A 57,671-nucleotide genomic window follows, 5' to 3' on the forward strand; every position below is an offset into this window, starting at 1 on the left:
AGGCCGGGTGGGACGTCCCACCCGGCCTCCGCCGTGTCGTGCCCGTCCGGCTAGCGGCAGGCGATGTTGCTCAGCCCGCGGACGGCGCCGCTGGGCTTGCAGGTGACCGTGGTGCCGAGCTTCGCGGACTGGACCCAGACCTCGTAGCCCGGGACGCCGCCCAGCACGGCGTTGCCGGTGATGACGTTGTTGACGCCCCAGCCGGCGAGGACCGAGTGCACCTGGATGGTGTCGAGCTTCGTGCCGGAGCCGGAGTTGCCCTCGATCCGGTAGCCGTTGCCCTTCACGTCGATCCAGGAGTCGGCGTCGTTGGCGCCCGAGACACCCGAGTTGGTGAACACGTTGCCGGCGACGACGCCGCCCGTGGTCCCCTCCTTGATGTCCACGCCCTCCGCGGCCGTGTTGGAGATGCGGTTCCCGCGCACCGAGATGCGGTCCGACCGGTCGGGGACGCCGCCGGTCCAGTTGCTCCTGGCACTGCCCACGTAGACGCCTTCGCCGTACGCGGGCTGCTTCAGGCCGGTGTCGTGGATGAAGGAGCCGAGGAGCGCGCCGTCCGTGCTGCCGGCGCGGAAGTGCACGGCCTCGGCGCCGATGGTGCCGACGTCCACCCCGCTGATGACGGTGTTCCGCGAGCCGTCGAGCACGATGCCCTTGGCGGCGGAGGCGACCGAGAGTCCCTCGATCCGCCAGTGCGAGCCCGTGACGTGGAGGCCGTAGCCGGAGGAGACCGACCCCGAGGTGAGGACGGCGTTCCGCGAGCCGCGGAGCGTGATCGGTGCGGTGGCGGTCCCGGAGGCCGAGGCCTTGAAGGCTCCGACGTAGCGGCCGTCACGCAGCTGGATCACGGCTCCGGGACGCGCGGTGGCGAGGGCCGACTTGAGGCCCGCTGCCGTCGAGACCTGGAGCACGGCGGGAAGGACGGCGGCGGGTGCCGGTACGGCTGCGGGTGCCGCCGCGACGACCGGCCTGGGTGCCGCCGCGACAGTCGGCGCGGGAGCCGCGGCAGGTGTTGGGACGGGCACGACGGCGGGAGCGGGAGCGGGCGCAGGTGCAGGTGTCGGTGCCCGTGTCGGGACGGGTGCAGGAGCCGGTGCGGCGGGCTGGGCGACGGAGAAGACCACGGTGCTCTCCTCCCGTCCGCTGGGCGTCTCCCACCGAACGTTGAGCTTATGCGACCCCGCTCCCGTCGTCACGGGCCACGAGTAGGGGGCGGTGGAGTCCTGGCCCAGGTAGGTGCCGTCCAGCTTGAACTTCACCTTCATCCCTGCCGGGGCGTCGACGCCCACGGTGAGCACGCCGTCGGGCTGCACCGTGTCCGCGAGGGGGGAACCGTCCGCGTGGACGGTCGGAGTGGCGGCCGACGCCGGGAGGGCGAAGGAGGAGGCTACGGCGGTGACAGCGGCGACCATCGCGAGTCGGCGGCCGGCACGCGCGGAGAAGTACTGTTTCATCTGCTTCTTTCCTGGTGAGACCTTCCCGCATGCGCGGTCTAGTGGGTCCGAGGCTACGAAGGCCGATGACGGGACACCATGGGTTCCCACCCAGTTGTCGAGAAAAAGTGCAACCTCTGCGGGAACACTTGTGCTTCCTTGCGCGAAGTGGGATAGGACCCGGCAAGTAGCCGGTCGTCCGAAGGAGCAAGTAGTCCGTCGTCCAAGACAGGTATCGGGCCCGGGGAACCACTCTCGTTTTCGCGACGGAGCCGCTGTTAGCTGGGGTCCACATGGTCAAAGACGAGCGTCACGTGGGGAAGCTATGAGCTACGGTCTCAGCATCGATGTCGGAACCAGCTTCACGGCAGCAGCCGTGCTGCGGACAGGCAGCCAGGGGCCGGAGGAGCCCCGGATCCTCCCGCTGGGCAGCCGGGGGACGAGCATCCCGACCGTCGTCTTCCTCAGCGCCGACGGCCACCGCCTCGTCGGCGAGATCGCGGAACGCAGGGGACTCGCGGAGCCCGCGAACGTCGCCCGGGAGTTCAAGCGCCGCATGGGCGATGCCGTACCCCTCGTCCTGGGCGGAACCCCGATCCTCCCCGAGGAACTCTTCGCGGTCGTCGTCGAGTGGGTCGTCGGCGTCGCCACCGAGCGGGAGGGCGAGCCGCCCGCCTCGATCACCCTCACGCACCCCGCGGGGTGGGGCGAGCACCGCACCTCGCTGCTGCGGGGCGCGCTCGCCGCGGCGGGGTTCCCCGACGTCGTCCTGATGACCGAGCCCGAGGCTGCCGCGCTGTCCTACGCCGCACGGGAGCGCGTGGCCCAGGGCAGCACCCTCGCCGTCTACGACCTGGGCGGCGGCACCTTCGATGCGACGGTGGTCCGGAAGGCCGACGCCGACACCTTCACCATCCTCGGCACCCCGCAGGGCATCGAGCGCCTCGGCGGGGCCGACTTCGACCAGGAGGTCTTCAACCGGGTCCTCGAGGACTCCGACGTGTCCTTCGGCGACCTGGAACACTCGTCCCCCGAGGTGCTCGCCGCACTGACCCGGCTCCGGCGCGAGTGCTCGGAGGCCAAGGAGGCGCTGTCCTCCGATTCGGAGGCGACCGTCTCCATCATGGTCCCCGGCTCCCACTCCCAGGTGCGCCTCGTGCGGTCTGAATTCGAGCTGATGGTCGAGCCCGCCCTCCGGGAGACCCTCGACGCCATGCGTACCGCGCTCGAGAGCGCGGGCGTCCGCGCCGTGGACCTGTCCGCGATCCTGCTGATCGGCGGGTCCTCCCGCATCCCGCTCGTCGCGCAGCTGCTGTCGGGCGAGTTCAACCGGCCGCTGGCCATCGACGTCGACCCGAAGGCGTCCGTCGCCCTCGGCGCGGCCTTCGCGACGGCCGCGCTCGACGACGACCTGACGCAGGCGGTCCCTGTAGTGCCCGCCGACACCGACGCGTCAGCGGGCGCTTCCGGACGGCGACGCGCCGGGGTCAATGCGGCGGGCTTCGCGGTACCGACCCGGGCCGGGGCGGCTGCCGCGCCCCACCACGGTCCGGCGGCCATGGCGACGAGGAAGCGGCTGGGCCTCCGCGTTGGTGCCGTCGCCGCGGCGGTGGCACTGCTGGGAGTCGCGACGGCGACGGCGACGAACGCCCCGGACCTGTCCGCCGCCATCTCGAACTGGGCGGGCGACCCGCATGCCGAGGCGGCCGAGGAGCCGAACCCCGCACAGCAGACACCGACGCCGCAGGGTTCGGAGCCGGCCGCCGCGGCCGCCGGGGCGGGTGTCGGACCGCTCGCCGGCATCGCCAGCGCTCCCTTGCAGGACAAGCTCTTCGGCGTAGGGTCGGGAGCGGCCGCGAACGGAGCACCCGGCGCGGCAGGAACGCCGTCGAGCTCGCCCGACGGCGCGAGGCGGAACGCAAGCACGGCGACCGACGACGTCCCCAAGGGCCGGCCGACCCCGGGAGTGTCCGCCGAGCCCCGGTCGGGGGCAGGCTCAGTACCCGCCCCGGGCCCGTCGACACCTGCCCCGTCGGCGCCCTCCAGGCCCGGCACGACCCCGGGGACCCCCTCGCCGCCCGCCCCCTTCCCGACCACCGATCCCGCCGTCCCACCGACGGTCCCGCCGACGACCGACCCGACCGTGCCGCCGACGGTGCCGCCCACCGTCCCACCGACCGTCCCGCCGACGGTCCCGCCCACGGTCCCGCCGACGACGGACCCGACCGTCCCACCGACGGTCCCGCCCACGGTCCCACCGACCGTCCCGCCCACGGTCCCGCCGACGACGGACCCGATCGTCCCGCCGACGCTCCCACCGGCCCCGCCGACGGAGCCGCCCGCGCCACCGGTCGCACCGACAGCCACGGCGATTCCCGTGCCTCCTGCTCCCGTCGATCCGCCGCCTCCCGGCGCGGGTGCCGCCGCCCAGTCCACGATCCAGGAGTCCTGACCATGGCCGGGAACTTCCTGGACACCGGCGTGCGCCCGGCCCACGTGAGCCACCCGCTGGAGCTGGACGCGGCGACCTACGAGGTGGTCCTCGCCCTGTGCATCGGGTTCTCGATCCCGGGCCTCGTCCCGCCCCTGCTGCACAGCGAGGGAGTGCCTTCGGAGCAGCTGATGGCCCGTGCCCGGGCCGCCGGTTTCGTGCAGTCCGACGGGCGTCCCTCGGCGGAGCTCCGCGCCACCATGCTGAAGGACGCCGAGGTGTACCAGGTGCGGCGGCTGCAGCGAGCCCTCGTGGACCTGTACTGCCTCGAGGCACTGCCGCTCGGCCGGCTCGCGCGGCAGCTCGCCGCCGACGGTTTTGCCGACGAACGCCTCGCTGTCGTCCTCGAGGACGAGGGCACGGCGCTTCTCGGTACGGACCCGGGTGCTGCCCTCGAACTGCTCGGCCTCGCCGTGGCCGCCGGTGCGGAGGTGCCGCGCACGGCCCCTCGACGGGCGGAGGCCGCCCTGGCCACGGGCGACCTCGACGCCGCCTCCCGCATCCTGGAGTCCTACTTCGCGCACCATTCCGCCGAAGCCCGGAAGTCGCTCCCCGATCTTCCCCGCGCACTCCGGGTGTCCTGCGCGCTGTGGGCGCACCGCGGCATGATGTCGCGTGCCGCCGATGTGCAGCGCTGGGCCGCGACGCTCCGCCCGCCCGAGATCGAGCCCCTCGGGGCGCTGGCACTGCTGGCCGCCGGTGACGCGGCCGGCGCGCGTCGCCTGCTCGACGTCGGCGTGCCCGCCCCGACCCCGTCCCTGCAGGAGGCCGCCGACACGCTGCTCATGGAGGGGGCCCTGCTGTCCCTCGGCGAGGACCCCGCCGCCGCCCTCCCCGTCCTCATCCGCGCCTCCGACACCCTCGACGCGGCAGGCAGGGTCTCGCCGGCACCCGAGCTGCCGGCGACCTTCGCCGCGATCGTCGGGCTCCTGGCCGGCAGCCCGCAGACGGCGCTGTCCCTCGTCCAGGCGGCGCTCGCGAGCGGACAGGGGGGCCAGGGGATGCGCCCGCGCCTGTGCCTCCTCGGCGGATGGGCCGCCATGCTCCTCGACCAGCCCGCCGCCGCGCGCAGCTTCATCGCCGAGGCCGGACGGGCCGGCTTCCGGCCCGGTCCGCGGGACGAGCTGCTGCTGCAGTCCCTCGAAGTGGGGCTCGCCCGCCGGGCCGGGGAGGCCTCGGCCCTCGTCCGGACCTGGCAGAAGGCCCGCGAGGCCCTGCTGCACGTGTCGGTGGACCTGCTGACCGTCCTGCCGCTGAACGAGCTGGTCATCGCGGCGGCACGCCTCCGCGACGCCGACGCCCTCAAGCCGCACCTCGACGAGGCCTGGCACCTCCTCGCGAAGCTGGGAGACCCGCCCCTGTGGTCCGTGCCGCTGCACTGGTCGGCCGCGCAGGCCGCGCTGCTGCTCGAACGCCCGGACGACCTCGCCCCGCACGCGGCGGCGCTGGTGAGCCAGTCGACGACGTACCCGCTCGCGGCCACCTTCGCGACGGCGGGCAAGGCCTGGGTCTCGGTCCTCGCCGAACACTTCGACACCGACACCGTCGAGGAGGCGGCCCGCAGCCTGGCCACGGCAGGATTCTCCTGGGAGGGCGCCCGGCTCGCCGGCCACGCGTCGGCCCGGGCAGCGGACCGCCGTGACATGACGCGGCTGCTCTCCTGCGCACGCGATCTCAGGCCCGCCCGCGACCGGGCGGGGCGGCCGGAGGTGCGGCCCCACCGGGAAGCACCCGTCCCGCCGGTCCCCACCACCTCCCGGCCAGTCCCCAGCACCGCGCGCGCCGTCCCGGGGAGCACCCCGCACCGGGCGGGCGGGCCGGCACTCAGCGGACGCGAGCGCGAGATCGCGCAGCTCGTGCTCCTGGGCCGGACGTACCGGGAGATCAGCGAGGAGATCTTCATCTCGCCCCGCACCGTCGAGCACCACGTGGCCCGCATCCGGCGGCGCTTCGGCGCCTCCTCCCGCTCGGAACTGCTCGCCCGCCTCCGCCTCTCCCTCGAGCCCGCCCCCGGCAGCACCGCAGGGGGTAGTTCTCCCACCGAAACCCCTAACGGGCGAGGGCGGAACCCCTAATGGTTGCCGGAGGCTAGGGGTGCAACTACCGATGCCCGGGTCCCCCCTCCACTCCTACGTTTGAACCAAGCCAGCAGAGCCGCCGGCGAATCCGTAACCGACGAAGGAACGACTCATGACTACTCTCGCTTCAGATCTCCTCGACTTCCTGATGAACCTCTTCAACGACCAGGAGGCGGCCAGCGCCTTCATCAGCGACCCGGAGGCCGTCCTGGCCGAGGCCGGCCTCGGCGACGTCTGCTCGGACGACGTCGACGCCGTCATGCCCGTGGTCCTCGACTACGCCCCGGTCAGCTTCGGCGGCCGGAACGAGAGCTCGTTCGACCGCAACTACGACACCGGCGGAAACTCCTCGGGCGACGTCGCCCCGGGCGGCGGCGGTGGCGGGTCCACCACCCCGACCGGACCGTCCACGCCCGCGGACGGCGGTCATGACCACGACTACGACCACGATCACGACCACGATCACGACGGTGGCGGCAGCACCGGCGGCGGCAGCACCGGTGGCGACGACAGCGACCACGGCAACGCGGTCCAGCAGCTCCTCCACGTGGTGAACAACTACTCCTACACCTCGTCCGTGGACGACCGCGACACCATCACGGACCAGTCCGTGAATCAGAACATCTGGGCCAACGGCGACGTCAGCCAGATGTTCGACAACGACGCCTTCGTCGCCTCGGGCGACCGTGCAGTGGCGGCGGACGGCGATGTCGAGGTCGACAACTCCGTGGACAACTCCGACGACCACTCCCAGGACAGCTCCACCAACGTCGAGGCCGGCGGTTCGGTGAGCGTCGACATCGGCACCGTCGAGGACTCCTACAACGACAACTCGGACAACTCCGACAACTCGGACAACTCCATCGAGGACTCCTACAACGACAACTCCGACAACTCCGTCGACACCGATACCGACATCGACACGGACATCGACGTCGAGATTGAGGACTCACTGAACACCGACAACTCGGACAACTCGGACAACTCCGACAACTCGATCAACACCGATGTGGAGATCGTGGACTCGTTCACGTCCGACAGCTCGACGACGGACAACTCCGACAACTCCATCAACACGGACGTGGAGATCGTGGACTCGTTCACCTCGGACAGCTCCACCACCACCACGACGACGGAGACGACCGACAACACGATCAACGCCGACGTGGAGATCGTGGACTCGTTCACCTCGGACAGCTCGATCAACACCGACGTCGTGGTCGAGGACGCGTTCAACGACACCGCGGTCATCACCGACAACTCGGAGAACGAGTACACCTCCATCGACGACTCGGCGTTCTTCGTCGACAATGAGGTCGAGGTCGAGACCGAGGTCACGGTCGAGGACTCGTCGCTCTAACTCCACCGCACGCAGGACGAGCCCAACGGGACACTGGTCCCGTTGGGCTCGCCCGTGGTCTCATATAACAACTCATCGGGGAGCTCTACATGGACGATCTCATTCCACTCGTGAAAGCCGGCCTGGGCCTCGTCGCCGAGGGGGATCGCTCCGATCTCCGCCAGCGGCTCGAGCAGACGCTGGTCCGGCTGGACAACCCGGACGTCCGGGTCATCGTGGTGGGTGAGTTCAAGCAGGGCAAGAGCAAGCTGATCAACGCGCTCGTCAACGCGCCCGTCTGCCCGGTCGACGACGACATCGCCACCTCCGTGCCCACGGTGGTCCGCTTCGGCGATCCGGCATCCGCGGCGGTGTTGGTCCCGCGGACCGGCGGGGGCCCCGACCAGGACGGCTCGGCGTTCGAGCGGCGGCCCGTCGCGCTGGAGGAGATCGCCTCCTTCGTCTCGGAGAAGGGCAACCCCTCCAACCGGCAGGGCCTCGCGTCCGCCGAGGTGCTGCTTCCCCGGCGGGTGCTGGCCGACGGCCTGTCGGTCATCGACTCGCCCGGTGTGGGCGGGCTCGACTCCGCCCATGCGCTGACCACTCTGACGGCCCTGCCCACGGCGGACGCCATGATCCTCGTGTCCGACGCCTCCCAGGAGTACACCGAGCCGGAGCTGCGGTTCCTGAGGCAGGCGCAGCGGATCGTGCCGAACGTGGGGTGCGTGCTGTCCAAGACGGACCTGTACCCGCAGTGGAGGACCGTCGCCGACCTCGACCGCGCGCACCTCGGCGCGGCGGGCATGGGGACCATCCCGCTGATCCCCGTGTCCTCCGACCTCCGCCTCGTCGCCGCGCAGGGCAACGACGCGGAGCTCAACCAGGAATCGGGGTTCCCGGACCTCGTCGCGTACCTCCGCAAGGACGTCGTCGGGAAGGCGCAGGCCCTGCGCCGGCGCTCGGTCGCCCAGGACCTGCTGTCCGTCACCGATCACCTGCGCCTGTCCGTGACGACCGAACTCTCGGCGCTCCAGGACCCCGAGGGGGTCCCGGTGCTGCTGGCCGAGCTCGAGGAGGCCAAGGAGAAGGCCGACCAGCAGCGCAAGCGGTCCTCGCGCTGGCAGACCACCCTCAACGACGGCGCGTCCGACCTCATCGCCGACATGGAGCACGATCTCCGCGACCGCCTCCGGTCCATCCAGCGCGAGGCGGAGGTCGCCATCGACGCCGGCGATCCAGGGCCCGTGTGGGACCAGTTCGCGGAGTGGATCGAGCAGCGCGTCGCCTCGGCGGTGTCCGACACCTTCGTGTGGACCAACGAGCGCTCGCAGTGGCTCGCCGAGCAGGTGGCCGAGCTCTTCGCCCTCGACGAGGTGCCGCTGCCCCTGCTGGAGGTGGCCGGCACGGACGGCGTCCTCGCGCCCGTGGAGGAGATACCGTTCCTGGACCCCGGGCGGGTCAGCGCGGCGGGGAAGGTGCTGATCGGCATGCGCGGCTCCTACGGCGGCGTGCTGATGTTCGGCCTGCTGACCGGCATCATCGGCATGTCCCTCATCAACCCCCTCTCCGTCGGTGCCGGACTGCTGCTGGGGCGCAAGGCCTACCGCGAGGACAAGGAGGCGCGGCTGAAGCGCCGTCAGACGGATGCGAAGAACCTCGTCCGCCGGCAGATGGACGACGTCGTCTTCCAGGTGGGGAAGCAGCTGAAGGACCGGCTGCGCCTCGTCCAGCGCGAGATCCGCGACCACTTCGGGGACATCGCCGAGGAGCACCACCGGTCGCTCGCCGACTCGGTGACCGCCGCCCAGCGGAGCGCGGCGACCTACCGGCAGGAACGGGACGGCCGGGTGACCGCGCTGAAGGCCCAGCTCTCCCGGATCGACCAGCTCTCCGCGAAGGCGAAACGCCTCGTCCCGGTCGCCGACGGCGCTGCGCAGCAGCCCGCCGAAGCCCTGGCACGCTCATGACGGACAGCGGCGCCGTCGAGAGTCTCCTGCAGGAGGCCCTCGAGGTGTATGCCCACGAGCCGACCGTGCGCACGGAACTCGAGACGTACGCGCGGAGGCTCCAGGAGCCGCTGCGCGTGGCGGTCGCCGGCATGGTCAAGGCGGGCAAGTCCACGCTCCTCAACGCCATCATCGGCGAGGAGATCGCCCCCACCGGCACGGGGGAGTGCACCCGCATCATCACCTGGTACCGCCATGCGTCGACACCCCGGATCACCGCCTACCCCGTGGAGGGCGAACCGCGGCTGCTCCCGCTCACCCGGGTCGACGGGCAGCTCGTGTTCGATCTCGGAGGTCAGCCGGCGGCCGAGGTGGAGCGGATCGTGGTCGAGTGGCCGGCGGAGAACCTGCGCGCCATGACGCTCATCGACACCCCGGGCATCGCCTCGCTCTCCGAGGACGTGTCGAAGCGCAGCACGGGCTTCCTCACGCCGCAGGACACGCCGTCCGAGGCGGACGCCGTGATCTACCTGATGCGCCACCTCCACGCCTCGGACGTCACGTTCCTCGAGGCCTTCCGCGACACGAGCGCGGCGAGCGCGGGCACGGTCAACGCGCTCGCGGTCCTGTCCCGCGCGGACGAGGTGGGGGCCGGGCGCATCGACTCCCTCATCTCCGCCGCGCGCGTCGCCGACCGCTACCGCACCGATCCGTCCCTGCGCGCCCTGGTGCTCGACGTGCTCCCCATGGCGGGCCTGCTCGCCCAGAGCTCCCGGACGCTGCGGCAGGCCGAGTACGAGGCCTTCGTGACCCTGGCCGGGCTGGAGCGCACCCAGCGCGAACGCATGCTGCTCTCCGCCGACCGCTTCGTCGCGGGATGCGCCGCCCTGGGCATCGCCGACGACGACGGGCGCCGGCTGCTCGACCGCTTCGGACTCTTCGGTGTCCGGCTCGGCTCCGCCCTCGTGCGCGGCGGCGCCAACAACGCCACGGCACTGGCCCACGAACTCTCCCGGCGCAGCGGACTCGATCAGCTGTTGGCACTCGTGACGAAGCAGTTCGACGCACGGTCCTCGACCCTCCGGGCACGGACGGCGCTTGCGGGGCTCGAGGCTCTCGTGCGCACCCACCCGCGGGCGGGGAGCTCGGTGCTCGTGACGGGCATCGAGAGGATCAAGGCCAACGCCCACGAGATCCGCGAACTGCAGCTGCTGTCGGCGCTGCGCTCCAGCGAGGTACCCCTGCCGTCGTCGGTGACCGCCGACGCGGAGCGCCTGATCGGGGGATCGGGTGTCGCCCCGGCGGAGCGCCTCGCCCTCGCGCCCGACGCCGAGGCCGAGGACATCCGGGCTGCGTCGCTCGCGGAGCTCGGCCGGTGGCGTGTGCTGACGGAGAATCCGCTCGTGGACCGCGGCGCCCTGGAGGCCTGCCACGTGGTGATGCGCTCGTGCGAGGAGCTGGTCGCGCGGGCCGGTGCCTCCGCGCCGCTGGCGAGACTGGGCGGCTGACGCCGGCCGTCACCTCCGCGGAGCGGGTCCCCTGAGCCAGCGGGAGACCTGGGGCAGCAGCGCCACCACGAGCGCGACGGCGGCGAGGACCAGGTGGGCCATGGCCAGGTGCGGCACGGGCTGGAAGCCGGCGGCGTCGGTCCCGAGGAACGCCTGGACGAGCAGCACGGCGCCGGCGTCGAGCACGAGGACCGCGAGCAGGGCCCACCGCGTCCAGCCGCGGCCGCGCAGCAGCGTGCGCACGAGGAGCCCCGTGACCAGCAGGACCACCGCGAGCGCGCCGAGGCTTCCCCAGAAGGCGATCGTGGCCACCATCTCCGCGTCCTCGGTGGCCACGCCGGACTCGAGACTCAGGGCGGTGTCCTGCAGGTTCGCGAGGAAGGTCTCGCGGTCGAGAAAGGCGATGACGAGCGCGGCCACCCCGGCGGCCAGGGACGCGAGCCAGATGCCGGCCGCCATGCGCAGCAGCGGGGGCGGTTGCCGCTCCGTGGTGACGGGGGGCGGGACGGCGTTGGACATCTCTGGCCGGGGAGGACGCATGGTCGTAATCTAGCCGCGCTGCGTGCGGGCCACAACGGTATCGGGACGGGGCGCCGGGTCATCGCCCCGGACGACGAAGGGGAGCGCCGGCTGTTCGCGAAACAGCCGCCCTGTGGTCGTGATGGTGACAGGTGGTGCGAACACGTCGTCTTCGCGTCCGTCTGTCATCGACCAATCCTCGCTCTCGTGTGCTGCACCCAAGGCTAGTGCGGTGGGCGCGCGGCGAGGGCCTGGTACTGGGGATGGTCCGCGAGGAACGAGAAGGCCATCGGACACTGCGGGACGAGGCTCAGTCGTCGCTTGTGGGCGTTCAGCACGACGTGGCGCATCAGGGTCACATCGATGCCCTGATCACGGAAGCCGGGATGCTCCACCCCGTCGGTCAGGACGACCCGGCCCGCCGTCATCGTGTACCTGAGATAGGCGGCGAGAGTGCCGTCGACGAACAGTTCGAAGCGGCAGTAGAGGGGGTTGTCGCGGAACGTCTCCTTGAGCTGGGGTTCCGGGCGCCTCCGTGCCTGCTGCGCGCGGCCCTCGAGTTCGTCGACGATCATCCGATAACCGTCGACGGCGTCGGCGGGCGGGTAGTCGGTGTCCATCAGCTTGTAGGCCTGGTTCGCCAGGATCCGCAGGTGCCTGGTCGGTACACCCTGAAGGTCCTCGGCGGACAGGACGTCCCCGGTCGGTTCGTCAGCGGGCAGCAGGGCGAAGCGGTCCTGTGCCGAGGCACGCTCCGGAGCGCCGGGGCCGGAGGTGACGACCAGTGACACGGCGGTGCCAGGCTTCTCCGTGGTCCCGGGTGCAGCGGTGGGGGCGGAATCGGGCTGGGCGGGGTCCAAGAGTTCGGTCATGGCCGTTCCTGTGTTCGTTCAGAACCTGGCCTGCGTCTAGACCCCGGTGTCCCCATGACAGTAGCGCGAGTCGGTCCGAAAAGAAGCACACCCGCAGCGGCAAGCCCATCCCACGCCGCCGGGGCCGCACGTGCTACTGGCATGGCACCCCTGCGGCCAGCGGTCGGTCCCGCGCGGACGTTTGGTGTGCCTTGGTATTCTCTTGCGAGGTCCGGGTTAAGACGCTAGCCCGGATCCGAGTACGTCGAACGGCTTCTCCATGTCCTCCACCCTTGAACCCTCCGTCGAACCCTCCGTTGAACCCACAGAGTCCCGGTCCGTGCCCCTGTCGGGTGCCGTGTCCAGTGTCGAGTACTTCATCGACTGCCCCACCGGCACCGTCGAGCACTACTTCGCCGACGACACCTACACCTGGTCCGACGAGCTGTACCGGATCCACGGCTACGAACGCGGCGACATCGTCCCCACCCTCGAACTCGGCATGGCCCACGTCGTCCCCGCCGACCGGGACGCCGTCCGCGCGTTCTGGACCCAGGCCACCACGGTGGGCGGACCGGCCTCGGTCTACGCCTCCCTGCTGGACCTCCAGGGGCTCACCCGTCGACTCCTCATCTCCGCGGACCTGATCCTCGACGACGAGCAGGAACCGATCGGGGTGTGGGCCCTGGTCGTGGATCTCACCCGGTCGATCCACGCCGACACGCACCGGCTCGCCAACGAAGCCGTCGCCGCGTCCGCGGTCAGCCGGGCCGTGATCGAGCAGGCCAAGGGCATCCTCATGGGACGTGCCGGCCTCACCGCCACCGAGGCCTTCGAGCGGCTCTCCTCCTACAGCCAGCGCACCAACCGGAAAGTCGTCGTCATCTCCCAGGAGATCATCGACCGGGCCGTGACCCTCACCCGCGAGCACCGGCACCAGTCCCGCACCGACGCCCTGGTCGACCTCTTCGACGCCCTCTGACACCAAGGCTTCGCGGCACCCCGCGGAGCAGAAGGTAAACTGGCTGATACTAAGTGTCTTCCTGGGGCTATTCCGGTTCCTCAGTGGTGTTTCACGAGCACGGGCATGAATCGTTTCCCGGTCACACGCCCGAGTAGGCACCCCGATGACCCAGCACACCCAACAACACAGCTCCTGGCTCGCCGCCAGCGCGGCAGACCTCACGGCCAACGATGTCTGGCTGTACTACTTCAGCATCGGAGGCACGCTCGAAGCCTTCGAGCTCGACGCCTACCTGCACGGCGCGTATCCGCTACCCCAGGGCGAGCGGAACATGATCGCCCTCGCGGTCAACGAACTCATCGACGACCTTCCCCGGCGCTTCGTAGCCGATGGCGGCTCGCTCCAGCGCCCGAAGGCCGAATTCACGGACATCCCGCTCCAGGACTAGCAGGGCCCAGTCGGGGGCTCGAACTTCACTCGTCTCGGCGCCTGACATCCCGTCGTGCAAGCCCCCGGGCACCGGGTTCTTCGCTTCACGTGGTGGCATCGGGGTCGTCGTGCCGACCGGGCGGGCTGGTCAGGAGGTCGGCAGCCAGGACGGCGACCGGCGTCCGGGTCTCCGTCGACAGGGCGATGGGCTTGCGAAGTTCACAGGCGATGTTCATCGTCCGTGCTGAAGGCGCGCGGGGTAGTGCGTCGACCTCGAGCACTTCCGGACCGGTTGCTCCGACACCGGTGCGCTGCCGCTGATCGATCAGGCTCATTCCCGCACCGTGTGCGCGGCCCGTCAGGTCCGGGCTACTGCCCCAGTGCTTCTACCGCCGAGTGCGCAGTCTGCTCCGTCAGGAGGAGACCGTGGGGCCGCCCGAAAAGGAGGGGAAGCTCATGACCGGGTCGAATGCTGTCCACTTCACGATCCTTCGCTGCCTGCCCGGCTGGAATGCTTCCCGGTCGTGGACTACGAGTCGGCCTCGCGTTCGGCGGGGTCCCGCAGCTTCTCGGGACTGACGAGGTCCGTGCTGTAGGGGGCCCGCGGCAACGGTGGTATCTCCTGGATGAGTTCGTTGACGGCGTGGGAGAGGATGTCGGCTTCCTCGGTGGTCAGTGCGAACGCCCCGTACAGGTGGGCCTCGAGCTCGGTCGGCTCGGCCTCACCCGTGATCGCGAAGTACCGCTCCCACACGCTTTGCAGGCTCAGACCTGCCGCCTTGATCGCCTGAACGGTCAGGCGACGTTGTTCGTCCGGAGAGATCTCCCGCGTCATCGCGCAGCACCATCGGCCACAGGATCTGCATGGAGATCGGTGGGACCGTCCGAACGGCACGGAGGACACCTGTCGGGTCCGTGGTCGAGGGGACGCGAAGGTCCGGGAGGGGATGAGTTGCGCACGAGGCGGCCTTAGTCATCCCATAGGAAGCACTTCCGCTGAAGTCACGGCCGGCGTCCGACCGCGGTAGACGCCGAGGGAGGTAGTGGCACCTGCCTCCACGGTACGCCACGCGGCGGGTGGAGGCGGGGTGTCGCCACCGTGGCAGTACCCTGCCCCCCGGTACGGGGCCGTCCCTGCCGCTTCGTCAGCCCTGCCCCGCCTGCCGTGTGGGGAGGTCGCCGGTATGGGTCAGGCGCGCGGCGATATCGGTGAGCCTCGTGTTCGTGCTCGAACTGGCCGTGGACAGCAGGATGAACGCCTGGTGCGACGAGATCTTGTACCGCTCCATCAGGATGCCCTTGGCCTGGCCGATGGAGTCCCTGCTGATCAGGGCGTCGTTGAGGCCGCTGACCTCCTTCGCATCGGAGAGCGCGACGGCGGCGTGCGTGGCGACCAGTGCACCCGCCTGCTCGGCTTCCCGACCGAAGGCGTCGGGTTCGCCGGCGTAGAGGTTCAGGGCGCCCAGCGTGTCCCCTTCGACGAACAACTGGAAGCACAGCATGCTTCGGGCTCCTGCGTCGGATGCCCGACGGGCGAACTCCGGCCATCGCGGATCCCGCTCCATGTCCGGCACCCGCACGAGCCGGTGACGGAAGGCAGCATCCAGGCAAGGGCCCTGCCGGGTGTCACTCTGGATCGTGTCGATGACGCGCGGCAGATCGCCCGAGACGGCACGGGACTCCACACGCCGACGCCCCCTGACCAGGCTGATCGAGGCGTCGGAGGCCCGGGGCAGCAGTTGGAGCGCAGTCTGCACGATGTCCACCAGCCGGGTCTCCAGGTCGGGCTCGCCGTGCAGGCTCCTGGCGAGTTCGCCCAGCCGGATCGCCAGGCCATCCGGGTCGTCGCCGGTCCGGAGGGCGCCGAGGGCGGCACCGCGTCCCCCTCTGCACCGGGCAAGAAGTCCGCGTCCCGGGTATCCACATCAGCCTCCTGAGCATCGGGCCAGGGCACCGCAGCACCTCGCTGCCGTGCCGAGCACTTGAACGTTCACCTAGTAAACGGTGAGACGCTCCCTCACCGCCACTCCCGTCCCGTCCGGCCGCCTCGCGCCGCAGAGATGATGCGAGCCACTGCCCAGCCGACGGCGCTCACGAGCGGGGCGCTCGCGATGATCACGGCAACCGGGTTCACCTGGAACGTCGGCCCGTCCTGCCCGACCACATACGCGCCGAGCGGCAGGGCGTAGCCACCGCCACCGCCCCCGGTGCCTTCGCCCTCACCCGCAGGGACCGCCCCGCGCTGCGGCCACGTGCCCGACCCCCCGCCGCCGCCGAAACCGAAGACCACCAGGGCCGCCGGGACCACCTCCCGGCCACCCACCGTGAAGCTCTCGCCGAACGCCAGCTTCGCCCCCCAGGACGGCACCGACGTCGTCAGGTTCCCGATCGGATCTTCCATCGGCCCATCACCTCCGCTCGTCCGTGCCTCATGGCCGCGTCAGCGTCCGTGTCGGGCGGACGCTCGCCGACCGGATCGTCTTTCGAGGTCGACTGGCACCCACCCTAGGACCCGGCGTGCAAGGGCACCAGAGCCGGGACGAGCCGTCGTCGAATGGCACGGTCACGTCGCGGCCTCGGAACGACGACGGCGGCAGCAGGCGACCCGGGCCAGGTCGCCCGCCCTCCCGGGACATGGCAAACTGGTACACCGTGCGCACTCGCTCCGGCACCGGTCGGGCGTGGTCGCGGTCCGCCCTGGTGTAATGGCAGCACCCCAGCCTTTGGAGCTGTGGAGTATAGGTTCGAATCCTATGGGCGGAACGGGGAGAGCCCCCGGCCGATCAGGCCGGGGCGCCCGCCGGTCAGCTACAGCTTAGGAGCGCTTCTTCATGAGCAACCATGACGGATCCATCGCCGCTGCACAGGTGGCAGAGGCCCCGGCCGCAGTGATCGTCCTCGCCGCCGGCGCCGGCACGCGGATGAAGTCCCGGACCCCGAAGATCCTGCACCCGGTCGGCGGCACCTCCATGATCGGCCACGCCCTGCGTGCCGCCCGCGGCGTCGAGCCCCGCGAGCTCGCCGTCGTCGTGCGCCACGAGCGCGACCGCGTCGCCGAGCACGTGACGGGCCTCGACGCCACGGCGGTCCTCATCGACCAGGACGACGTCCCCGGCACCGGCCGCGCCGTGCAGGTGGCTCTCGACGGGCTCGACGCCCTCACCGGCAACCCGCTCACCGGCACCGTCGTCGTGACCTACGGCGACGTCCCCCTGCTCACGCCCGAGACCCTCCGCGAACTCGTGGCGGTCCATCAGGGCGAGCGCAACGCCGTCTCCGTCCTCACCGCGCTCCTCGACGACCCCACGGGCTACGGCCGCATCCAGCGCCACGAGGACGGCACCGTGGTGGCCATCGTCGAGCACAAGGACGCCTCACCCGAGCAGCGCACCATCCGCGAGGTCAACTCCGGCATCTACGCGTTCGACGCCGACGTCCTGCGGAGCGCGCTGACCCAGGTCGACACCGCCAACGCGCAGGGCGAGATGTACCTCACGGACGTCCTCGCGATCGCACGAGCCGCCGGGGGACGCGTCGCCGCCGTCGTCCTGGCCGACCGCTGGCAGGTGGAGGGCGCGAACGACCGCGTGCAGCTCGCCGCACTCGGAGCCGAACTCAACCGGCGCCTCATCGAGCAGTGGATGCTCGCCGGCGTCACCGTCGTGGATCCGGCCACCACCTGGATCGACTCCACCGTGGTCCTCGACGAGGACGTCACGCTGCTGCCCGGCACCCACCTGCACGGGGCGACCTCCGTGGCACGGGACGCCGTCGTCGGGCCGGACACGACCCTCACCGATGTCGTCATCGGGGAGGGCGCGCACGTGGTCCGCACGCACGGCAGCGGCGCCCGGATCGGCGCAGGGGCGAGCGTGGGCCCGTTCACCTACCTGCGTCCGGGCACTGTCCTGGGCGAGGAGGGCAAGATCGGCGCGTTCTACGAGACGAAGAACGTGACGATCGGCCGCGGCTCGAAGCTCTCCCACCTCGGCTACGCCGGCGACGCCGAGATCGGCGAGTACACCAACATCGGCTGCGGCAACATCACCGCCAACTACGACGGCGTGAACAAGCACCGCACCGTCATCGGCTCCCACGTCCGCACCAGCTCGAACACGGTGTTCGTCGCCCCGGTCTCGGTGGGTGACGGCGCCTACACGGGCGCGGGCGCCATCGTGCGCAAGGACGTCCCGGCCGGCAATCTCGCCCTGAGCGTCGCACCCCAGCGGAACATCGACGGCTGGGTGGCGCAGAAGCGACCGGACACGGCCTCTGCCGCGGCCGCTGCAGCCGCCCCCTCAGACACCCCGAGCAACCCCACGAGCTCGGGCAACCCCACAGAAGAGAGCACCCACGCATGAGTGAGATCACGGCACGCGGCGAGAAGAAGCTCGTCCTGGCTTCGGGACGCGCCCACCCCGAACTGGCCGAGGAGATCGCGTCGTGGCTCGGCACGGAGCTCCTGCCGGTCTCCGCCTACGACTTCGCCAACGGTGAGATCTACGTGCGCTCGGGGGAGAGCGTACGAGGGACCGACGTCTTCGTCATCCAGGCGCACCCGGCACCGCTGAACAACTGGCTCATGGAGCAGCTGATCATGATCGACTCGCTGAAGCGCGCCTCAGCCAAGCGCATCACGGTCGTCTCGCCGTTCTACCCGTACGCACGCCAGGACAAGAAGGGCCGCGGCCGCGAGCCCATCTCCGCCCGCCTCATCGCCGACCTCTACAAGACCGCCGGCGCCAACCGGCTCATGTCCGTGGACCTCCACACCTCGCAGATCCAGGGCTTCTTCGACGGCCCCGTGGACCACCTCATGGCCATCCCGCTGCTGGCCGACTACATCAGGTCACGGGTCGATGCCGACAACGTCACCGTCGTCTCGCCGGACACCGGCCGCGTGCGTGTGGCCGAGCAGTGGGCCGAGCGCCTCGGCGGTGCTCCGCTGGCCTTCGTCCACAAGAGCCGGGACCTCACCGTCCCGAACCAGGCGGTCTCCAAGCAGGTCGTGGGTCAGGTGCAGGGCCGCACCTGCGTGCTCATCGACGACATGATCGATACTGGTGGTACCATTTCCGGAGCCGTCCAGGTGCTGAAGAACGCCGGCGCCAAGGACGTCATCATCGCCGCCACCCACGCGGTCTTCTCCGAGCCGGCATCGCGCCGCCTCGCGGAGTCGGGTGCGCGCGAGGTCGTGGTCACCAATACGCTGCCCATCCCGGCCGAGAAGCGGTTCCCGCAGCTCACCGTGCTGTCCATCGCGCCCCTGATCGCCCGCGCCATCCGCGAGGTGTTCGACGACGGATCGGTGACGAGCCTGTTCGACGGCAACGCCTGACAGGCGTTCCACGCATACTGGCACGCAATCAAGCACTCGTATCCCACGTATTAATTGCGGGATCAGCAAGTAGTCTTACGGTAACTACCCGGGTGCAAAGCGAGTAGGTGGCGTGGAACTCCAGTAAGTGCTACTCGTGTAGAGAGTCGGAAGCCTTCCTAGGCTCAAGGGGAACCACACATTCTTCGAATCCAGGAAGTGTTCCCATGGATGCTCGAACCGCTGGCGAAATAGTTCCACAGTCACTATCATCCCTGTGCCGCAAGGCGGTAGCGCGATGAGCAGGCTGGCCGAGGCACCCTTCTTCGTGGGACGGGCGGACATGGTCGCGGCGGTCGAGGAGGCCCTGCTCTCGGCCGGCTCGGTCGGAGCCGTGCTGGTGGGGGATGCAGGCGTCGGCAAGACCGCCGTCATGCAGCAGGCCCTGGCCTCGCGTGCCGCGGACCTGCTGGTCGTCCGCATCAGGGGCTCGAAGGGGTCCTACCACCAGGCGTTCCGGCCGGTGAACTTCCTGCTCTCCGAACTCGAGACGGACATCCTCGACCACCCGGTGACCGTGATGCGGGCGGTCTCCGAACTCCTCAACTTCCAGGCGCGGGGCCGCCGCGTGGTCCTCGCGGTGGACAACATCGAGTACCTCGACCCGTCCTCCGCCTCCCTCATCACACAGCTCGTCTTGAACGGGACGGCGAGCGTGCTGCTGACCTCGCAGGACTTCACCGCCGCCGATCCGATGTTCGCCTCGCTGTGGCGGGACGGCTCCCTCAAGAGGTTCGACCTCTCGCCCTTCACGCCGGCCGAGGCCCGGGCCTTCCTTGAAGCCGAGCTGGAGGGGCGGGTCAGTGTCGAGTGCGTGCACCTCCTCCTCCGCATGAGCGGCGGGAACGCGCGATTCCTGCAGGCATCCGTCCGCGCACTGCGCGGGCGCCGCGTCGTCGAACAGGACGGGACCTGGGTGCTCCTGCCCGGAGGCACCCCCGTCCCGACGGAGGTCACCGAGGCGGCGACCGCCGTGCTGGACGGCCTGCCCGCGGGGCAGCGCGACGTCGCCCACCTGCTGGCCCTCGCCGGCCGGCTGCCCATCCCGGACCTGCACCGGCTCGCCGGCAGCGCCGACGTCGACGCCCTGCAGTCCGCGGGCCTCGTCGTCGTCCGCCACGGCAAGCAGGAGTACGTGGAACTCACGAACCCGGTGCTGGGCGCCGGCACCGTCGAGTCCCTCTCAGCGCCGCGGTCGCAGGAACTGTACGCACGGCTCGCGGACCACCCCGAACTGATCGACGCCCTCGACCCGGAACGGCACGCGCGCTGGCTGCTGCGCTGCCACCGGTCCGTCCCGGCCGACCTCGGCCTCGCCGCCGCACAGTCCGCGAGGACCGACGGCCGGTACTGCGACGCCGTCGAGTTCACCGAGATCCAGGACGCCCACCGGGCGTCGGCCGCCGTGGCGACCGAGCGGATCCGGGCACTCACCGACGCCGGCCGTTTCGAGGACGCCGCGAACGCCCTCTCCCTCGCCGCGCCGCTCGTGGAGCAGGCGGCACCGGCCGACGCCGTCCGGATGCTCCTCGCCGATGCCGCCCTGCGCAACTTCCTGGGCCTGCAGGGCGTGGACGATCCCGTCACGGACGCGGAGCACCGCGTCGAGGCCGCGGACTCCCTCCCTCCCGAGGAGGCCGACGCGCTCCGGGCCGAGATCCTCCTCGCCCGCGGCGAACTCGCCTCCCTGGACGGCGACTACGCCCGGTCGCGGGAGCTCATGCTGTCCCTGCGCACCGCGGCGTACCCGCTCGACGTCGACCAGAAGATCAGCAGCGACGTGCTCCTGTGCGAGGCGTGGGCCATGATGGAGAGCCAGCTCGAGGCGCTCCAGCTCGCGGACGACCTCGCCGACCGCCTGCAGCACGGCGCAGTGAGCCACCGCACCCGCGAGATCGCCTACCTCCGCCTCGTCACCGTCTACAGCACCTCGGGGAGCTGGGCGTCCGGCGCGCAGCGGCTCGGCCTGGACATCGAGGACGGCGAGGCGGCGCACCGCGGTTCCTCGGTGCAGCTCGGCCTGGGGCTCGTCCTCGCGCGCTACGGCCAGCCGGAGGACGCCCTCGCCCTCCTGAAGCCGGCCTTCGACCAGCTGCGGGTGGGCGACCCGAACCGCCTCCTGCCGATCGCGGCCGGGGCGATCGCCTTCTGCCACACCATGACCCGCAACATCCAGGACGCCATCCCGTTCCTCGTCCATGCGGAGCCCGCGCCCGGCGTGCCGTGGATGGTCCGGCGGCTCACCTCCCAGCTGCAGCTCTCGAGCCTCGGCCTGCGGGAAGCGAAGTCCGAAGCCGCCCAGCAGCTGCAGGTGCTCGGGCAGCGGGACAGGGAACGGGGAGCGTCGCTCTTCGAACTCTCCGCCTTCACCAGCTCCGTGCGCCTCGGCAACACCGGAGCGCTCGCCGAGCTGTCCGACGTCGCCGCCCGGGTGCAGGGACCGTTCGCACGCCTCAGCGAGATGTTCGCGAAGGGCATCGCACACCGGGACGCCGAGGTCCTCCTGCAGGCCATGGAACTGGCGGCGGCAGCGGGGGACCAGAACTTCGGACGCGACGCGGCCCGGTCGGCGCTGAGTGCGGCGCAGGCGATGGGCAACAAGTCGACGGTGCGCGAGGTGCAGCAGCGGGCGCGGCAGGTCCTCGTGAACGAGACCTCCGGCGGCCCCATGTCGCAGCTCGAGTCCCTCACGGCTCGGGAGAGCGAGATCGCCCAGCTCGCGGCCGGCGGCTACGCCAACCGGGAGATCGCCGACATCATGTGCGTGTCCGTGAGGACCATCGAGGGCCACCTCTACCAGATCTACTCGAAGCTGCACGTCTCCTCCCGCCTCCAGCTCGCAGAGCTGCTTCCCACCCCACTGCAGTGATGCTCCGTGAGGACGGCCAGGTTCCCCTCGTGGGAACCGAGCGCATCCTGGGCGCCATCGTCCACACGCTGTCCCACCCCGACCTGCACGGCGCACTCGTCATCGGCGAGACCGGCATGGGCAAGAGCGCGCTCGCGCGGCGCATGGTGCCGATCATCGACGGGCAGAACAAGCGGTGCTTCGTCATCCGCGCGACGGCGAGCCTCGCCGACGTGCCCTACGGATCGCTCGGCGCCTACCTCTCGGATGCCTCGCCCCAGGCGCTGCGCTCCTCCCTGTCCGCCCTCCGCGCGCTCGTCTCCTACCTGCGGGAAGCGTCGCAGGGCCGCGACGCCGTCATGATCATCGACGACGCCCAGTACCTCGACGACGACAGCAGCCACATCCTCACCCAGCTCGTGGTGTCCCGCACCATCAAGGTGGTCCTCTTCTCCAACGGCATCCCGCCTCGCTCGGGCGAGCTGTTCTCCCTGTACACGGACGGCTTCATCAGCCGGGTGGACCTCGCGGGCCTCACCGACGCGGATGCCGGCCGGCTCTGCGAGGCCGTGCTGGGCGGGCCCGTGACCCGGGGCGCGGAGGCCTACTTCGCCCGCCAGAGTGCCGGGAACCCGCTGATGCTGCGCGCCCTCCTCAACCATTCCTCGGCCACCGGTGAGCTGGTCTTCCGGGACGGCGTGTGGTGCCTCACCGGGCGCTTCCACCCTCCTGGGCCGCCGCTGATGGACCTGGCGAAGACCCTGCTCCAGGGGCTCAGTGAGGCGGAGCGGACCGCCTACGAGGCCGTCTCGCTCAGCGGCGGCCTGACCTCGGCCCGGCTGGCGCGCCTCGAGGAGGACGCCGTGGCACAGCAGCTCCTGCGGCGCGGGCTCCTGCGCAGTCCCGGCTCGCCCACCGGGCTGCTCAGGGTGGCGCACCCCATGATGACGCGGGTCCTGCGGGCGCTGGTTCCCGCCGGGCGGAGTGCCGAGCTGCGCCGACAGGTGTTCGACGACGACGTCACGCTGCCCGCCCTGCAGGACGGGCGGATCGAGTACCTGAACTGGGCCCTCGACGCGAATGTGCCGGTTCCCGCGACGATCCTCCTCGAGGCCGCACGCACCGCGGCGCACGTGTCCCGGCCGGAATCCGCCCTGCGGTTCGCGGGTGCAGCGAAGGTCGAGGCGGGAGACGCGGCCTCGGCCGTCGAGGAGGCCCGCGTCCGGGTGACGCTGGGGGAGTACGCCGTCGCCGTCGCCATGCTCGACCAGGTCCTGGCCGGCCCCGCACGCCCCGGCACGCTCACCGACGCCGCCTCGCTCAAGGCCCTGGCCTGCGTGCGGCGCGGGGACGATCCGGGCACCATCCACGTCATCGCCGAGGCCTGCTCCGCACGGCTCGAGGCCACCGCATCCGGACGCGATAGCGCGCAACCAGGTGCGGGCACGGAAGACGCCGGCACGGAAGACACGGGGGACACATCCTCGGCGCCTGAGGACCTGGCCCTGCTCCACCTGCTCGGCTGGGTCCTGGAGGGGCAGTTCTCCAGGGCCCGCACGGAACTCCAGGCCCTGGACCGATCCGTGTCGTCGAAGACCGCAGCACCGGCCGCTCATGTGCCGGTCCTGGTCCTGGCGCTGCGCGGCATGATCGACGGCGCCCTCGGACTCTGCACCGCAGCGCTCGCGGAGCTGCGGGCGGCGCTCGAGGACGTCGACCGCTCGCAGGGGCGGCTGGAGCATCTCCGTGCCCCCATCGTGGCCCAGTACGTCGGCGCGCTCATGGGCTCGGGCGACATCGCGACGGCCACCGAGGCCCTCGACGAGTACCGGCGGCAGCCGCTGGTGGACCTGAGCTACCTCAGCGGTGCGCTGCCCGTGCTGCAAGCCGTCCTCGAGGTGCGCCGTGGCAAGTACCGGACCGCGCTGCGGATCCTCGTACCCGCGCTCGTCTCGCTGCGGCAGGCCGACAGCGAGATGCTGCTGCCGTACGCGCTCGGGGTCGCGGCATGGTGTGCGCATTCCCTGGGGGAGAACGAGACCGCCGACGCGTTCGAACAGGAATTCACCGGTGTCGGGAGTACCGGTAGCCGGCCCCTGCTGCTCGTCGCCCGTGCCTACCTCGCCGCCGCCAACTCGGGCAGCTCCGAAGGCGGCCATGATCTGGCCGAACTCCGGGAACTCGCTGACGAGGCCGGATCCGCGCCCTACCCGGCCGGGGAGAAGGACACGCTGGAACTGCTGGTGGGGCTCGGGGACACGGCGAGGGCCTGGCGCCTCGCCGAACTCGCGGACCGGTTCGAGGGGGCGGAGGCCCAGGTCGTGTCGGAGTACGCGCATGCGCTCACCGCAGCAGATCCCGATGCGCTGCTCATGGCCGCCGACAGGGCCGAGAGTATCCAGAAGGTCCCGCTCGCGGCCGACGCCTCTGCCCGGGCCATGCGCCTGTACGCGGACAAGGGGGACGTCCGGGCGAGGCGGCTCGCCCTGCGGGCCATGCGCCGGCGCCAGTCCATGCTCGAGGGGGTGCTGCCCCATGAGGAGGGTGACGCACGCGGTTCCCACGAGCTGACGTCACGCGAACGCGAGATCGCGAAGCTGGCCGCCGAGGGAGCCACGAACCGGGCCATCGCCCGGATCCTCGTCCTGTCGACGCGAACCGTCGAGGGTCACCTCTACCGCATCTACGGGAAGCTCGGCATCACTACCCGCGAGGAGCTCGCCGCGGAATTCGCGACGGACCAGGAGCAGCGATGACTGCGATGGGCGACCGCGTAGTCGCCCGTCCGAGCTAGGTAGTTTTTCGAGTAAGTCCACGTACGCATATGCCAAAGACAAGCCCTTGGTACTCGTGAGAGGTATGCAAGGGATACGTAATGTTGCACCTGTTGGAGCAAGGGTGGTCCAGCAGCAGGGCTCATGCCCTCACCCGAGTGAAGGCGGGTCCCGGACTGGGGCCAGCGGCATAGGAGTCTTCTTGAGACCGAGACTTCGTCCCCAGCTGTCGCTGGCCCCTTCCTCCGGATTCAGTGCAACCTGACCGAACGTGAGCAGGGAAACGAAAAGCCAGGCCGGAGCAATTGCTCCGGCCCGGCTTCTCGTTGTTCGTCCTGCGAGGAGTTACGCCTCGACGGAGCGGCGGCGTGCGACCACGATGCTGCCGGCGCCCAGACCGAGCGCACCGATGCCTGCTGCGCCCCAGAGGACCATCGCGGAATCGATACCGGTGTTGGCGAGGCCGCCCTTGACCGAGGAGGTGGTTCCGCCGGTGGTGCCCCCGGTCGTACCGCCGGTGGTGCCACCGACAGCGTTCGCGGAGTCGACGACGACCGTCTGCGTGACGGTCTTGCCCGCGGCGTTGGCTGCGGTCAGCGTGTAGACGCCCTCTTCGGGAAGCGTGACCGTGTAGGCGAAATTGCCGTTGGCATCGGCCTTCACCGTGTCGGTGAGGACGATCTGGTTGAGGACGATGAGACCGCCACGAGCCGAGGCAGCTCCACCGGCGCCAAAGCCTGCAGCGGACGGCGTGGCGTCCGTGCGGTCTACGGTGATGGTGATGAGCTCGCCGGGAGTGAAGGGGCTTCCCGTGCTGCTGAAGACCACTGCTTCGCCCGGAGCGATGGTGCCGTCGCTGACGGTGGCCGTCTCGTCGGTGACGTACTGAGTGGGGGTGGAAACGGGAGCGGCCGTTGCCGCACCTGCTCCGATGAGGGTGATGGTACCGGCGATTGCCAGGACGGAGGCGGTCTTGCGCATGATGGCTCCCCAAGAAGAAAAAGAAATGAGACGAGACGAAACAGTTGAAGTGATCGGGCCTTCGTTCCCCAAACGCCCTCGATCGACTCCTCGTACCGTATAGCACCGAGCCGAGATACTCTAACTGGCTCGGAGACTACTTGGGTGAGAAGAATCTCTACTCACAAACTAGCAGCGCAACACAGGTATGAGAAGTGATCTGCCCTTCAGGGAGCTCATGTAACCCAGAGTTAACCTGACCTTGCGTCGATCTTGCGCTTCAGCTGCAGGACTGCAGGCCCTCGGTCGGTAACAGGACGTCGGACGGGTCCTGGACGGTCGGGGTGACGTCGAGCACCGGCTCGGTCTCCTGCACTACCTTGGAGAAGTCCATCTCCAGGGTCGCGGTCTCGCCCGGACCCAGTTCAGTGGTGAGAATCCCGACAGGCCGGTTCCCGTGCGCGAAGGAGCCTATGGGGGCGTCAACGCCGTCGATCCGTGCCTGCTGCAGACGAGACTGCGCTGGTCCGTAGCTGACGGTGTTGGTCTTCACCCGTCCAGGCTCGACACCGAAGGCCCCGGCCCCGGTCACGTACCCGGGCAGGCTGGTGGCTGCGTCCGTCGGTGCAGTGTTGGTCAGGGTCACCCTGACCGTGTACAGGGAGTACCCGTCACCGGGGCAGCTCTTCACCAGCTGCACTGTCCGCCGTACGTAGTAGTCCATCTTCGCGCCGGTGCCGTCATTGAAGTAGACGCCGAAAGCGGCCCCCCCGACCGTGGGTCCAAGGGCGGCCCCGGCGAGATCGGTCTGCGCGAGGAGGTCCTGCTCGTCGGTCGAAGCGGACCACAGGTACAGGCGTCCCTGTTCCGCGCTGGTGACCAGCGCATCGACGAGCTGCGTGCCGTCCCCCTGTACATCGGTCAGCGCGCCGAACACCTTTGCCGCCACCGCTGCGAAGTACGCGTCCTGCAGGGCGGGTTCTTCGATCACTGCGTAAACGTCGGAGAGGAGCGTCGGCACCACGTTCGTGGAGTCGAGCGCGGTCGGCAACTGCGTCTCGGCGAGCAGGGCGTCGACTGCGGGATCACCGACGGTTCCGAGCTCGACTGGTCCGGTGGCCCTGAGGATGTTCGCGAGCACAACCGGATCCAGGGCGATGACCCCGTCGATGCTGGAACCCGGGTTGCGTTGCTCCCACATCTGCTGGGCGGTGGAAGCGGCCGTAGGGAAGTCGGGTGTGAGGTTGACGCTCTGCATGAACGCGGCCATGCGGAACGAGTAAATTTGCTCCTGCACAGGATCCACGGCGAGGGGCGGAGTAAATTTTCCCAATTCCGTTGCGCTGCCCTGAGCCGTCAAGGCGATCCGCCCGTCCTCGACGGTCAGCACAGCCAAGGCGCCCGAGATGCCGCCTGTTGCCCGAATCTCGGCGCTGTTCTGCACCAGTACAAGGTAGTTGCGCGGCCCGTCCGCGCCCATCATGGAGGGGAGCAACTGCCCAGCGCGCGAGGCATTGTTGATAGGTCCGCGCACGCCGTCGAGTGCATTGATGGCTTTTTCAAGCGGTCCGGCGATCTGCGGGAGCAGCTTCGAACGATCAAGCCCCTCGAGGCGACTATAGGAGAGCTCGACAGTGTGGGCAGCGGCGGAGAGCGTCGGTGCAATTTCCGCAAGGGGAGCGGTATCAATGCGGCCGTCGACGGGCGTCAGCGAATTCCAGTCCAAGGCAGCGAATTTGTCGACCATTGGAGCCACGGCCCGGTTGACTACATCGTCGGCGGACACTGTCACTTCGGAGACGGCACTGAAGTTTCCACCGACGATTGGGACGGAACCAGCTGCTTTCCACAGCGGATCAGCACCGGCTGCTCGTGCTTCAGTGGTGTGCTCACGCAACTGTGCAGTTAGCATGCTGGCGCGTTCGGTGTCACGTTCGACGACGGCTGCCTGCAACTCCGGCAGTAGCGACATGCTGGTCTCGAGATTGGATTGGACTTGCTGCGCCCGATAGGCCAGCCACACGCCGCACAGAGCCACGACCAAGATGGCAACGCCCGCTCCGAGTAGCACCCGCAAAAGTACCGTGCGACGGGAGGTCGGCGAGTGCCGAATGCGTGGACTCGATTCGTGCTCTTCTGCGGGTCCCATTACGGTCCTATGACTCGGTGTCACTCAGGTCCTATCGTGCGGCATACCAGTGTAAGCAGGCGGAAAGGGGCGAGGGTCTAGACGGCGCCGTGACTGGCGAATACGGCTTTGAAGGTCTTGAGAAGAATGACGACGTCCTGCATGAGGGACCAGTTTTCTACGTAGTAGAGGTCCAGCTGAATCGACTCCTCCCAGGTCAGATTGGAACGTCCACTGACCTGCCAAAGCCCGCTCATCCCCGGGCTGACGTAGAGACGGCGGTGGGCGGCGTCGTCGTAAAGCGCAACTTCGCCGGCGCGCTGAGGCCGCGGGCCAACGAGGCTCATGCTGCCTCGCAGGACATTAAAAAGCTGAGGGAGCTCATCGAGAGAGTACTTACGTAACACTCGGCCGATAGGAGTAATGCGAGGATCGTCTTTTATTTTGAACAGAGGCTTGTCCGCACTGCCCTGGGCGGCGAGAAGCGCAACGAGCTGTGCGTCAGCGTCCTGCTTCATAGAGCGGAATTTGAACATGTGGAACGTCGATCCACCGACGCCGATGCGTTCCTGAGTGTAGAACACCGGGCCGGGACTGCTGAGCTTCACGAGAACCGCCAGAACAAGCAAGATGGGTAAGAGAAGAAGGAGCAGTGCGCCGCTGCCCGCTATGTCGAACAAGCGCTTGAGGACACGGGATCCTCCGGTCAGCCTCGGTGTGGAGACGTGTACCAGCGGCAGCCCGGCCACCGGTTGCGTATGAATGCGCGGACCGGCGATGTCTGTCAGTGCTGGGGCTAGGATCAGACGTGTTTCGCGTGCAGCAAGCGCCCAGCCGAGTCGGCGCAGGACCTCGGGATCGAGGTTCGACCCCGCGGAGACGGCGACGGAATCGGCGCCGGATAAGTCAATGGCGTGGAGGATCGAGTCGACGTCCGAACCGGCTCCCACAACGGGCAGTTCCGGGTGCGCGCGCAGGGACGTGCTTTGGCCGCTTGTCACATACGCACCCACGGGCTTGTAGCCCGCAAGGGGATTCTTGCAAAGTGACGTGGCGAGGTGGTCTACCGCAGGAGCCCCTCCCACGATCAGAATCCGGGACGTACTCTTGCCCTGTCGGCGTTCCGTGCTGAGGACCTGACGAACCATCCACCGTGCAATAAGAAGACCGATCACCCCCGCGGGAAGGGCGAGCCCCACGTATCCGCGGGCTGTGTCGTATCGGAAGGCGTACGAAAGGATCGCAATGAGGCCGAACAGCCAAAGGGAAGCGGAGAAGACCCGCTTGTACTCCTCGGCACCGGATCCGAGGACACGCGGGCTCCGGGAGTCCCACGCTCCCAGCATGATCCACCAGAGAACACTCAGCACCAGGGTGAACAGGGCATATGTCTGCAACGATTCGGTGCCCGTGTCGTCGGCCAGGCCGAACCGAATCAGGAAAGCACCGGCGGTGGCCCAGAGCACCACGATAGCGTCGACGATCGAGAGGCGCCTAGGGTAGCGCCTCATCCAGGTGAGAGGTTGTCCCACGCTCTGCTCCTTCCCCATGACGGGAGCGTTGCGCAGCATCTAGTCGTGTGCCGGACGGCGGGTCGATGGCGGTTGCAGGCCGAGCACTTCGTCGAACGATTTCTTCAGCCGGTTCGCAACCGGGGCTGGAGCCGGACGATCATTCTCCGGAAGATGTGTCTCGGGATGGGAATCGTAGGAGTAGTAACTGTACGAGTAGGCATCCGGGCCCTTGGTTGGCAGGAGGTTTATGACTACACCGAGCAAATCTGCGTTCACCATGTTCAGATTCCCTAGGGACTTCTGCAGATCGGGGAGCTTCACCTTGGAGGAGCCGATGACGAGCACGACTCCGCCGACTTGCTGGGCAAGCACTGCTGCATCTGTAACGGGTAGCAACGGAGGAGCGTCGATGATGACGGCATCGAACTTCTGTTCGAGCCGCGTGATCAATTGCTTCATCGCATCGGAGCCAAGCAGCTCACTGGGATTCGGCGGGATCTGCCCGGCGGTCAGGATGTACAGTTCATCGGTGCCCCACGGCTGCAGAAGGTCCTCGACATCGGCCCGGCCGATCAATGCAGTGGTGAGGCCTGCGTTGCGCTCGAGGCCGAGGTACTCATCCACGCGAGGTCGTCGGAGATCGGCGTCCACGAGCACAACTGACTGACCCGACTGAGCAATCGCAATCGCCAGATTGGTGGCCGTGGTGCTCTTGCCCTCCCCGGGCACTGACGAGGTCACCAGCACAGATTTGGACTTATTGCTCACGTGCGCGAACTGCAGATTGGTGCGGATCTGACGGAAGGACTCAGCGCGTGGGCTCTGCGTTGGCGCCTGAGTGAGCAGGGGCTTCTTCTGCGCATCGGTGTCGAAGGAGATGCCACCGAGAAGGGGCGCGTCGCTGATGCGACGAATGTCGGACTCCCCGCGTACTCGCGTATCCAGCGTTGCGCGTAGCACCGCAGCGCCTACTCCGAGGGCGAGCCCCACGAGGAGACCCAGTGCGAGATTCAAACGCATATTCGGGGCAGAGGGTTGAGACGGTGCCGTTGCCGGAGTGATTACAGTCAGGTTGACCGGCGAGTTTCCTCCCTCGGTGGGACTTTCCAACCCGCCGACCGATCGCACCAGGCTGTCCGCAGTGGCCTGCGCGATCGCGGCAGCCTGCACGGGCGAGGTGTCTTCCACGGCGATGGTAATGATGACTGTGTTCAGATCAGCGGTGGCGGTGACTTTGCTCGCCAGCTGCGCGGCCGTCACATCGAGTCCGAGCGACTCGACTACGGGCTGCAGCACCAACGGTTCGGCCACGGTCTCCACGTAGGACTGCACGCGGGCTTGAGTGAAGGTGTTTCCCTGCTGCAGTTCCTGAACGCTGCCGGAACTCTGAATCGCGACAAAGAGCTTCGTCTGGGCCGTGTAGGTGGGCCGGACGGCGAAGGACGCAACGGCTCCTATCAGCAAGCCGACAACGGTGCAGACGGTGATGAGCAGCCAGTTGCGCCGCAGGATCCGTAAGTAGTCACTCAGCTCCAAAGGAGACCTCTCTAAATGCTTGTTCTTACCGTGGAGACAGGCCACACTCAGCGACCCAGCGACCTGGGTTGCCCGAAAGGGCGGGACGTCGAGCCGAGTCTAGCCGCGCAAAGTGGCGCGGTTGGTGCGATACCACTCCACCGTGTTGCGCACGCCCTCCTCCAAGCCGATGCCCGCTTTCCATCCAGCCTCCGCCAGCTTGGAGACGTCGAGCAGCTTTTGCGGGGTGCCATCAGGTTTCGTGGTGTCCCATTTGATAAGTCCCTCATAGCCCACCGCCTCCGCGACGATGCCGGCCAATTCCTTGATACTGACGTCCGATCCAGTTCCGACGTTCACCTGCTCGGGGCCGTCGTAGTGCTCAAGGAGGTGGAGGCAGGCCGCAGCCATGTCATCCACGTGCAGGAACTCGCGACGGGGTGATCCGGAGCCCCAGTTGGTGACCGTCTCGAGTCCGTTACTAGCGGCCTCGTCGTACCGGCGAATGAGCGCGGGGAGCACGTGGGAACCCTCGGACGAGAAGTTGTCTCCCGGCCCGTAGAGGTTGGTGGGCATTGCTGAGATCCAGGGCAGTCCGTACTGCCGACGAACAGCCTGAACCTGCATGATGCCGGCGATCTTCGCAATTGCATATGCGTCATTGGTCGGTTCGAGATGGCCCGTGAGAAGCGAATCCTCGCGGATGGGCTGGGGTGCAAGCTTGGGGTAGATGCAGGAGGAACCGAGGAACAGAACACGCTCCACCTCGTGTTCCAGCGCGGCGTCGAGGACGTTCACCTGGATTTGCAGGTTGTCCGTCAGGAAATCGACCGGATAGGTGCTATTGGCGAGAATGCCGCCCACCTTGGCCGCGGCCAGAACCATATACCTAGGCCGAACAGCGGCGAAATACTCGAAAACAGCTGCGCGGTTCTTGAGATCCAACTCGGCAGACGTTTGCCCGTGCAAGTTAGAGAAGCCTTCGGACTCGAGGGTGCGCCAGATGGCAGAGCCGACCAGTCCACGATGTCCCGCGACATAGAATGCGGCGTCTCGCTCGAGAGGACCAGGCGCGAAAGGTGTAGTCACCTCAGGCCGTCCAGGACTCGAGGTCGACCGTGTCGATCCAATTTCGCCCAGAGTGCTTAAGAGCCTCGATGTCTGCGTTCACCATGAGCCGGGCAAGATCGGGCGTATGGATGGTCGCCTTCCAGCCAAGCTTATCCTGTGCCTTTGAGGCGTCGCCGACCAATGCATCTACCTCAGTGGGGCGGAGGTAGCGCTCGTCGAACTTTACGTGCTCCTCCCAGTTCAGCCCGGCGTGATCGAAGGCGATCCGTAGGAAATCCTTGACCGTGTAGTTACCGCCCGTTGCCAACACGAAGTCATCGGGCTCGTCGGCCTGCAGCATGCGCCACATACCCTCCACGTACTCGGCTGCGTACCCCCAATCGCGGACTGCGTCGAGGTTGCCCATGTAGACATGCTCCTGCTGGCCAGCCTTAATGGCCGCGACGGCCCGTGTGATCTTGCGCGTCACGAAGGTCTCGCCCCGGCGCGGCGACTCGTGATTGAACAGGATTCCGTTGACCGCGTACATGCCGTAGGCCTCACGGTAGTTCTTGGTGATCCAGTAGCTGTAGACCTTCGCAGCGCCATAGGGGGATCGAGGATAGAAGGGCGTTTCCTCGTTTTGAGGCGGGGGAGTGGCCCCGAACATCTCCGACGACGACGCCTGATAGAACTTTGTCTCGATTCCAGCCAACCGTACGGCCTCCAGGAGCCTAACGGTGCCCATGCCCGTGGTATCTGCTGTGTGCTCTGGCTCGTCGAAGGACACCCGCACATGGGACTGAGCGGCAAGGTTGTAGACCTCGTCGGGCCGGATGTCGGCCAGCAGTGTTACGAGCCGGGAGCCATCGCTGAGGTCGCCGTAATGAAGGAACAGTTTCGCAGATGGATCGTGCGGATCTACGTACAGATGGTCTACGCGGTGGGTGTTGAAGGTGGACGCCCGACGGATCAGGCCATGTACCTCGTAGCCCTTCTGTAGCAGGAGCTCCGCAAGGTAGGAGCCATCTTGGCCTGTAATGCCGGTGATGAGAGCGCGCTTAGGCATTTTGTTCCCCAGTGTCCTTGTGCCGTGAGTCCGGGTGAGAGCCGGCAGCGAGATGCGTGAGATACCGATCATACGCAGCTATGGCGTGCATCTTGGAAAGTGTCGTTTCCATGAAGCGTCGGCCGTTGTCCCCGAACCGGCGGCATTGCTCCTCATTCGCTGCAAGCGCTTTTGCTCCCATCACGAGCGCGAGCGGATCACCTGCATCGACCCGCAACCCGGCCGACGCCGTGGCAATCTCTTCAGCGGTGACACTGCCCTCGTCGGTTGCAGCCAGAACCGGTACGCCCGAACTGAAATATGAAGTCAACTTGCTCGGCACAGACATCTCCTTGACGCCGGGGAGCTCGTTGACAAGAAGGACGTCTGCCGCAGCGAGTGCTTCCTGAAAGCGGTTCCCGGGAAGCGAGTCAACAAATTCGATGCGCGTGACGCCTTGGGCAACTTCCTCTAGACGCGCGCGTTGGTTCCCATCCCCAACGAGCAAAAAACGCACGGCGTGACCTTCGCGGTCCGCGAGACGGGCGGCCTCAACGACGTTCTCCAAACCCTGCTTGGCCCCCATATTGCCAGCATGCAGAACGATGACCTCATCGGGCGCCCAGCCAAAGGAAGCACGAGCGGCTGCTTTATCCTCGAGCACGAACGGCTCGAGGTGCGTCCAGTTTCTGATGACCTCTACTCGCTCCGGATCCACACCGAGCGAGGTGGTGACGTACGTTCGGAAGCGGTCGTGAATAACCACGACGCCATCCGCTGAGCGGAGGATCCGAGACTCGATCCATGTCATGAGCCTTGCGCCTCTAGATCCCGAGGTGCCGGTCTCCGTCATCCCGAGGCTGTAGAGGTCTTGAACCCAAACCACGATCGGAGCCTTTTGACGGATCAGACGCGCCCTGAGAAGGGCCAAACCCGTCGAAAAGAGGGCCGGGCTGACGAGCACGATGGCATGCGGCGCACCCCAGCGTGCTGAGGCCAGTCGGAGCCCGAACGACACTTCCATCCAAAGGCGTGAAAGACCCCTAGGGCGCGCCGGAACGAAATGATTCAGGCGACGGACGGTAACCCCGTTGATCCGCTCGTTACGACTCCAGGCGGAGTAGCCTTCGTGGCGCTTCCACTCAGGATAGTGAGGAACCCCCGTGAGCACGGTTGCCGGGGTTCCTAGGCGATCCAAGCCAGCCGCTAGCCCAGCGGTGTAGGGCGCATTTCCCGTCTTTTCAGGAGAATAATGGAGGCCGGCGATCATCACGTGCACAAGATTTGAAGTCACAGGTGTAACACTAGGCGAGACGTGAACGCAGATGCCGAAGCGCCTGCACCCTCAGGAGGTCTCAATGGAAAAACTCAGTGCCGACCCGGTTCATCACCCGGTCCCTCGCGTCATAAATCTTGCGGATGCGCCCGGAGAGCGACAAGCCTGGGGGAGGCCTGCTGTCGTGGTGTACGCGTGGTCAGCGATCGAACTCCTCCTAGTGCACAACCCCTGGCAGATAAGCTCCGCCGTTAGGGTCGCGGCACTCAGAGCATTTGGCGCTGTCGTCGGCGAGGATGTACTGATTCGACCGCGAACCCGATTCAAATTTCCGTGGAAGTTGTCCATTGGGGACCGGTCATGGGTGGGCGAGGGCGCATGGATACATAATCAGGATCAGGTGACGATCGGAGCCGACGTCGTCATCTCTCAAGAGGCCTTCATAACCACCGGAAGCCACGCTGTAGCGGCAGACATGGCCCTGATTACACGACCAGTCGAAATCAAGGACGGTGCCTGGATCGCGACGCGCGCGATGATCCTCGGTGGAACAACCATTGGACGATCGGTGGTCGTGGCGCCGAACATCGTGATTCCACCCAACTCTGACATCCAGGCTGAAAGCGTGATCGGGCTACCGACTCCGAAGGTCACAAGAAAGCGGTTCCACAGGTGATTTCTTCACGTACCAATAGCAAACCACTGAAGACGACCGACTCATGGTCGTCCCAGGGCACCTCCGGTGGATCAGTGGCGCTCGTGCTCGCAGTGCTGCCGAAGTATAGGACTGAGTGCGTGCGTATAGTCCGGGACCATTTTGGCAACCGCTTACAAATGCTCGTGAGTGGTGCTCATCTAGACAAGTCTGTCAAAACAGGGCTTCCTGCAGACTGGTACACGCAGATTCCCATCGTGCGGCTCGGTGACAAAGCCTTCTTCCAAGTCGGTGCTGTCCACCGGGCCGTGCAGGCAGGGATAGCCGTTGTGGACCTGAATCCGCGCAGCCTGAGCGCCTGGCTCACTCTGGTCCTGCGTAGGATCTCGTCGAAGCCGTCGATCGTGTGGGGTCATATACACCCCCAAGCAGGCGCGCAATCAAAGACGGCTATTCTTCGGAGATTTATGCGCACATTGGCCACGTCGACTGTTTCATACACGTATCAGGATAGGGAGAAGGCGTATAAGGACCTTCCCGGGCGGCCAGTGTATGTAGCGCCGAACTCGCTGTACACACGGGCGCTGATTACACCAGGGCACTGCCATGCGAAAGAACGCGTCTTCGCGATTTATGTCGGTAGGTTGGAGGTCGAAAAGAAGGCGCACTTAATAATAGAGGCTTTAGCTAAAGTGCAGGCGGACTGCCCGGAACTGCGAGTCAGAATAGTTGGAACAGGTACGCAAGAACGATCCTTGAAGGAATTGACTGAGCGGCTGAATCTGACCGCTTTGGTCGATTTTGTAGGGTGGAACGACGATGTAAATCTGCTGGGCGACATGTACTCCGAAGCATTCTGTTCCCTGTCTCCCGGGTTCGCCGGCCTTGGCCTGACCCAAAGTCTAGGATTCGGCGTTCCGATGCTCGTGGCCAAGGACGAACGACACTCGCCGGAGATCGAGCTGGCAGAGACCGGTGGCGTACGCTGGTTCGACTCGGACGACCCTGTCTCGTTGGCGACCGCACTGCGAGTGGCATGGGAACAACGCGCATCAGTTCCCGTCCAAGAGGTGAGTAATTTCGTCCGAGAGCACTACTCTGCAGAGGCGATGAGCGCCGGCCTTATCGAGGCTATCGAAGATACTCTTTCAACGACGCCTGCTCAGCGAAGTAAGAAGGACGCGCGATCAGCGATCCCAGGGCCACTTACCAAGATCGCTCGAACGGTGCTCACGAGGATCGCTGTGCGTGGTCGGGTGTCGCATGGGCTAGAGTTTCGCGTCGGTTTGGGAGCCAGAATTCGTCCCACGCACGAACTGGTGATCGGGGATCACGTAGCCGTTGGTCCTGGGACCGCAATCCAGGTCAATGGCTCGATCGGCAACTTCGTTATGATCGGGATGCAGGTGCAGATCGTTGGAAGAGACGATCATGCCTATGGCGAGGCGGGCACTCCAATGCTGCTCTCGACTTGGATTGGTGACCGGGGGCTGACCGACCGGGACATTATTTGTATCGAGGACGATGTCTGGATCGGCGCATCGAGCATCATTCTCAGCGGGATAACAATCGGTGAGGGCGCAATCATTGCGGCCGGTTCGGTCGTTACACGGAGTGTTCGGCCGTACTCGATAGTAGCCGGGAATCCTGCCAAAGAAGTGAAAGATCGTTTCGATAGAGATTCAGACTTGCAACTTCATAAAGACTCTCTCGAGGAACGCCGAGCTACTTGAGTATTTTTCATTCCTGTGGAGCTCGCATAAACGCTGGGGTGGTGAATATCTACCAGAATCTTCGGCGTCCGCTAACGGCGAGTAGATATTCGAGTCAGCATTCAAAAGTATTACTGAACAGGGTTGCCCCGAGTTTGATAGCTCCTCCTAATTGAGGTGGAGGCAGGGGTCGCGCGTTGGTCCTCGGATAGGCGTTGAAGTCTGCCGAAAATGGCGGCTATTGCGGCAGTCACGTGGAGAACCTCGACGTGACTGCCGCTAACTCCGCTTGCCCCGGCTTGACCACTTCCTGCCAAGTTGATGACCTTAACTACACCGTTACCGGGCGGCGCGTTGAACCCAACTATGCAGTGCTGGGCTGCCGCGTTGTGAAACGGGATCAGCTGGCGCCGCCGCTGCTGCGGCTGTGAATGAGTGCCGTGAAATATGGGTAGCGGCAGTTGGCGTACAAGCCGCTGGGTGGCGATCGACCACCCTGCTAGTCACAGTTCGTCGCTACCGGTGCGGCAGTTGTGGGCACGTGTGGCTTCACGACTCCATGAAAGCTGCCGAACTGCGGGCCAGGCTCTCGCATCGCGCGCTGTGGGGCATTGGAGGCAACCGCTGTCCAGCATCTGACGGTGGCACAGGTCGCCGAGAGGCTCGGATTTGAGCGGGCCACCGCCGATGACGCGGTCCTGCCCAAGGGCAGACGGGTCCTGTCTAGCGACGCCCGATTCGACGGAGTGAAGCTAGCCGGCATGCACGAGCTTGTGTGGCGGCGCCAGCCGAGGCGACAAGTACGCCGGTGATCATCGGTTTCTCCGCGATCCGCGCTAAGTCGGGCCCGGCACGGCCGCTAAACACGGTCGAGGGACACTCCAAGGCCGTGTCCAAAAATTGGCTCGCAGGCCTGGCGCGAGGGCATCGAGGTGGTGGCGATGGATGGGGTCACCGGTTCCAAGACTGGCGCATCCAATGAACTGCCCGATACTGTGCCGGTCATGGACCCGTTGCACGTTGTCCGCCTCGTTGGAGAAGATTTGAAGAAACGGTGCCAACAACGCGTCCAGCAAGGAGTCCTCGAGAATCGAGGCCGTCCCGGCGACCCGCTCCACCGGCCCTAACGGACGCTGTATACCGGCGCTGACCTGCTCACCGACAAATAGAACACTTTCCTAAAATGCTATTTTCGCGTCCGAGGAACACACCTAGGTCGAAAGGACGTCGATTACAAATCAACGAATCATCGTCACCTACTGGAAACCAGATAAGACCGTAGGTAAACAGATGACGCAGGCCGTACTGAACCCAGTCACCAGCCGCGTTCTGGCTGCACTCAGCGACATCCGAATCAGTCGGATTCGAATCGCGACTGCGCCGTAAAAGCCAACGAGCCCCTAGAACGTTAGAATATTCCGGAGACCGTCCAAGCGACCTTCGTGAGCTAGGAATTGCCTCCACCTTCCGAAGATTGCGTCAGTCTTTGAGTGTATGATTCGACCCTCGGAGACCTTTTCTCGGCTCCCATTACCTTTAAAATCGCAAAGCCGATTCCTAAGGTGTATATGCACCACCAAAGAGTGTGAATGGTGTTCGTACGAGCCGCGACGAGCGCGAACGAACTTGCGCTCACGACCACAAGCATCTGCATAGGCGAAAGACCATTATTGAATACCCAGCAATTGGCCAGTTTACGGAGAGTAGCACCGGCGATCACGGAGCCCACAAAGACGAGAGCGAAGCCCCCGTCAAAATATAGAACGCCAGGTAGTGAAGCTACCGGGCAGAACGGTTCTCCGCAACCGCCAGCGAATAGTCGCCCTAACATCTCATCGGAGAATGGCGTTCCGAGCACTTCCTCCAAACCCATGAATGAGGGGATTGGACGCAAAAAAAATTCTATAACAGTGCCTCTACCCAGTCCAAACTGATCTCCTGATAGACCGCGTGAGGCAATGGCGATGTAGTCGAACATCTCGGTGTCGTAGGAGGCAAAAACCGGACGTAGAACGCCGCTGATGCCCTCTTCCTGGAAATACCGGAGGGATGCGGTTCCGAGGTTCTCGCCGATGCGCCGCGCACCCGCCGCGCGGACCATCGGAATGATTGCCAGGAATAAGAGTGCGATGCTCCCCAACGCAATGTGCATTATCTTCACCCGCACTGGCCTCCGGATCAGTGCGGCGATCAGGGGGAGGAGAAGAGCGGGGATAATAAACCGACGAGTGCCGAGTTGAGACACCATGAGAGCGCTTGCTGCTGCGCTTCCGACAACCAGTAGCACATCTAACAGGAGCAACTGCCGATCTCGTGCAGCGAGTAAGAAGAGGGCCGCTGAAATCGATCCGGCCAATGGAATTATCAGCACTATTTCGGGCAGCCCGGCCAAGGTAACATCGCTGGAGCGCCCGCCGCTAAGCTGCCGGATAATTCCTGGACCTGCGAAAGCGACAAGCAGCACGAGATATATGCTCAAACCTAGTGTTGTAGCGAGGACCAGTTTTGCTCGTCCAAAGGACCAGCTTGAATGTGACCTGAAACTTGGCGAGAGATTGTTTAGCACACGCAACCTCGAAGGCCGCATCCTAGACAAGAATACGCCGGTAAGTATACCTACAAATGCAACGATACCAACGGTAAGCGCAATTGACTCCTCAGCCCTGGAGGGCACGTAAAGGCCGTACCAAGGCAGGAGGGCGAAGCGATCATCGAATAGGGGCCTGATCGTAAAGATTGCGATCAACATGATCGTGAACATCGAATCCGGAGACAAAATTCTACCAAGCCCATGATTGGGATTGGTCGCTAGAATGTACGCGAGCGTGATGGCAGCTGCGGTGAATGAAACCAATAACATGTGAGACCTTCCTCAGCCAATTTCGGCAGCTAGCTTAGCGACAGCCGGCGCGAAACCTGGCGATGGGAGCGCTGTTGCTGAACGACGTTCTAACCACAGCGATGGGTAGTCGGAGAGGATCCCAACTGACTAAGTGTCCATGATCGTGAGTTACCTGGGCAAGCCCGCATGTCATCAACCTGCCGCTAGGGACTCGCCCTTCTCGATTGCACGGGCATTAGTTGTTCGTTCGGAGGAGCCGGGGCTTCTAAATTGGTAGGTTGCCATGCGTAACCAGGCGATTCTTCTTTGGTTACATTCTGCACCTTCAATCGAGGATCGCACTCATGTGAGTTTTCAGCAGTGAACAAAGACATTGGGTGAATAATCCGAGTCAGGAGTAAAGTCGAGTATCAAGAGCGTGAGGAATACGTCGTCAAGCATCAGCAAGAGGTTGTTGTGAAGACCGAAATCTGATGATTTGTACGATGACCAGAAAAGCTTGAAGAACAAAAGCGGAGCTAAGTCCTATAGCTGCCCCTGTTGCGCCGTAATGGACCGATAGTAAGTATGCGAGGCCTAGTGCGAGCAAGTTGCACACTACGGATATGGTGGCGACTGTCTTGCCTTCGCCCCACCCGAGGAGGATCGGCGAGCAAACAGAGGACAAAGCTCCGAAGATCATTCCTAGACATGTAATCTGTACTGGAAGCACCGCTCCTTGATAGTTGGCTCCCGCAATGTATGGTACAAACATTGGAGCGATAGCCGCAACAAGTACGAGACCAAAACTGATAGCAACGAGTACGGCAGTGCCCAGCCTAATAAATGGGCTAATCTTGTAGGGCTGTCGCGCGGCCGTTGGAAGGAAGATGTTCCCTACGGCATCGGGAACGAGGCGCAAAGGGTTTACTAGACGACTTGCGAATCCGTAGAAGCCGCTGGCGGTAGTGCCTCCTCCTAGAAGAACAAGAGGTGCGTCTAGATTGCGAAGTTGCGAGGCTACCGAATTAGTCCAGTAGGTTTTTGTGGCATTCAGCAGTTGAAGGAGAATTGCCCTATCGATGAATGTGAAAAGTCGAACCTGTGTAGTCGCGCGCACTGTTCTGAAAAGCGAGATTGTGCTTGCTAGTGCCAGGGACGCAGCAAAAGATGACGTTGGATCAAGATCGAGTGCTGTCGATAGTACCAAGAATAAGATGAACGTAAAAGCGCGGCGTTCGAGCAGGAGCAAAATATTTCGATGTGAATCCCCGTCGGCGAGAAGTATGTTCAGGCGCATGTCACTATGACGGTCTGCGGCGACGGAGATTGCTATCGGTAAAAAGACCCAGCCGTCGAACTCACTGAAGTTCGCGGCTGCGATGATGAGAAGTGCACCGAAGCCTGCCAATGCGACGCAAGAAGCAGCGTGAATAGTAGCTGCTTGCTGTATTGCAATCATCGATCCGACAGCCTTCTCGCGGAGGACATATGTCGAAACGCCGAGATCGAAAAACATTTGTAAGAATGCGCCTACTCCGATAATGGATAGGATTAGCCCAAGTTGTGACGGTTGCACAAACCTCGCAAGGAGGATGATTGTGGACGCTTGGATTGCCGCTGCGATCAGACGTCCGGACGAGAGCCAGCTTAACTGCTTTAGCATCAAAATGTTTCTTTCCTGGCTAACCTAGACAAACCTGAACATTGCGCTTCCGGCAAGCAAGTGGTCGATAGAAGACCCGTTCGAGAAAACGGGCGGTAATACGTATCGGCACCCATTCATCCCAAGTTGATCAGGTGAACTACTGCTGGCCTGAGTTCGTCTCGCATCTTAAAATAGGAGTCGTCTCCCCGGCCATAGGGGTCTACTACATCGTCGTTACTTGGTTCTGCACCCCACGGGCCTGAACGAGCTCGTAGCGCCTTTGGCATCGCGTCGCGCCAATGTTGCGCGCCTGGCTGCAGGGTGCCTAAATCGAGATGTGCGAGGAGGCGGGCGAACTCCCTGAGCGTGAAGGTTCGCTTCAGCATGACTGGTGACATCTCGACAATCCGACTGCGATGCGCTCTGGTCAGTGCTAGGACGAGGTCTTGACCCTGCAGGATTTCCGGCGTGAGTTGACGTGCGGAAAAATCATCCACTATCCCCCCGGATTCACGGATAAAGCCCGCGATTGTTGGGTGAATCGGGTCACCCACCAGTGCCCCAGTTCCAGCGCTTTCCACCGAGAACTGGCCGGGAAACCTCGCGTTGAGGCCTGCTTGTAGGAGTCGTTCGGCCATCGGTGACCGGCAGATGTTGCCGGTGCAAACGGTAAGGATGCGGAATGGTATCGAGGTTGCACCGTAGCTAGTGCTCGCGCTGTTCATTCCTCAGGGTCTGCCAATTCCCTTGTAGTTCCAGCCCGCTGCGCGCCATATAGAAGAATCGAGAACATTGCGTCCATCGAGAATGTTCTTGGCGCCAACCAGGAGGCCTGCCCTTTCAGGAGTCAATTTCTTGTATTCGTCCCATTCCGTTAGTAACAGGAGTGCATGAGTTTTCCTCATGGCACGTGTCAAATCCTCCTCATAGGTAAGTTCGGGGAACCGTTGACGCGCGCCTTCAATGGCTTCCGGGTCTGTCACGGTGACATCCGCGCCCTGCAATTGCAGCTGAGCGGCGATGCTGAGCGCGGGAGAGTCCCGCACGTCGTCGCTGTTCGGTTTGAAGGCCGCTCCAAGGACTGTAATCCGCTTACCCAGAAGCGAACCGCCAACCAAGGTGCGAGTCAGATCGACAACTCGAGCGCGGCGTCGCACGTTGATGTCATCGACCTCACGTAGGAACGTGAGCGCCTGGTCAGCGCCAAGTTCACCTGCGCGCGCCATGAAGGCCCGGATGTCCTTTGGTAAGCAGCCCCCGCCGAACCCGATTCCGGCATTGAGAAACTTGCGACCGATGCGCTCGTCCATGCCGATGGCGTCTGCAAGAACAGTCACGTCAGCACCGGTGACTTCACAGACCTCGGCCATTGCGTTGATGAAGGAGATCTTCGTGGCCAAGAAAGAGTTGGCGGCAGCTTTGACGAGCTCGGCGGTGGCGTAGTCGGCTACCAGACGCCGTGTTCCGAGCGACAGGGGAGTGCTGTACACCTCGTCGAGGGCTGTAGTGGCTCGTTCGCCGGCATCTCCTTCGGGCACCCCGTACACGAAACGGTCCGGGGAGAGTGTGTCCTTGACGGCGAAGCCTTCGCGGAGGAACTCGGGGTTCCAGGCGAGGACAGCATCGGGATGACTTTCGGCGAGTTCGTCGGCGAGCCGTGCAGCAGTGCCGACCGGCACCGTGGACTTGCCGACTACGATGTTGCCCGGTTCGAGGGAGTCGAGTAAAGAGGTGAAGGCGCCATCGACGTAGCGCATGTCGGCTGCGTACTCGCCCTTCCGCTGGGGCGTGCCCACGCAGAGGAAGTGCACTTCAGCACCCTTCGCGTCCGCCATCTCGGCGCTGAACTTCAGCCGCCCGGTAGCGAGCACCTCGTCGAGGAGCTCGGGCAAGCCGGGTTCGAAGAATGGAGCACGGCCGGCCTGCAGGTCGTCGATTTTCCGCGGGTCGACATCGATACCGATCACGTCATGGCCCAACTTCGCCATGCACGCTGCGTGTACTGCCCCCAGATAGCCGCAACCGATCACGGAAATACGCATATGTGTTTGTCCTCAAGAGAAGGTCCCAGTCGAGCCGATTCTAACGGGGTTCACACCAGTAACAGCGGATGTCGGAGTGTGACCTGTGTGAACCTTGGGCATTCCCTAACGACTCGGCATCACCGTTCCTGTCGTGGTGACGCCGAACTGAGTTGAAAGGCGGCGGCGATGAGCGCCCCAAGGGTTGCGCCCAGCGTGTTGGCAAGCACGTCATAGGGAGTGGCGAAGCGCTGGGGGAGCAGGATGTGCTGGGTTGCTTCGATCACAGCGGAGAGCGCCAGGCCAACTATTGGTGCCCACCTACGCCAGCGCCGCGGGGTTAGTAGGAACCAGAACAAGCCCAGCGGGACGAACATCAGAACGTTTGCAGTGAACTCGACCAAGCTGTGCGTAATGAAGGTCGGCAACCCGTGCGTATAGAGGTAGTCGAGCCCGCCCCGGAGGATGCTACCCCCAGCGCGGTCCACCGGTGTCGGCCATAGCACGATGAGCGCGACAGCCAGGAGCCATACCGTGCACAGCGCCAGGCTCACGGTCCTGTACCGAGGGGAGGGGGGAGGGACTGTGTTCAGGGCTAGTCCTCCAAGGAAAGGCCGAACGGCTGATAGGGAAGTCGCTACATTATGGTCTCCTGAACTGAGGGACGGCCGACCGCTTGAGCTCCTGTAACATAGGACGCGATGCCTAGGCGAGGGAGCGGGCCGGATGAACTATCCGGCCGTACTCCGTGATCGACGGTGGCTAGCGACTCTACTGGTTTCTAGACGACTGCCTCACGCGTGTTCCTTCCGCCCCGGTGACGTCCCAGTGCTCCCGCTCACCGCGAGGAGCCGCAACCGTTCAGGAGAAACCATGTCCGAGCAGAAGCTCGCCGCACACGTCCGCACCGAGTTCGGCAAGGGTTCGGCCCGCCAGGCCCGCCGCGCCAACATGATCCCCGCCGTCGTCTACGGCCACGGCGCGGACCCCATCCACATCCTGCTGCCGGCGAAAGCGACCACCCTGGCCGTCCGCACGCCCAACGCCCTGCTGACGCTGGACATCAACGGCGAGGACCACCTGGCCCTCGTCAAGGACATCCAGCGCAACCAGCTCAAGCGCATCGTCGAGCACCTCGACCTGCTGACCGTCCGCCGCGGCGAGAAGGTCCAGGTCGACGTCGCCATCCACGTCGAGGGCGAGCCCGCCGTGGACGTCGCCTTCAACCTCGAGGCCAACACGGTCCTCGTCGAGGCCGAGGCCACCCACCTGCCCGAGACCCTCACGGTCAACATCGAAGGCCGCGAGGTCGGGGAGCACATCCACGCCTCCGACATCGTGCTGCCGCAGGGCGTCACCCTCCTCACCGATGCCGAGACGCTCATCGTGAACCTCATGGCACCGACGGTCCAGGACCTCGGCGAGACCCCCGAGACCGACGCCGGCGTCGAAGGCACCTCCGAAGGCGCGACCGCCGGCGACGCCGACTCCGACGCCGTCGTCACCGACGCCGACGAGAAGTAGGCACGCAACCGGTGTCCACTGACACCTGGCTCGTAGTCGGGCTCGGCAATCCCGGGCCCGGCTACGCCGGCAACCGCCACAACGTCGGCCAGATGGTCCTCGACCTCCTCGCCACGCGGATGAGTGGCCGCTTCACCTCCTCGAAGGCGCAGGCCGTCACGCTCGAGGGACGGATGGGGATCGGCGGTCCGCGCCTGGTCCTGGCGAAGCCGCTCACCTACATGAACATCACCGGCGGGCCGGTCTCTGCGCTTTCCCGCTTCCACGACGTGGCCCCCGATCACGTGATCGCCGTGCACGACGAGATCGACATCCCCTTCAACACCCTCAAGCTCAAGTCCGGCGGGGGAGAGGGCGGACACAACGGCCTGCGTGACATCAGCAAGGCGCTCGGCACCAAGGACTACTACCGCGTGCGCGTCGGCGTCGGACGCCCGCCGGGACGCCAGGACCCCGCGGACTTCGTGCTCAAGGACTTCGGCACCGTGGAGAAGAAGGACCTGCCGTTCCTCCTCGACGACGCCGCAGACGCCGTCGAGATTCTCATCCGCGACGGGCTGACGGCCGCGCAGCAGAAGTTCCACGCCACGGCCTAGACGCTTCGGAGGCGGGAGAACTGCGCATCTCCCGCTTCACCGTCCACGTTGCGGAGCAATGAGGCGGTAGGTCGAACCTATTTCCCCAGTTTGCGCGCGCCGTCACCGTCAATGCGCTGGTTGTCGTGTGTCGTCCACGTATGCTCAGTGCCATTGCTCGGAGGACTCAAGGGGGAGGTTGGCGATCGGAGAGCGCAGACGCGTCATGCAGGACCAGCGCGAGTTTGAACGCGCCAAACCCTTCATGCTGTACGGCGTGGTGTTCTCCTTGCCCGGCGTGTACCGGGCCTGCAGATTCGTCATCGCCGAGCGCCGTGCGCTGCGCCGGACCCGTGATGCCCTACAGATCATCCGCGAGGACACCGCCCGTCGGCTGGCAACGGACAGCAAAGTGGTCACGAATAAGGCGTAGGGCACGCAGAGTCATCACCGGCGCCTTTGCTCATAGGTTGGAGCAGGGCCTATTCGTCAGGGCTCGCGCCCCGCGGGTCCTCGGTTCCGTAAGTGTCATGGTCCGCGTCTCACCGGCCCACCGCGGCTACTCGCTCCACAGAGAGGACTACTCGCATGGTAGGCCGCTTTTACTGCGATTCTGGCTCATTGTCGAGTAGGATTCGGCGAAACGACCTGGTCGACGACGCGATGGTCGGGGCGGACGCCTGATCGGGTCAGGCGGGCTGGAGGGGAACTGGCTATGACTCTGCTGATCCACATGGGGGACCCGGCGTAATGACCGACGACTACACGGGTGCCTGGCCCTTGCTCGAACGCTCCGACGAGGTCGCTGCGATCCTGGCGGGCCTCGCCGCGCCAGGCTCTGCCGGCGTACTGATGGTAGGCGCCGCCGGCGTCGGGAAGACGGCGCTCGCCCGCGCCGCCGCTGCACAGCTGGAGAGCACCGCGCAGGTCGTCCTCATCCGCGGCTCCGCCGCCATGACATCCACCCCCTACGGTGCGCTCAGTGTGCTGCTGATGGACGTGGACCCCACCGGGAGCGTCGAATCGCTCCCCATGCTGCAGTCCCTCCAGGCAGCGCTGCGCATCCGCGCGCGCAACCGCCCGGCGGTCCTGGTCGTGGACAACGTGCAGCACCTCGACGATCCCTCGATCCGCGTGCTCTCCTACCTCGCGGAGGTCGGCGCCGCCCGCCTCGTCGTGGCCTGCGACGGACCCGGCACCCCCGCCGCACGCTTCTACCACCTCTGGCGTACGGGCAGGCTCCTCCGCGTGGACGTGGCACCCCTGACCTTCGAGGGGACGCGCAACCTCCTCGAGCAGCTGCTCGAGGGTCCCCTCACCAGCACGGCCGCCGTCGAACTGTGGCGGGCATCGCGCGGCAACCTCCGCTCCCTCCAGGCAGCCCTGCGCGGCAGCACCGCCGCGGGCACGCTCACCCGCGCCGCCGAGGCATGGGTCTGGCACGATCCCGGGGAGAGCATCCCCGTGCAGGGGAACGACGGCGGCGCGGCCGCGCTCACCGCGCTGACCGCCGACGCCGGGAACGCGCTGGACGTCGTCGCCGTCGCCGGTCCGGTGCCCCTCGACGCGCTGCTGCCGCTGTGCGGAGCCGACGTGGTGGACGAGCTCGAGCAGGCTGGGGTGTGCGTCGTCGACCCCGAGCCACCGCACGCGGTCGCCGTGGTGAACGGGGTCATCGGCGACCGCGTCCGCAGCGCGCTCGCCGCCAACCCGTTCCCCGCGTTCCTCGAGCGGCTCGAGACCCTCGACGCCGGCGGCCACCTCCCGGTCCCGGCCCGCCTCAACCTGCTGCGCTGGTTCCTCGAGGCGGGGACCCCGCTGCAGGACACCTACCTCCGGAGCGTGGCGCAGGCCGCCGACGATGCCGGCGAACCCCACCTGGCACTGCTGGCGGTGGAACACCTCACGGAGGTCGACGCCGGCGCCCTCGCGCGGGTGCATGCCTGCCTGGACGGTCTCCGCTTCAGCGAGGCGGCCGCCGTCCTCGAGCAGCTCCTGGCAGGCGACGCGCCGTCGGACCCGGACCGGGCCGCGGAGCGTACCCTCACGGTCGCCGTCGAGGCGGCCGCGCACGAGGGGCGATTCTCCGACGTCCTCGACCTCACCGCAGCCCAGGACGGCCCGGACCGCACGGGTCCGCTCGCTGCCGAACGCGCCGCGCGGGTCGTGCTGGCCCGCAGCCTCACGGGTGCCGGCCCGGGAGCGAGGAGGTCCCTCGCCCGGCTCGGCGGGCCCGGCCTGCCGACGCCCACGGGTACCGCGGCGCGCCTGCTGCAGGAGTACGGCTTCGCGGCTCTGGTCCACGAGGGACACCTCGACGACGCCCTGCTCCTCACGGGCAGTTCCGCCCTCGCCGCCGGACAGTGGGAGGACGCCTCCGTCGCGGACACCCTCAGCGGGGTCGCGCTCGCGACGATGGGCCACGGGGAGGCCGCGCTCTCGGTGATTCTCCCCGCCGTCGAGCAGTTGCGCGTGGACGACCGGAGCGGCCTGCTGCCCCTCGCCGAAGCCGCGGCGGCCTACGCCACCGCCCTGCTGGACCGGCACGACGGCGTCCACCCCGATGGGGCCCACCGGGACGGCCGGAACGGCGCGGACCACCACGCCACCGAGCATCTTCCCTGGGTCCACCGGTCCACGATCGGCATGCTCCGGACCCTCGCCGACGCCCTCGTCTCGGACAGCGACGCGGCCGCCCGCCGGTTCGTCGTCCTGGCCGGCGAACAGCAGGAAGCCGGCAACTCCGGCGCGGAACTGATGCTGCGGATGCACGCCGTCCGGCTCGGCCAGCAGTCCCAGGCCCCGCTGCTGCTGGACCTCGCCCGGAGGATGGACACGCCCCTCGCCGGGGCGGGTGAGCTGTTGGCCCGCGGCGTCGCGGCGCGCGATCCCTTCATCCTGCTGCAGGCAGCGGAGGCGGCGTTCGCCTTCGGGCACCGGGACCTCGCCGGGTCCGCGGCCCTCATCTCCATGCGCCTCCACGACGCCGAGGACGAGCCGCTGCACTTCATCCGGGCCGAGCAGATCTTCCGCCGCACGCACGTGCCCCGGAGGAACACGAGCGCGCGCCGCATCCTCACCGACCGGGAGCGCGCGTTCGCCCGCATGGCCGCCCGGGGGGCGACGAACAAGGAAGTCGCCGCCACCCACCATCTCTCCGTCCGCACCGTGGAAGGGCACATCCTGAAAGCCATGGCCAAGCTCGGCGTCTCCAGCCGCAAACAGCTCTCCACGGTGTTCACGCAGTGAGCGGGCATCGGGACGCCCACCTCATCGGGCGCGAGGACCAGCAGGCCCGCCTGATCGGGGAACTCGGCGACTCCTCGACGTCCGGCATCCTCCTGCTCGGCGAGCCCGGGATCGGCAAGACGGCCCTCGCCGCCGCCGTCGTCGCGCATCTGGCCGAGAGCACCCGCGTCCTCCGCGTCCGCGGCAGCGCCGTGCTCGGGACCGTGCCCTACGGTGTCTTCTCCGCGTGGCTCGCCGGACTGCCGGCCGAGGAGATGGCGCAGCCCGTCGCCGTCCTGCGGCGCGTGGTCCAGGCCCTCGGCGCCGTCTCCCCGGGCGGCGACCTGCCGCTCCTCGTGGTCGACGACGCCCACGACCTGGACGCGGGGTCCATGACCCTGATCGCGCAGCTCATGGGCATGCGCACAGCCCGCGCGCTGTTCCTCGCCCGCCCGGCACCCGGGCTGCCGCAGGGCCTCGACGAACTCGTGGCGGACGGCATCGTGCTGAGCATCCCCGTCGAGCCGCTGACGCTCGCCGACGTCGAGGCGATGTGCGCCTCGCTCCTCGAAGGGCCGGTGACCGCCGGGCTCGTCCACACCGTCGAGTACGTGACGCGCGGCAACCCGCTGCTCGTCCGCCTCTTCGTGCACGACGGCGCCGCGCGCCGGTCCATCACCGAGACCGGCGGCGTCTGGCAGCTGTCCCGCGAGCTGCCGCCCCTCGGCGCGCACCTCGTGGACTTCGCGCTCGCCGCCCTCGGCCCGCTCGACGCCGCCCAGCGGGACGCGATGGAACTCCTCGCGGTGGGCGGTCCCCTCCCGGGCGACGTCGCCCGGCAACTCCTCGGCCAGCGGGTGCTGCAGCGCCTGCTCGGCGGATCCTGGATCAGGACGCGGGAGGACGGCGCGCTGGTCGTCGAGCACCCCCTGCACGACGAGGCGCTTCGCTCCGCGGTCCCCACGGCACGGCGCGTCCTGCTGCAGCGGCGGGTCCTCGCTGCCCTCACCGACGCGCCGCGCGACGCCGAACAGCTCCACCAGCGTGCGGCCCTGGCCCTCGAATCCGGGACCGCGCTCGACGACGGCATCCTCCTCGCCGCCGCGACCAGCGCCAACCGCTCCGCGGAGACCGGCTTCGCCCTGCGGGCGCTCGAGGCCATCCGGTCGCCGGACCTCCAGCGCCGCCGTCTCGTGGAACTGGCCTGGGCACGCGCCAACGGTGGCCTGCTCGAGGAGGCGCTCGACCTCGTCGGGGACGCCCTCGACGCCCCCGCCCCGGCCGACGTCCTGCGCGGGGGCACCCTGCTCGAGCTCGAGGTGAGGCTGCGCAGTGCGGAGCCCGCCGACGGCCTGCTGGACGACATCGACCGCTGGGAGCAGTCCCTCACCCACGCCGGGCCGACGTCGTCGGACCTCCAGGCGCTGGCGGTAGGGCGCAGCATCACCGCGCTCGCCACCGACGACGCCCCTGTCGACGCGGACGCACTCCGGGCGGTGGCCGACGGCGACGCCCCGCCGGCGGTCCGCATGGCAGCCCTGCTCACGCTCTCGCTCGACTCGATCGGCCTCGGCCGGCCCGCCGAGGCCACCCGCCTCGCCCGGCGGGCGCTGGACCTCGTCGGGACGGACGCGGACACCCTGGCCTTCTCCAGCCACGCGGTGTGCCTGGAACTCCTGGCCCTCGCCGCGGCGGGGGAGTGGGACCAGGCGCAGTCCACCGCCGTCGCCCGGCACCGGCTCGACGCCCGCCGCACGCACTTCGTGGCCGGGTGGCTCGACCTGCTCGACGGCGTCCGCGCCCTGCGGGAGGGCCGCTTCCCCACCGCGCAGTCCCGCCTGCACCTCGCGGTGGAGGCGCTGCGCACGGCGGACCACCTGCACGTCCTCCCGTGGATCTCCGGGCTGGCCGCGTACGCCGCGCTCCTCGCCGGCGACAAGCGGCAGGCGGCCGTCCTGGTCGAACAGGCGACCGCGGAGGCACCGGGCGGCACCAGCCTGACGCGCATGCTGGGCCGGGTCTACACGGTGGCCGTGACGGCGGTCCTAGAGACCGACGCCGAGGGCATCCCCGCGCTCGTGAGGCTCGCCGACGAGGCCGAGTCCGCCGGGCTGCCGCTCGTCACGGCGACGGCACTGGACCAGGCGATCCTCCTCGGCGACCGGACGGGCTTCGGGCGCCTCGCCGCGCTCACCGCGTCCTTCGACGGCAGGGAACAGGCGCTCCTGCACGCGTATGCCGGAGCGGGCGCGGCGTCCGACACCGACCGGCTGCTCGAGGCCGGGGAGACCGCGCTCGCCGCCCACTACCGGCCGCTGGCCGCCGGGTGCTTCGAGCGGGCGCGCGAGGTGTTCGAGAAGCGGCGCGATCCCGCCGCCGCGCGCCGCGCCCAGAAGAAGCTGTCCGCCGCGACTGCGGCCTTCGAGGGACCGGCCACCACCGAGACCATCCGCCTTCCCGCGGCCGTGCGGCTGACGCCGCGGGAGGTCGCCGTCGTGACCCTCGTGCTGCAGGGACTGACCAATAAGGACATCGCCGACCGCCACGGGACGTCCATCCGCACCGTGGAAGGGCATCTGTACCGCATCTTCATGAAGTTCGGCATCAGCCGGCGCGAGGACCTCCACCTGTTCGCGGAGGGAACTTAGGTCCCACTGGGATGCCGGAAAGCGGATCCAGTGGCACGATTAGGGCAGAGAATCCTTGCGTAATTGCTGCGAGGAGTCCTGATCCTGAGGAGTCCGAAGTGCCCGTGGTTGAAACGCCCGTCACGCTCACGCCGTCCGACGCCGTGCTGACCGACGCCGAGGTGCACCGCATCCGCAACGACTTCCCGATCCTCGGCACCGAGGTCAACGGCAAGCCGCTCGTCTACCTCGATTCCGGGGCCACCTCGCAAAACCCGGTGAGCGTGATGGAGGCGGAGCAGGAGTTCTACGAGCAGCGCAACGCCGCAGTGCACCGCGGCGCGCACACGCTAGCCGTCGAGGCCACCGACGCCTACGAGGACGCCCGCACCGCCGTCGCCCGCTTCATCGGTGCCCGCACGAACGAGCTCGTCTGGACCTCCAACGCCACCGAGGGCATCAACCTCGTGGCCTACGCGATGTCCAACGCTGCCGCCGGCCGCGGGGGAGACGCGGCACGCCGGTTCGCCGTCGGGCCGGGCGACACCCTCGTCGTCACCGAGATGGAACACCACGCCAACCTCATCCCCTGGCAGGAGCTCGCCGCCCGGACGGGCGCGGAGCTGCGCTTCCTCCCGGTGGACGACGACGGCGCCCTGCGGCTCGAGGAAGCGGCCGCCGTCATCACGCCCGCCACGAAGCTCGTGGCGTTCTCGCATGCCTCGAACGTGCTCGGCACCATCAACCAGGTGGCCGAGATCGTGCGGCTCGCGCAGTCCGTCGGCGCCCTCACGCTGCTCGACGCCTGCCAGTCCGTGCCGCACCTCCCCGTGGACGTGAAGGAGCTCGACGTCGACTTCCTCGTGTTCTCCGGCCACAAGATGCTCGGCCCCACGGGCATCGGGGCGCTGTACGGGAGGGCGGAGCTGCTGAACGCCATGCCGCCGTTCCTCACGGGCGGGTCCATGATCACCACGGTGACCATGGAACGGGCGGAGTACCTGCCGTCGCCGAACCGCTTCGAGGCCGGGACGCAGCGGATCTCGCAGGCGGTGGCCCTCGGCGCCGCCGCCAACTACCTCGCCGAGACCGGGATGTCCCGCGTCGAGGCCTGGGAGTCCGCCCTCGGTGCGCGGCTCGTGGAGGGCCTCGGCGCGATCCCGGGCATCCGTGTCCTCGGCCCCCGGGCAGGCGTGCCGCGCATCGGGCTCGCGGCGTTCGACGTCGACGGCGTGCACGCCCACGACGTCGGGCAGTTCCTCGACGACCGCGGCATCGCGGCACGGGTGGGCCACCACTGCGCCCAGCCGCTCCACCGGCGCTTCGGCCTCACCGCCACCACGCGCGCCAGCACCTACCTGTACACCACCACGGACGAGGTGGACGCCTTCCTCGAAGCCGTCGCTCACGTCCGTCCGTTCTTCGGAGCCAACTAGATGAGCACGGGCCTCGAGCAGCTCTACCAGCAGATCATCCTCGACCACGCGAAGGCGCGGCACGGTTCCCCGTTGCGGGAGTACGACGGCGCGGGCCGGTCGGGCGATTCCCACCAGCTGAACCCGGTGTGCGGCGACGAGATCACCCTCCGCGCCGGGGTCGCCGACGGCACGCTCACCTCGGTGACGTGGGACGGCGCGGGGTGCGCCATCTCCATGGCCTCCGCCTCCGTGCTCACCGACCTGGTACAGGGACTGCCGCGCGACGAGGTCATCGCCCTCGTGGACGCGTTCCGCGAGGTGCTCCGGTCCCGCGGCAGGATCGAGGCGGACGAGGAGGTCCTCGGCGACGCCGCCGCGTTCTCCGGCGTCTCGCGGTTCCCGGCGAGGGTCAAGTGCGCCATGCTGGCGTGGGTCGCCCTCGAGGAGTCGCTGCTCGCCGCGAACGCCTGACACGCTTCGACTCATCGCCGTAGCAAGTTCATAGGTGCACACTCGTGCACCTATGATGGGGGAACTCATCCCTGCACGAGACGGGCTCCCCATGCTCTCTGTCCTCCGGCGGTCCGCGTACCGCAACCTGTTCACCGCCCAGGTCGTGGCGCTGCTCGGGACCGGCCTGCTCACCGTCGCCCTCGGCCTCCTGGCGTTCGAGCTCGCCGGCGGCCGGGCGGGCGCCGTGCTCGGGACCGCCCTGACGATCAAGATGGTCGCCTACGTCTTCGTCGCACCCGTCATGGCGGCACTGGTCGAACGCCTGCCGCGCAAGGGCGTCCTCGTGGGCGCGGACCTCGTGCGGGCCGCGATCGCGCTGAGCCTGCCCTTCGTGGACCAGGTCTGGCAGATCTACGTGCTGGTCTTTATCCTGCAGTCGGCGTCGGCGACCTTCACGCCCGCGTTCCAGTCCCTTCTCCCCGTGGTCCTGCCCGAGGAGAAGGACTACACGAAGGCGCTGTCGCTCTCCCGGCTCGCCTACGATCTGGAGTCGCTCGTCAGCCCGCTGCTGGCCGCCGCGCTGCTGGCGGTGGTGTCCTACTCCGACCTGTTCATCGGCACGACGGCGGGATTCCTCGTGTCCGCGGCGATGGTCCTCGCGACGAGACTCCCGGTGATCCCGCCCTCGCAGCACCAGGGCTCGCTCCTGCACCGCACCACGCTCGGCACCCGGATCTTCCTGCGCGAGCCGACCCTGCGGGGCCTGATGGCCCTGAACCTCGTCGTCGCCACCGCCACCGCGCTCGTCCTGGTCAACACCGTCGTCTACGCCCGGGACCTCTTCGGCGGATCGAACACCGACGTCGCGATCGCCCTGGCCGCCTTCGGTGCCGGGTCGATGCTCGTCGCCTTCGTCGCGCCCGCACTTCTCGAGCGCGTCGCGGACCGGACGTTCATGCTCGTCGGCGGGACCATACTGCCCCTGGGCCTGCTCGGCGCGGCCCTCATCGCGGGGACCGGCGGATCATGGGCGCTGTTCCTCTGCCTCTGGGTGGTCCTCGGCATCGGGACCTCGATGATCAGCACCCCGTCCTCGCGCCTCCTCCGCCGTACGGCGACCGACAACACCCGGAGCTACCTCTTCACGGCCCAGTTCTCGCTGTCCCACGCGTGCTTCATGCTCACCTATCCGATCGCGGGGTGGGTCGGCGCCGCCGCGGGCCAGCCGGCGGCGGCCCTCGTCCTGGGAGTCCTGGCCCTGGCCGGCACGGTCACGACGCTCGCCGTGTGGCGCCCGGCGCGGGACGGCACCGGATCGTCCGAGGCCAGGTCGGGCGCCGTCCCGGGCGGTGGCGGGCGGTAGCGTAGGAGCGGCACGGCACACGACGCCGGGACGAGGAGAGTGGTCGAGATCAGCACCCCCAGCGCCTCGGGCGGAGTACCCGGCACGGCCGGCGGAGCACCCGGCGGGCCGAGCCTGGTGCATCCTGTCGCCCCCGACGCGGCGCGGCTTGACGCGGGCGCGGCGACCTTCCGGATGCTCGCGGACCCGACCCGCCTGCACCTCCTGTGGCTCCTCACGCAGGGGGAGGCCGACGTCGGGACCCTGGTTGCTGCGACGGGCGCCAACCGGACCGCGGTGAGCCAGCACCTCGCCAAACTCCGCCTGTCCGGCCTGGTGTCCACGCGCAGGGAGGCCCGCAACGTCGTGTACAGCATCATCGACGGGCACCTCGCCCGGCTCATCCTCGAGGGTGTGAACCATGCCGATCACCGCGTCACGGGAGAGCCCGTCCACGAGTAGGTGCTTCCGCCGGCGAGGCGGCTTCCACCCGATGGTGCCGTGCGATCACGGAGCCACGAGGGGCTGGAAGGTTGCGCCGTCGTCGGAGGAGACCTGGATCCCGGTGGCCGTGGCGACCCAGATGCGGTGCGTGCCGTCGTTGGTGTGTGCGGCCGCGATCGCTGCCGGTTCCGCGACGATGCTGCCTCGCTGCTCCCAGGTGATGCCCGCGTCGCCGCTGACGTGGATGGCGCCGTCCGGGGTGACGCCGACCGCCGTCTCACCGGCGAAGGTGGTGAACACCAGCAGGGGCGCTCCGGGTTCCACGTCCCAGGTGGCGCCGTTGTCCCCGGACCGGTACAGGCCTTCCTCCGTGGTGGCCAGCACTGTCCCTCCGGCGGCGCCGGCGAGGTTGTAGGCGGGCACGTCGTCCGCGGTAACCGTCCAGTGATGCCCGTCGGCGCTGGTGACGATCCGCCCCTCATGACCGATCAGCCCGGTACCGGTCGCGGCGAGGGCGTGGAAGTCCGTCTCGCCCTGGTGGGAGACCGGTTCCCAGGTGCGGCCGTCGTCGGTGCTGGTGATCAGCCCGACCGGGTCGGGCAGGTCGGTGCCGGGTCCGGGGTGCCCGGACGCGTAGAGCGTCCCGTCGCTGGTGCTGGTGAATCCCATGAGGTCGATTGTCGGACCGATCTGCTGTGCGGGGGACCGGGTGACATCGAACAGGCCGTCGTGGGTGGCGAGCAGGATGCGGTTGGTGGCCGGGTCCACGCTCATCCCGTGGATGTGCGCCGACGGGTACCCCGCTGAAGCTGCCGTTTCCGTCGGTGCGTTCTGGATCGTCGGGGTCGGGGTGGTGGTGCAGGCGCTGAGCAGCACGGCGAGGGCCGCAGTCATGCTCAGGCATGCGGTGCGGGGAAGGGGCGAAGGCAAAGGGCGTCCTCACGGAGTCGGGAGTCGGGAGTCGGGTGGTGCCGATGTGGATGGGACGGGGCACCCACATCGGCACCTGTCGTCGGGCAAGTCCGCCCCCTGCGTGGCGTCGGTTCGCGTCGGACCGCAGTGGATCAGGCGCGCGACGGCCGGTGCCGGGACGGATTGCCGGGGTGCTCGCGCGGGTCAGAGGCCGGCGAGGAGCTCTTTCATCTCGGCGATCTCGGCGTTCTGGGTCTCGACGATCGTCCCGGCCAGATCGATCGCCTCCGGGTTCTGGCCGTCGTCGATCTCGTCCTGTGCCATGCCGACCGCGCCCTCGTGGTGGGCGATCATCGACTCCAGGAAGAGGCGGGACGCCTCGGTGCCCTCGGCGGTGTCGAGCTCGGACAGCTGGTCCTCGTTCATCATGCCGTCCATGGACGCGGAGCCGCCCATGTCGGATTCCATCGAGTCGGATCCCGTCGATTCCATGGAGTGGCTCTCCATGCCGCCCTCGGGCTCCATGGGCTCACCCCAGGCCTCCAGCCAGCCGGTCATGGTCTGGATCTCGGGGCCTTGGGCGTCCTTGATCCTCGTCGCGAGGTCCGTGATCTCCGGGCTGATGCCGTCTTTGGCGAGCATCATGTCGCTCATCTCCACGGCCTGCTGGTGGTGGGGGATCATCATCTGCGCGAACATCACGTCCGCGTCGTTGTGCTCCGTCATGGCGTCACTGGACGCGTCCGACGTCGCCTCGGTGGTACCCGTGGTGGTGTCGGCCGTGGCGCTGGGGGCCGCCGCTGCGGAGCTTTCGCCCATGCCGTCCATCCCCTCCATGTCCTCGCCGGAGGACGAGCCGCAGGCGGACAGGGTGAGAAGGGCTGCGAGGGACAGGGACGCAAGGGACAGGGAACGCTTCATCGTGGTCAGATCCTTCAATACTCAGAGGGGGGGTAGGTCAGTCGGCCGTAGCGCGCACAGAACAGCGGGTACGGCAGGAACCGGGGGTCCGCTGACGAGCGCGGTCCCGGCAGGAGGGCGGCCCTGCTGCCCCGGCGAAGGGCGGGCCGCGGATCCTAGGTCCGGCTGATGCAGAGCTGAGTCAGTGAAGGAGCAGGCGCGGGCCGCGAAACACAGGACAGTGCAGGGGGACCCCGCCGGACCAGGGTCGACAGCAGGGCGCGACCGGCAGGGGTCAGCAGGCCGGCGATGCCGGCGACGATCATCGCCAGCACGCACATGCCCAGCATCATCTCGTCGGCGCAGTCCCCGCCGCACCCGACCAGCCCGCCATCCGCGGCAGGACTCGACGCGGCATCCATGGCCATCGGTCCGACTGCTGCTCCGACGGCAACCACCGCTGGCGTGGGGTGGTCGTGGGCGTGACCCGGTCCGCCGGTGGTGTGGGCTTCGGTGTCCGCGTGGGCGCTGATGGTCGTGCCCATGGTCGTGTTCGCGGGGACGGCGATGTGGTGGGAGGACCCATGGCCGCCCATCCAGACGTGCATCGCGAGTATCCCGACGATGACGGCCGTCAGACCGACGAAGGCGAGAACCGACGGCAGGGCGGCGCGCAGGAGGGAGAGGACGGCATGTGATGCCCGGTTCCTGGTCACCGTGTCCGTCCTCTCCCTGCCCGTGCTTCCGCTGACGCTCGTGCGCAGCGGTCGTCCTTCTCGTCCTACCAGCCTAACCAGCCACCGGCGTGGTCCTGTCCACGACCTCCGTGCTGATGCGCTCAGGGGCGAGGTCGATCCGCCGCAACAGTTGCGCATTGAGGGCCACCACGATCGTGGACACACTCATCAGGACCGCGCCGGCTGCGGGGGAGAGCAGGATCCCGGCGAACGCCAGCACGCCTGCGGCCAGGGGGACGGCCAGCACGTTGTATCCGGTGGCCCAGATCAGGTTCTGGATCATCTTCCGGTAGCTGGCCCTGGACAGGTCGATCATCGCCAGCACCGATCGCGGGTCGTTCCCGGCGAGGACGACGCCGGCGGATTCCATGGCCACGTCCGTTCCGGCGCCGATGGCGATGCCCACCTCGGCGCGGGCCAGGGCCGGGGCGTCGTTCACGCCGTCGCCGACCATCGCGACCCTCAGGCCCCGGGCCTGCAGCTCGGTGACCTTCGAGTCCTTGTCCTGCGGGAGGACGTCCGCGAACACCTCGTCGATGCCCAGTTCCGCGCCGACGACGTCGGCGACCTGCCGTGCGTCACCGGTGATCATCGCGACCTTCACCC

Annotated in this window: 46 protein-coding genes, 1 tRNA gene and 1 pseudogene (1 of these 48 running past the window's edge); 24 read left to right on the forward strand and 24 right to left on the reverse strand. The window is 67.2% G+C overall.

Going from position 1 to position 57,671, the window contains the following annotated elements; all coding sequences use genetic code 11:
• Positions 1-50: 50 nt before the first annotated feature.
• Positions 51-1,454 carry an Ig-like domain-containing protein gene (locus ACX80K_RS11985; protein ID WP_459272106.1) on the reverse strand — a complete coding sequence of 468 codons (1,404 nt, stop codon included), beginning with the start codon at positions 1,452-1,454 and terminating at the stop codon, positions 51-53.
• 304 nt (positions 1,455-1,758) lie between these two features.
• Here ACX80K_RS11985 and ACX80K_RS11990 point away from each other — a divergent pair, with 304 nt between their 5' ends.
• The 5 genes from ACX80K_RS11990 (at position 1,759) to ACX80K_RS12010 (ending at position 10,795) form a co-directional block, all read left to right on the forward strand.
• Entirely contained in the window at positions 1,759-3,885 is a 2,127-nt protein-coding gene (locus ACX80K_RS11990; protein WP_459272107.1) for an Hsp70 family protein, read from the forward strand.
• A gap of 2 nt (positions 3,886-3,887) precedes the next feature.
• Complete coding sequence (locus tag ACX80K_RS11995; RefSeq protein WP_459272108.1) at positions 3,888-5,999, forward strand: LuxR C-terminal-related transcriptional regulator; 2,112 nt, start codon at positions 3,888-3,890, stop codon at positions 5,997-5,999.
• A 115-nt stretch (positions 6,000-6,114) separates the two neighbouring features.
• The gene (locus ACX80K_RS12000) at positions 6,115-7,362 is read left to right on the forward strand and encodes an IniB N-terminal domain-containing protein (protein WP_459272109.1); all 1,248 of its coding nucleotides are present in this window, start codon (positions 6,115-6,117) and stop codon (positions 7,360-7,362) included.
• An 89-nt stretch (positions 7,363-7,451) separates the two neighbouring features.
• Positions 7,452-9,308 carry a dynamin family protein gene (locus ACX80K_RS12005; protein WP_459272110.1) on the forward strand — a complete coding sequence of 619 codons (1,857 nt, stop codon included), beginning with the start codon at positions 7,452-7,454 and terminating at the stop codon, positions 9,306-9,308.
• Entirely contained in the window at positions 9,305-10,795 is a 1,491-nt protein-coding gene (locus ACX80K_RS12010; protein WP_459272111.1) for a dynamin family protein, read from the forward strand. The genes ACX80K_RS12005 and ACX80K_RS12010 overlap by 4 nt, the downstream gene beginning before the upstream one ends.
• A 9-nt stretch (positions 10,796-10,804) precedes the next feature.
• Here ACX80K_RS12010 and ACX80K_RS12015 read toward each other — a convergent pair whose 3' ends face one another.
• Genes ACX80K_RS12015 through ACX80K_RS12025 form a run of 3 tightly spaced genes read right to left on the reverse strand, consistent with a single transcriptional unit; the run spans position 10,805 to position 12,186 of the window.
• The gene (locus tag ACX80K_RS12015; RefSeq protein ID WP_459272112.1) at positions 10,805-11,335 is read right to left on the reverse strand and encodes a hypothetical protein; all 531 of its coding nucleotides are present in this window, start codon (positions 11,333-11,335) and stop codon (positions 10,805-10,807) included.
• A gap of 9 nt (positions 11,336-11,344) precedes the next feature.
• Positions 11,345-11,503: a hypothetical protein gene (locus tag ACX80K_RS12020; RefSeq protein WP_459272113.1), complete on the reverse strand. Its 159-nt coding sequence runs from the start codon at positions 11,501-11,503 to the stop codon at positions 11,345-11,347.
• A 35-nt stretch (positions 11,504-11,538) separates the two neighbouring features.
• Complete coding sequence (locus tag ACX80K_RS12025; protein WP_459272114.1) at positions 11,539-12,186, reverse strand: GNAT family N-acetyltransferase; 648 nt, start codon at positions 12,184-12,186, stop codon at positions 11,539-11,541.
• Positions 12,187-12,505: 319 nt separating this feature from the next.
• Here ACX80K_RS12025 and ACX80K_RS12030 point away from each other — a divergent pair, with 319 nt between their 5' ends.
• Together ACX80K_RS12030 and ACX80K_RS12035 are read left to right on the forward strand one after the other, a co-directional pair.
• Complete coding sequence (locus ACX80K_RS12030) at positions 12,506-13,147, forward strand: ANTAR domain-containing protein (protein ID WP_459272115.1); 642 nt, start codon at positions 12,506-12,508, stop codon at positions 13,145-13,147.
• Positions 13,148-13,292: 145 nt separating this feature from the next.
• Positions 13,293-13,577: a hypothetical protein gene (locus ACX80K_RS12035; protein ID WP_459272116.1), complete on the forward strand. Its 285-nt coding sequence runs from the start codon at positions 13,293-13,295 to the stop codon at positions 13,575-13,577.
• A gap of 85 nt (positions 13,578-13,662) precedes the next feature.
• Here the strand turns inward: ACX80K_RS12035 and ACX80K_RS12040 are convergent, their stop codons facing one another.
• The 4 genes from ACX80K_RS12040 to ACX80K_RS12055 all read right to left on the reverse strand — a co-directional run bounded on the left by ACX80K_RS12040 (position 13,663) and on the right by ACX80K_RS12055 (position 15,959).
• Complete coding sequence (locus ACX80K_RS12040) at positions 13,663-13,893, reverse strand: hypothetical protein (RefSeq protein WP_459272117.1); 231 nt, start codon at positions 13,891-13,893, stop codon at positions 13,663-13,665.
• A gap of 194 nt (positions 13,894-14,087) precedes the next feature.
• Entirely contained in the window at positions 14,088-14,393 is a 306-nt protein-coding gene (locus ACX80K_RS12045) for a hypothetical protein (protein ID WP_459272118.1), read from the reverse strand.
• Between the two features lie 310 nt (positions 14,394-14,703).
• Positions 14,704-15,390 carry a GAF and ANTAR domain-containing protein gene (locus ACX80K_RS12050; RefSeq protein WP_459272230.1) on the reverse strand — a complete coding sequence of 229 codons (687 nt, stop codon included), beginning with the start codon at positions 15,388-15,390 and terminating at the stop codon, positions 14,704-14,706.
• 185 nt (positions 15,391-15,575) lie between these two features.
• Positions 15,576-15,959 (reverse strand): hypothetical protein, encoded by a 384-nt coding sequence (locus ACX80K_RS12055; RefSeq protein ID WP_459272119.1) that lies wholly within the window; start codon positions 15,957-15,959, stop codon positions 15,576-15,578.
• Positions 15,960-16,249: 290 nt separating this feature from the next.
• Here ACX80K_RS12055 and ACX80K_RS12060 point away from each other — a divergent pair.
• The 5 genes from ACX80K_RS12060 to ACX80K_RS12080 all read left to right on the forward strand — a co-directional run bounded on the left by ACX80K_RS12060 (position 16,250) and on the right by ACX80K_RS12080 (position 24,539).
• A tRNA-Gln gene (locus ACX80K_RS12060) sits at positions 16,250-16,321 on the forward strand.
• Positions 16,322-16,389: 68 nt separating this feature from the next.
• The gene (glmU, locus tag ACX80K_RS12065; RefSeq protein ID WP_459272120.1) at positions 16,390-17,919 is read left to right on the forward strand and encodes a bifunctional UDP-N-acetylglucosamine diphosphorylase/glucosamine-1-phosphate N-acetyltransferase GlmU; all 1,530 of its coding nucleotides are present in this window, start codon (positions 16,390-16,392) and stop codon (positions 17,917-17,919) included.
• On the forward strand, positions 17,916-18,896 hold the full coding sequence (locus tag ACX80K_RS12070) for a ribose-phosphate diphosphokinase (RefSeq protein WP_459272121.1): 981 nt from the start codon (positions 17,916-17,918) through the stop codon (positions 18,894-18,896). Before glmU ends, ACX80K_RS12070 begins: the two co-directional genes overlap by 4 nt.
• A gap of 277 nt (positions 18,897-19,173) precedes the next feature.
• Positions 19,174-21,804 (forward strand): LuxR C-terminal-related transcriptional regulator, encoded by a 2,631-nt coding sequence (locus ACX80K_RS12075; RefSeq protein ID WP_459272122.1) that lies wholly within the window; start codon positions 19,174-19,176, stop codon positions 21,802-21,804.
• Positions 21,804-24,539 carry a helix-turn-helix transcriptional regulator gene (locus ACX80K_RS12080; RefSeq protein WP_459272123.1) on the forward strand — a complete coding sequence of 912 codons (2,736 nt, stop codon included), beginning with the start codon at positions 21,804-21,806 and terminating at the stop codon, positions 24,537-24,539. Before ACX80K_RS12075 ends, ACX80K_RS12080 begins: the two co-directional genes overlap by 1 nt.
• Positions 24,540-24,902: 363 nt before the next feature.
• Here the strand turns inward: ACX80K_RS12080 and ACX80K_RS12085 are convergent, their stop codons facing one another.
• The 7 genes from ACX80K_RS12085 to ACX80K_RS12115 all read right to left on the reverse strand — a co-directional run bounded on the left by ACX80K_RS12085 (position 24,903) and on the right by ACX80K_RS12115 (position 34,066).
• Positions 24,903-25,538: an LPXTG cell wall anchor domain-containing protein gene (locus tag ACX80K_RS12085; RefSeq protein WP_459272124.1), complete on the reverse strand. Its 636-nt coding sequence runs from the start codon at positions 25,536-25,538 to the stop codon at positions 24,903-24,905.
• Between the two features lie 259 nt (positions 25,539-25,797).
• The gene (locus ACX80K_RS12090) at positions 25,798-27,666 is read right to left on the reverse strand and encodes a DUF4012 domain-containing protein (protein ID WP_459272125.1); all 1,869 of its coding nucleotides are present in this window, start codon (positions 27,664-27,666) and stop codon (positions 25,798-25,800) included.
• 77 nt (positions 27,667-27,743) lie between these two features.
• A complete protein-coding gene (locus ACX80K_RS12095; protein ID WP_459272126.1) occupies positions 27,744-29,177 on the reverse strand; it encodes a sugar transferase in 1,434 nt (477 codons plus the stop codon).
• A gap of 39 nt (positions 29,178-29,216) precedes the next feature.
• Positions 29,217-30,695, reverse strand: coding sequence for a tyrosine-protein kinase domain-containing protein (locus tag ACX80K_RS12100; protein WP_459272127.1), 1,479 nt, complete (start codon positions 30,693-30,695; stop codon positions 29,217-29,219).
• 99 nt (positions 30,696-30,794) lie between these two features.
• Entirely contained in the window at positions 30,795-31,763 is a 969-nt protein-coding gene (locus ACX80K_RS12105; RefSeq protein WP_459272128.1) for a GDP-L-fucose synthase family protein, read from the reverse strand.
• A gap of 1 nt (position 31,764) precedes the next feature.
• Positions 31,765-32,793, reverse strand: a complete 1,029-nt coding sequence (gene gmd / locus ACX80K_RS12110) for a GDP-mannose 4,6-dehydratase (protein ID WP_459272129.1) — start codon at positions 32,791-32,793, stop codon at positions 31,765-31,767.
• Positions 32,786-34,066, reverse strand: coding sequence for a glycosyltransferase (locus tag ACX80K_RS12115; RefSeq protein ID WP_459272130.1), 1,281 nt, complete (start codon positions 34,064-34,066; stop codon positions 32,786-32,788). The genes gmd and ACX80K_RS12115 overlap by 8 nt, the downstream gene beginning before the upstream one ends.
• A gap of 64 nt (positions 34,067-34,130) precedes the next feature.
• Here ACX80K_RS12115 and ACX80K_RS12120 point away from each other — a divergent pair, with 64 nt between their 5' ends.
• The 3 genes and pseudogenes from ACX80K_RS12120 to ACX80K_RS12130 all read left to right on the forward strand — a co-directional run.
• Positions 34,131-34,724: an LbetaH domain-containing protein gene (locus tag ACX80K_RS12120; protein WP_459272131.1), complete on the forward strand. Its 594-nt coding sequence runs from the start codon at positions 34,131-34,133 to the stop codon at positions 34,722-34,724.
• A gap of 74 nt (positions 34,725-34,798) precedes the next feature.
• The gene (locus ACX80K_RS12125) at positions 34,799-36,436 is read left to right on the forward strand and encodes a glycosyltransferase (protein WP_459272132.1); all 1,638 of its coding nucleotides are present in this window, start codon (positions 34,799-34,801) and stop codon (positions 36,434-36,436) included.
• Between the two features lie 860 nt (positions 36,437-37,296).
• Positions 37,297-37,542 (forward strand): annotated as a pseudogene (locus ACX80K_RS12130) (transposase); the annotation flags it as partial.
• A gap of 320 nt (positions 37,543-37,862) precedes the next feature.
• Here the strand turns inward: ACX80K_RS12130 and ACX80K_RS12135 are convergent.
• The 5 genes from ACX80K_RS12135 to ACX80K_RS12155 all read right to left on the reverse strand — a co-directional run bounded on the left by ACX80K_RS12135 (position 37,863) and on the right by ACX80K_RS12155 (position 43,459).
• A complete protein-coding gene (locus ACX80K_RS12135) occupies positions 37,863-39,164 on the reverse strand; it encodes a hypothetical protein (protein WP_459272133.1) in 1,302 nt (433 codons plus the stop codon).
• A 526-nt stretch (positions 39,165-39,690) separates the two neighbouring features.
• Complete coding sequence (locus ACX80K_RS12140) at positions 39,691-40,902, reverse strand: lipopolysaccharide biosynthesis protein (protein ID WP_459272134.1); 1,212 nt, start codon at positions 40,900-40,902, stop codon at positions 39,691-39,693.
• Between the two features lie 116 nt (positions 40,903-41,018).
• Complete coding sequence (locus ACX80K_RS12145) at positions 41,019-41,609, reverse strand: arsenate reductase/protein-tyrosine-phosphatase family protein (RefSeq protein WP_459272135.1); 591 nt, start codon at positions 41,607-41,609, stop codon at positions 41,019-41,021.
• A gap of 3 nt (positions 41,610-41,612) precedes the next feature.
• Complete coding sequence (locus ACX80K_RS12150; RefSeq protein ID WP_459272136.1) at positions 41,613-42,926, reverse strand: UDP-glucose dehydrogenase family protein; 1,314 nt, start codon at positions 42,924-42,926, stop codon at positions 41,613-41,615.
• A 119-nt stretch (positions 42,927-43,045) separates the two neighbouring features.
• Entirely contained in the window at positions 43,046-43,459 is a 414-nt protein-coding gene (locus tag ACX80K_RS12155; protein WP_459272137.1) for a VanZ family protein, read from the reverse strand.
• A gap of 319 nt (positions 43,460-43,778) precedes the next feature.
• Here ACX80K_RS12155 and ACX80K_RS12160 point away from each other — a divergent pair, with 319 nt between their 5' ends.
• The 9 genes from ACX80K_RS12160 to ACX80K_RS12200 all read left to right on the forward strand — a co-directional run bounded on the left by ACX80K_RS12160 (position 43,779) and on the right by ACX80K_RS12200 (position 54,534).
• The gene (locus tag ACX80K_RS12160; protein ID WP_459272138.1) at positions 43,779-44,429 is read left to right on the forward strand and encodes a 50S ribosomal protein L25/general stress protein Ctc; all 651 of its coding nucleotides are present in this window, start codon (positions 43,779-43,781) and stop codon (positions 44,427-44,429) included.
• An 11-nt stretch (positions 44,430-44,440) separates the two neighbouring features.
• Positions 44,441-45,025, forward strand: a complete 585-nt coding sequence (gene pth / locus ACX80K_RS12165; protein ID WP_459272139.1) for an aminoacyl-tRNA hydrolase — start codon at positions 44,441-44,443, stop codon at positions 45,023-45,025.
• A 205-nt stretch (positions 45,026-45,230) separates the two neighbouring features.
• Complete coding sequence (locus tag ACX80K_RS12170; protein WP_459272140.1) at positions 45,231-45,437, forward strand: hypothetical protein; 207 nt, start codon at positions 45,231-45,233, stop codon at positions 45,435-45,437.
• 317 nt (positions 45,438-45,754) lie between these two features.
• Positions 45,755-48,253 (forward strand): LuxR C-terminal-related transcriptional regulator, encoded by a 2,499-nt coding sequence (locus ACX80K_RS12175; RefSeq protein WP_459272141.1) that lies wholly within the window; start codon positions 45,755-45,757, stop codon positions 48,251-48,253.
• Entirely contained in the window at positions 48,250-50,880 is a 2,631-nt protein-coding gene (locus ACX80K_RS12180) for a helix-turn-helix transcriptional regulator (RefSeq protein ID WP_459272142.1), read from the forward strand. Before ACX80K_RS12175 ends, ACX80K_RS12180 begins: the two co-directional genes overlap by 4 nt.
• 98 nt (positions 50,881-50,978) lie before the next feature.
• A complete protein-coding gene (locus ACX80K_RS12185) occupies positions 50,979-52,295 on the forward strand; it encodes a cysteine desulfurase (protein WP_459272143.1) in 1,317 nt (438 codons plus the stop codon).
• Positions 52,296-52,748 (forward strand): Fe-S cluster assembly sulfur transfer protein SufU, encoded by a 453-nt coding sequence (gene sufU / locus ACX80K_RS12190; protein ID WP_459272144.1) that lies wholly within the window; start codon positions 52,296-52,298, stop codon positions 52,746-52,748. It begins immediately after the preceding gene.
• A 91-nt stretch (positions 52,749-52,839) separates the two neighbouring features.
• A complete protein-coding gene (locus ACX80K_RS12195; protein WP_459272145.1) occupies positions 52,840-54,093 on the forward strand; it encodes an MFS transporter in 1,254 nt (417 codons plus the stop codon).
• A 48-nt stretch (positions 54,094-54,141) separates the two neighbouring features.
• Positions 54,142-54,534, forward strand: a complete 393-nt coding sequence (locus ACX80K_RS12200; RefSeq protein ID WP_459272231.1) for an ArsR/SmtB family transcription factor — start codon at positions 54,142-54,144, stop codon at positions 54,532-54,534.
• A 45-nt stretch (positions 54,535-54,579) separates the two neighbouring features.
• On the opposite strand, the gene ACX80K_RS12205 is transcribed toward ACX80K_RS12200, so the two are convergent.
• The 4 genes from ACX80K_RS12205 to ACX80K_RS12220 form a co-directional block, all read right to left on the reverse strand.
• Complete coding sequence (locus tag ACX80K_RS12205; protein WP_459272146.1) at positions 54,580-55,410, reverse strand: F510_1955 family glycosylhydrolase; 831 nt, start codon at positions 55,408-55,410, stop codon at positions 54,580-54,582.
• Positions 55,411-55,632: 222 nt separating this feature from the next.
• Positions 55,633-56,349, reverse strand: coding sequence for a DUF305 domain-containing protein (locus tag ACX80K_RS12210; RefSeq protein WP_459272147.1), 717 nt, complete (start codon positions 56,347-56,349; stop codon positions 55,633-55,635).
• Between the two features lie 155 nt (positions 56,350-56,504).
• On the reverse strand, positions 56,505-57,044 hold the full coding sequence (locus ACX80K_RS12215) for a hypothetical protein (protein WP_459272148.1): 540 nt from the start codon (positions 57,042-57,044) through the stop codon (positions 56,505-56,507).
• A 73-nt stretch (positions 57,045-57,117) separates the two neighbouring features.
• A protein-coding gene (locus ACX80K_RS12220) for a copper-translocating P-type ATPase (RefSeq protein ID WP_459272149.1) crosses the window boundary here: on the reverse strand, positions 57,118-57,671 show its 3' portion. The gene runs 1,669 nt beyond the window's last position; 554 of the gene's 2,223 nt are visible here — the last part of the coding sequence; its start codon lies off the right edge, out of view; the stop codon is at positions 57,118-57,120.

The sequence above is a fragment of the Arthrobacter sorbitolis genome, assembly GCF_054510995.1.

Coding starts and splice junctions, on each gene's coding strand:
- ACX80K_RS11985 (WP_459272106.1), bottom strand. CDS start 1,454: ATGAAACAGTACTTCTCCGCGCGTGCCGGCCGCCGACTCGCGATGGTC.
- ACX80K_RS11990 (WP_459272107.1), top strand. CDS start 1,759: ATGAGCTACGGTCTCAGCATCGATGTCGGAACCAGCTTCACGGCAGCA.
- ACX80K_RS11995 (WP_459272108.1), top strand. CDS start 3,888: ATGGCCGGGAACTTCCTGGACACCGGCGTGCGCCCGGCCCACGTGAGC.
- ACX80K_RS12000 (WP_459272109.1), top strand. CDS start 6,115: ATGACTACTCTCGCTTCAGATCTCCTCGACTTCCTGATGAACCTCTTC.
- ACX80K_RS12005 (WP_459272110.1), top strand. CDS start 7,452: ATGGACGATCTCATTCCACTCGTGAAAGCCGGCCTGGGCCTCGTCGCC.
- ACX80K_RS12010 (WP_459272111.1), top strand. CDS start 9,305: ATGACGGACAGCGGCGCCGTCGAGAGTCTCCTGCAGGAGGCCCTCGAG.
- ACX80K_RS12015 (WP_459272112.1), bottom strand. CDS start 11,335: ATGCGTCCTCCCCGGCCAGAGATGTCCAACGCCGTCCCGCCCCCCGTC.
- ACX80K_RS12020 (WP_459272113.1), bottom strand. CDS start 11,503: ATGACAGACGGACGCGAAGACGACGTGTTCGCACCACCTGTCACCATC.
- ACX80K_RS12025 (WP_459272114.1), bottom strand. CDS start 12,186: ATGACCGAACTCTTGGACCCCGCCCAGCCCGATTCCGCCCCCACCGCT.
- ACX80K_RS12035 (WP_459272116.1), top strand. CDS start 13,293: ATGACCCAGCACACCCAACAACACAGCTCCTGGCTCGCCGCCAGCGCG.
- ACX80K_RS12040 (WP_459272117.1), bottom strand. CDS start 13,893: ATGAGCCTGATCGATCAGCGGCAGCGCACCGGTGTCGGAGCAACCGGT.
- ACX80K_RS12045 (WP_459272118.1), bottom strand. CDS start 14,393: ATGACGCGGGAGATCTCTCCGGACGAACAACGTCGCCTGACCGTTCAG.
- ACX80K_RS12055 (WP_459272119.1), bottom strand. CDS start 15,959: ATGGAAGATCCGATCGGGAACCTGACGACGTCGGTGCCGTCCTGGGGG.
- glmU (WP_459272120.1), top strand. CDS start 16,390: ATGAGCAACCATGACGGATCCATCGCCGCTGCACAGGTGGCAGAGGCC.
- ACX80K_RS12070 (WP_459272121.1), top strand. CDS start 17,916: ATGAGTGAGATCACGGCACGCGGCGAGAAGAAGCTCGTCCTGGCTTCG.
- ACX80K_RS12075 (WP_459272122.1), top strand. CDS start 19,174: ATGAGCAGGCTGGCCGAGGCACCCTTCTTCGTGGGACGGGCGGACATG.
- ACX80K_RS12080 (WP_459272123.1), top strand. CDS start 21,804: ATGCTCCGTGAGGACGGCCAGGTTCCCCTCGTGGGAACCGAGCGCATC.
- ACX80K_RS12085 (WP_459272124.1), bottom strand. CDS start 25,538: ATGCGCAAGACCGCCTCCGTCCTGGCAATCGCCGGTACCATCACCCTC.
- ACX80K_RS12090 (WP_459272125.1), bottom strand. CDS start 27,666: ATGGGACCCGCAGAAGAGCACGAATCGAGTCCACGCATTCGGCACTCG.
- gmd (WP_459272129.1), bottom strand. CDS start 32,793: ATGCCTAAGCGCGCTCTCATCACCGGCATTACAGGCCAAGATGGCTCC.
- ACX80K_RS12120 (WP_459272131.1), top strand. CDS start 34,131: ATGGAAAAACTCAGTGCCGACCCGGTTCATCACCCGGTCCCTCGCGTC.
- ACX80K_RS12135 (WP_459272133.1), bottom strand. CDS start 39,164: ATGTTGATCGCAATCTTTACGATCAGGCCCCTATTCGATGATCGCTTC.
- ACX80K_RS12140 (WP_459272134.1), bottom strand. CDS start 40,902: ATGCTAAAGCAGTTAAGCTGGCTCTCGTCCGGACGTCTGATCGCAGCG.
- ACX80K_RS12145 (WP_459272135.1), bottom strand. CDS start 41,609: ATGAACAGCGCGAGCACTAGCTACGGTGCAACCTCGATACCATTCCGC.
- ACX80K_RS12150 (WP_459272136.1), bottom strand. CDS start 42,926: ATGCGTATTTCCGTGATCGGTTGCGGCTATCTGGGGGCAGTACACGCA.
- ACX80K_RS12160 (WP_459272138.1), top strand. CDS start 43,779: ATGTCCGAGCAGAAGCTCGCCGCACACGTCCGCACCGAGTTCGGCAAG.
- ACX80K_RS12170 (WP_459272140.1), top strand. CDS start 45,231: ATGCAGGACCAGCGCGAGTTTGAACGCGCCAAACCCTTCATGCTGTAC.
- ACX80K_RS12175 (WP_459272141.1), top strand. CDS start 45,755: ATGACCGACGACTACACGGGTGCCTGGCCCTTGCTCGAACGCTCCGAC.
- sufU (WP_459272144.1), top strand. CDS start 52,296: ATGAGCACGGGCCTCGAGCAGCTCTACCAGCAGATCATCCTCGACCAC.
- ACX80K_RS12195 (WP_459272145.1), top strand. CDS start 52,840: ATGCTCTCTGTCCTCCGGCGGTCCGCGTACCGCAACCTGTTCACCGCC.
- ACX80K_RS12205 (WP_459272146.1), bottom strand. CDS start 55,410: ATGACTGCGGCCCTCGCCGTGCTGCTCAGCGCCTGCACCACCACCCCG.
- ACX80K_RS12210 (WP_459272147.1), bottom strand. CDS start 56,349: ATGAAGCGTTCCCTGTCCCTTGCGTCCCTGTCCCTCGCAGCCCTTCTC.